The sequence below is a fragment of the Arthrobacter sp. 9AX genome (genome assembly GCF_902506095.1).
Taxonomy (GTDB): domain Bacteria; phylum Actinomycetota; class Actinomycetes; order Actinomycetales; family Micrococcaceae; genus Arthrobacter.
Genome location: NZ_LR733293.1, coordinates 1,133,103 through 1,190,773, shown reverse-complemented (window position 1 = coordinate 1,190,773; position 57,671 = coordinate 1,133,103). Strand labels below are relative to the sequence as shown.

The 57,671-nt window shown below is 65.2% G+C and carries 48 protein-coding genes and 1 pseudogene (1 of these 49 only partly in view); 24 read left to right on the top strand and 25 right to left on the bottom strand.

Annotated elements, in window-relative coordinates:
- The 3 genes from BACI348_RS05495 to BACI348_RS05485 form a co-directional block, all read right to left on the bottom strand.
- A protein-coding gene (locus tag BACI348_RS05495) for a UBP-type zinc finger domain-containing protein (RefSeq protein ID WP_159824306.1) crosses the window boundary here: on the bottom strand, window positions 1-189 show its 5' portion. 75 nt of this gene lie to the left of the window's left edge; the window shows 189 of its 264 coding nt (coding positions 1-189); the start codon lies at window positions 187-189; its stop codon lies off the left edge, out of view.
- 166 nt (window positions 190-355) lie between these two features.
- The gene (locus tag BACI348_RS05490; RefSeq protein WP_159824305.1) at window positions 356-928 is read right to left on the bottom strand and encodes an HdeD family acid-resistance protein; all 573 of its coding nucleotides are present in this window, start codon (window positions 926-928) and stop codon (window positions 356-358) included.
- 516 nt (window positions 929-1,444) lie between these two features.
- Complete coding sequence (locus tag BACI348_RS05485) at window positions 1,445-2,965, bottom strand: PucR family transcriptional regulator (RefSeq protein WP_236557445.1); 1,521 nt, start codon at window positions 2,963-2,965, stop codon at window positions 1,445-1,447.
- A 410-nt stretch (window positions 2,966-3,375) separates the two neighbouring features.
- Here BACI348_RS05485 and dnaK point away from each other — a divergent pair, with 410 nt between their 5' ends.
- The 8 genes from dnaK (at window position 3,376) to BACI348_RS05445 (ending at window position 12,514) form a co-directional block, all read left to right on the top strand.
- Window positions 3,376-5,286: a molecular chaperone DnaK gene (gene dnaK / locus BACI348_RS05480; protein WP_159824303.1), complete on the top strand. Its 1,911-nt coding sequence runs from the start codon at window positions 3,376-3,378 to the stop codon at window positions 5,284-5,286.
- Window positions 5,287-5,294: 8 nt separating this feature from the next.
- Window positions 5,295-5,840: a nucleotide exchange factor GrpE gene (locus BACI348_RS05475; protein WP_159824302.1), complete on the top strand. Its 546-nt coding sequence runs from the start codon at window positions 5,295-5,297 to the stop codon at window positions 5,838-5,840.
- A complete protein-coding gene (locus BACI348_RS05470; RefSeq protein ID WP_159824301.1) occupies window positions 5,833-6,783 on the top strand; it encodes a DnaJ C-terminal domain-containing protein in 951 nt (316 codons plus the stop codon). The genes BACI348_RS05475 and BACI348_RS05470 overlap by 8 nt, the downstream gene beginning before the upstream one ends.
- Entirely contained in the window at window positions 6,780-7,094 is a 315-nt protein-coding gene (locus BACI348_RS05465; RefSeq protein ID WP_159824300.1) for a chaperone modulator CbpM, read from the top strand. Before BACI348_RS05470 ends, BACI348_RS05465 begins: the two co-directional genes overlap by 4 nt.
- A complete protein-coding gene (gene clpB, locus BACI348_RS05460) occupies window positions 7,091-9,727 on the top strand; it encodes an ATP-dependent chaperone ClpB (RefSeq protein ID WP_159824299.1) in 2,637 nt (878 codons plus the stop codon). Before BACI348_RS05465 ends, clpB begins: the two co-directional genes overlap by 4 nt.
- Window positions 9,724-10,152 (top strand): thioredoxin, encoded by a 429-nt coding sequence (trxA, locus tag BACI348_RS05455; protein WP_159824298.1) that lies wholly within the window; start codon window positions 9,724-9,726, stop codon window positions 10,150-10,152. Before clpB ends, trxA begins: the two co-directional genes overlap by 4 nt.
- Window positions 10,153-10,533: 381 nt before the next feature.
- Window positions 10,534-10,938 carry a hypothetical protein gene (locus BACI348_RS05450; RefSeq protein WP_159824297.1) on the top strand — a complete coding sequence of 135 codons (405 nt, stop codon included), beginning with the start codon at window positions 10,534-10,536 and terminating at the stop codon, window positions 10,936-10,938.
- A gap of 67 nt (window positions 10,939-11,005) precedes the next feature.
- Entirely contained in the window at window positions 11,006-12,514 is a 1,509-nt protein-coding gene (locus BACI348_RS05445) for a DUF5305 family protein (RefSeq protein ID WP_159824296.1), read from the top strand.
- 55 nt (window positions 12,515-12,569) lie between these two features.
- Here the strand turns inward: BACI348_RS05445 and BACI348_RS05440 are convergent, their stop codons facing one another.
- Window positions 12,570-13,382, bottom strand: coding sequence for a response regulator transcription factor (locus BACI348_RS05440; protein WP_159824295.1), 813 nt, complete (start codon window positions 13,380-13,382; stop codon window positions 12,570-12,572).
- A 626-nt stretch (window positions 13,383-14,008) separates the two neighbouring features.
- On the opposite strand from BACI348_RS05440, the gene BACI348_RS05435 reads away from it, so the two are divergent.
- Window positions 14,009-15,064, top strand: a complete 1,056-nt coding sequence (locus tag BACI348_RS05435) for an AraC family transcriptional regulator (RefSeq protein ID WP_236557443.1) — start codon at window positions 14,009-14,011, stop codon at window positions 15,062-15,064.
- A gap of 120 nt (window positions 15,065-15,184) precedes the next feature.
- Here the strand turns inward: BACI348_RS05435 and BACI348_RS05430 are convergent, their stop codons facing one another.
- The 3 genes and pseudogenes from BACI348_RS05430 to BACI348_RS05420 all read right to left on the bottom strand — a co-directional run bounded on the left by BACI348_RS05430 (window position 15,185) and on the right by BACI348_RS05420 (window position 19,169).
- A complete protein-coding gene (locus tag BACI348_RS05430) occupies window positions 15,185-16,669 on the bottom strand; it encodes an aromatic amino acid ammonia-lyase (protein ID WP_159824294.1) in 1,485 nt (494 codons plus the stop codon).
- A 138-nt stretch (window positions 16,670-16,807) separates the two neighbouring features.
- Window positions 16,808-16,945, bottom strand: a pseudogene (locus BACI348_RS21190) (urocanase-related protein); the annotation flags it as partial.
- Window positions 16,946-18,287: 1,342 nt separating this feature from the next.
- A complete protein-coding gene (locus BACI348_RS05420) occupies window positions 18,288-19,169 on the bottom strand; it encodes an alpha/beta hydrolase (protein WP_236557441.1) in 882 nt (293 codons plus the stop codon).
- Between the two features lie 188 nt (window positions 19,170-19,357).
- Here BACI348_RS05420 and BACI348_RS05415 point away from each other — a divergent pair, with 188 nt between their 5' ends.
- The gene (locus BACI348_RS05415) at window positions 19,358-20,683 is read left to right on the top strand and encodes an amidohydrolase family protein (RefSeq protein ID WP_159824293.1); all 1,326 of its coding nucleotides are present in this window, start codon (window positions 19,358-19,360) and stop codon (window positions 20,681-20,683) included.
- Between the two features lies 1 nt (window position 20,684).
- On the opposite strand, the gene BACI348_RS05410 is transcribed toward BACI348_RS05415, so the two are convergent.
- Entirely contained in the window at window positions 20,685-21,182 is a 498-nt protein-coding gene (locus BACI348_RS05410; RefSeq protein WP_159824292.1) for a GNAT family N-acetyltransferase, read from the bottom strand.
- A gap of 172 nt (window positions 21,183-21,354) precedes the next feature.
- Between BACI348_RS05410 and BACI348_RS05405 the strand changes: the two genes are divergently transcribed.
- Complete coding sequence (locus tag BACI348_RS05405) at window positions 21,355-21,810, top strand: MarR family winged helix-turn-helix transcriptional regulator (protein ID WP_159824291.1); 456 nt, start codon at window positions 21,355-21,357, stop codon at window positions 21,808-21,810.
- A complete protein-coding gene (locus tag BACI348_RS05400) occupies window positions 21,807-23,066 on the top strand; it encodes an MFS transporter (RefSeq protein ID WP_159824290.1) in 1,260 nt (419 codons plus the stop codon). The genes BACI348_RS05405 and BACI348_RS05400 overlap by 4 nt, the downstream gene beginning before the upstream one ends.
- A 64-nt stretch (window positions 23,067-23,130) precedes the next feature.
- On the opposite strand, the gene BACI348_RS05395 is transcribed toward BACI348_RS05400, so the two are convergent.
- Together BACI348_RS05395 and BACI348_RS05390 are read right to left on the bottom strand one after the other, a co-directional pair.
- Window positions 23,131-23,598: an SRPBCC family protein gene (locus BACI348_RS05395; RefSeq protein ID WP_159824289.1), complete on the bottom strand. Its 468-nt coding sequence runs from the start codon at window positions 23,596-23,598 to the stop codon at window positions 23,131-23,133.
- 91 nt (window positions 23,599-23,689) lie between these two features.
- Window positions 23,690-24,640: a 2-hydroxyacid dehydrogenase gene (locus tag BACI348_RS05390; protein WP_159824288.1), complete on the bottom strand. Its 951-nt coding sequence runs from the start codon at window positions 24,638-24,640 to the stop codon at window positions 23,690-23,692.
- A 112-nt stretch (window positions 24,641-24,752) separates the two neighbouring features.
- Here BACI348_RS05390 and BACI348_RS05385 point away from each other — a divergent pair, with 112 nt between their 5' ends.
- Window positions 24,753-25,979: a mechanosensitive ion channel family protein gene (locus BACI348_RS05385; protein ID WP_159824287.1), complete on the top strand. Its 1,227-nt coding sequence runs from the start codon at window positions 24,753-24,755 to the stop codon at window positions 25,977-25,979.
- A 25-nt stretch (window positions 25,980-26,004) separates the two neighbouring features.
- Window positions 26,005-26,757, top strand: coding sequence for an ArsR/SmtB family transcription factor (locus BACI348_RS05380; RefSeq protein ID WP_159824286.1), 753 nt, complete (start codon window positions 26,005-26,007; stop codon window positions 26,755-26,757).
- Between the two features lie 170 nt (window positions 26,758-26,927).
- Here the strand turns inward: BACI348_RS05380 and BACI348_RS05375 are convergent, their stop codons facing one another.
- The 5 genes from BACI348_RS05375 to fdhA all read right to left on the bottom strand — a co-directional run bounded on the left by BACI348_RS05375 (window position 26,928) and on the right by fdhA (window position 31,366).
- Window positions 26,928-27,134 (bottom strand): hypothetical protein, encoded by a 207-nt coding sequence (locus BACI348_RS05375; RefSeq protein WP_159824285.1) that lies wholly within the window; start codon window positions 27,132-27,134, stop codon window positions 26,928-26,930.
- 35 nt (window positions 27,135-27,169) lie between these two features.
- On the bottom strand, window positions 27,170-28,531 hold the full coding sequence (locus BACI348_RS05370) for an MFS transporter (protein WP_159824284.1): 1,362 nt from the start codon (window positions 28,529-28,531) through the stop codon (window positions 27,170-27,172).
- 47 nt (window positions 28,532-28,578) lie between these two features.
- Window positions 28,579-29,460 carry a serine hydrolase gene (locus BACI348_RS05365; protein WP_236557440.1) on the bottom strand — a complete coding sequence of 294 codons (882 nt, stop codon included), beginning with the start codon at window positions 29,458-29,460 and terminating at the stop codon, window positions 28,579-28,581.
- Window positions 29,461-29,680: 220 nt separating this feature from the next.
- Window positions 29,681-30,031: a GNAT family N-acetyltransferase gene (locus BACI348_RS05360; RefSeq protein ID WP_159824282.1), complete on the bottom strand. Its 351-nt coding sequence runs from the start codon at window positions 30,029-30,031 to the stop codon at window positions 29,681-29,683.
- 117 nt (window positions 30,032-30,148) lie between these two features.
- The gene (gene fdhA, locus BACI348_RS05355; protein ID WP_159824281.1) at window positions 30,149-31,366 is read right to left on the bottom strand and encodes a formaldehyde dehydrogenase, glutathione-independent; all 1,218 of its coding nucleotides are present in this window, start codon (window positions 31,364-31,366) and stop codon (window positions 30,149-30,151) included.
- Window positions 31,367-31,679: 313 nt separating this feature from the next.
- Between fdhA and BACI348_RS05350 the strand changes: the two genes are divergently transcribed.
- Window positions 31,680-32,009 carry a DUF6457 domain-containing protein gene (locus BACI348_RS05350; RefSeq protein ID WP_159824280.1) on the top strand — a complete coding sequence of 110 codons (330 nt, stop codon included), beginning with the start codon at window positions 31,680-31,682 and terminating at the stop codon, window positions 32,007-32,009.
- Window positions 32,010-32,126: 117 nt separating this feature from the next.
- Here the strand turns inward: BACI348_RS05350 and BACI348_RS05345 are convergent, their stop codons facing one another.
- Complete coding sequence (locus tag BACI348_RS05345) at window positions 32,127-34,454, bottom strand: FdhF/YdeP family oxidoreductase (RefSeq protein WP_159824279.1); 2,328 nt, start codon at window positions 34,452-34,454, stop codon at window positions 32,127-32,129.
- 242 nt (window positions 34,455-34,696) lie between these two features.
- On the opposite strand from BACI348_RS05345, the gene BACI348_RS05340 reads away from it, so the two are divergent.
- The 3 genes from BACI348_RS05340 to BACI348_RS05330 all read left to right on the top strand — a co-directional run bounded on the left by BACI348_RS05340 (window position 34,697) and on the right by BACI348_RS05330 (window position 41,409).
- On the top strand, window positions 34,697-36,430 hold the full coding sequence (locus BACI348_RS05340) for a RecQ family ATP-dependent DNA helicase (protein ID WP_159824278.1): 1,734 nt from the start codon (window positions 34,697-34,699) through the stop codon (window positions 36,428-36,430).
- A 53-nt stretch (window positions 36,431-36,483) separates the two neighbouring features.
- On the top strand, window positions 36,484-37,686 hold the full coding sequence (locus tag BACI348_RS05335) for a TerC family protein (RefSeq protein ID WP_159824277.1): 1,203 nt from the start codon (window positions 36,484-36,486) through the stop codon (window positions 37,684-37,686).
- Window positions 37,687-37,779: 93 nt separating this feature from the next.
- Window positions 37,780-41,409, top strand: coding sequence for a TM0106 family RecB-like putative nuclease (locus tag BACI348_RS05330; protein WP_159824276.1), 3,630 nt, complete (start codon window positions 37,780-37,782; stop codon window positions 41,407-41,409).
- Between the two features lie 61 nt (window positions 41,410-41,470).
- Here the strand turns inward: BACI348_RS05330 and BACI348_RS05325 are convergent, their stop codons facing one another.
- The 3 genes from BACI348_RS05325 to BACI348_RS05315 all read right to left on the bottom strand — a co-directional run bounded on the left by BACI348_RS05325 (window position 41,471) and on the right by BACI348_RS05315 (window position 44,162).
- Complete coding sequence (locus BACI348_RS05325) at window positions 41,471-41,809, bottom strand: acylphosphatase (protein ID WP_159824275.1); 339 nt, start codon at window positions 41,807-41,809, stop codon at window positions 41,471-41,473.
- 112 nt (window positions 41,810-41,921) lie between these two features.
- Window positions 41,922-42,836, bottom strand: coding sequence for a pullulanase X25 domain-containing protein (locus BACI348_RS05320; RefSeq protein ID WP_159824274.1), 915 nt, complete (start codon window positions 42,834-42,836; stop codon window positions 41,922-41,924).
- A 264-nt stretch (window positions 42,837-43,100) separates the two neighbouring features.
- Window positions 43,101-44,162: an adenosine deaminase gene (locus BACI348_RS05315; protein WP_159824273.1), complete on the bottom strand. Its 1,062-nt coding sequence runs from the start codon at window positions 44,160-44,162 to the stop codon at window positions 43,101-43,103.
- Window positions 44,163-44,210: 48 nt separating this feature from the next.
- On the opposite strand from BACI348_RS05315, the gene uvrA reads away from it, so the two are divergent.
- Entirely contained in the window at window positions 44,211-46,793 is a 2,583-nt protein-coding gene (gene uvrA, locus BACI348_RS05310; protein ID WP_159824272.1) for an excinuclease ABC subunit UvrA, read from the top strand.
- Between the two features lie 193 nt (window positions 46,794-46,986).
- Complete coding sequence (locus tag BACI348_RS05305) at window positions 46,987-47,643, top strand: LysM peptidoglycan-binding domain-containing protein (RefSeq protein ID WP_159824271.1); 657 nt, start codon at window positions 46,987-46,989, stop codon at window positions 47,641-47,643.
- Between the two features lie 160 nt (window positions 47,644-47,803).
- Here BACI348_RS05305 and BACI348_RS05300 read toward each other — a convergent pair whose 3' ends face one another.
- On the bottom strand, window positions 47,804-48,394 hold the full coding sequence (locus BACI348_RS05300) for a hypothetical protein (protein WP_159824270.1): 591 nt from the start codon (window positions 48,392-48,394) through the stop codon (window positions 47,804-47,806).
- A gap of 155 nt (window positions 48,395-48,549) precedes the next feature.
- Here BACI348_RS05300 and BACI348_RS05295 point away from each other — a divergent pair, with 155 nt between their 5' ends.
- The 3 genes from BACI348_RS05295 to BACI348_RS05285 are packed head-to-tail and all read left to right on the top strand — an operon-like array spanning window position 48,550 to window position 50,783.
- Window positions 48,550-49,473, top strand: a complete 924-nt coding sequence (locus BACI348_RS05295; RefSeq protein ID WP_159824269.1) for an MSMEG_6728 family protein — start codon at window positions 48,550-48,552, stop codon at window positions 49,471-49,473.
- Window positions 49,474-49,476: 3 nt separating this feature from the next.
- The gene (locus BACI348_RS05290; protein WP_159824268.1) at window positions 49,477-50,337 is read left to right on the top strand and encodes an SDR family oxidoreductase; all 861 of its coding nucleotides are present in this window, start codon (window positions 49,477-49,479) and stop codon (window positions 50,335-50,337) included.
- A gap of 53 nt (window positions 50,338-50,390) precedes the next feature.
- Window positions 50,391-50,783: a DUF1622 domain-containing protein gene (locus BACI348_RS05285; protein WP_159824267.1), complete on the top strand. Its 393-nt coding sequence runs from the start codon at window positions 50,391-50,393 to the stop codon at window positions 50,781-50,783.
- Window positions 50,784-50,855: 72 nt separating this feature from the next.
- Here the strand turns inward: BACI348_RS05285 and BACI348_RS05280 are convergent, their stop codons facing one another.
- Both BACI348_RS05280 and BACI348_RS05275 read right to left on the bottom strand, forming a co-directional pair.
- Window positions 50,856-51,176: a hypothetical protein gene (locus BACI348_RS05280; protein ID WP_159824266.1), complete on the bottom strand. Its 321-nt coding sequence runs from the start codon at window positions 51,174-51,176 to the stop codon at window positions 50,856-50,858.
- A gap of 169 nt (window positions 51,177-51,345) precedes the next feature.
- Window positions 51,346-53,886, bottom strand: a complete 2,541-nt coding sequence (locus tag BACI348_RS05275) for a Tex family protein (RefSeq protein ID WP_159824265.1) — start codon at window positions 53,884-53,886, stop codon at window positions 51,346-51,348.
- 142 nt (window positions 53,887-54,028) lie between these two features.
- On the opposite strand from BACI348_RS05275, the gene BACI348_RS05270 reads away from it, so the two are divergent.
- Window positions 54,029-54,325, top strand: a complete 297-nt coding sequence (locus BACI348_RS05270; protein ID WP_159829809.1) for a hypothetical protein — start codon at window positions 54,029-54,031, stop codon at window positions 54,323-54,325.
- A 230-nt stretch (window positions 54,326-54,555) separates the two neighbouring features.
- Here the strand turns inward: BACI348_RS05270 and BACI348_RS05265 are convergent, their stop codons facing one another.
- From BACI348_RS05265 to BACI348_RS05255, 3 genes are all read right to left on the bottom strand, one after another.
- Window positions 54,556-55,626 carry an alkene reductase gene (locus BACI348_RS05265; RefSeq protein WP_159824264.1) on the bottom strand — a complete coding sequence of 357 codons (1,071 nt, stop codon included), beginning with the start codon at window positions 55,624-55,626 and terminating at the stop codon, window positions 54,556-54,558.
- A 134-nt stretch (window positions 55,627-55,760) separates the two neighbouring features.
- Window positions 55,761-56,654: a hypothetical protein gene (locus BACI348_RS05260; protein ID WP_236557438.1), complete on the bottom strand. Its 894-nt coding sequence runs from the start codon at window positions 56,652-56,654 to the stop codon at window positions 55,761-55,763.
- A 32-nt stretch (window positions 56,655-56,686) separates the two neighbouring features.
- The gene (locus BACI348_RS05255; RefSeq protein WP_268892377.1) at window positions 56,687-57,328 is read right to left on the bottom strand and encodes a DUF6318 family protein; all 642 of its coding nucleotides are present in this window, start codon (window positions 57,326-57,328) and stop codon (window positions 56,687-56,689) included.
- Window positions 57,329-57,671 lie beyond the last annotated feature (343 nt).

Genomic DNA, 57,671 nt, shown 5'->3' with positions numbered 1-57,671 from the left:
CTCGGTGGCGTGGGCCCGGGCGTGCCGCATGGGTGAGGCATCACAACACCCCACATGGCCGCACGTGAGACACAAGCGCAGATGAACCCAGGCCGTACCCAAAATCAGGCACTCCTCGCAGCCCTGCGGTGTGCGCACCCGAACGGGATGAGTCCGCGCGAGATGCGGATCAGTAATTCCAGGAAACATGTTGGCTCCTACGTCGGACCGGCCGTGAGACCGGCACCGGGACAGCTCGCATTAAGCGGGGCGTTGGCAGTGAGCGGCGGTCTTCGCACCACCGGACAAGCGGGGGAAGTGCAGGCCGCTCGCGCAAGCGCGCGGCCCGGCAGTGAAACTGGACGCGGGAAGTCTTTTAGCCCACAGCGAGCCTTCCATTAGGGTTTTCACCCCTCCTGCGCAGGTCAATTCCGGTGGCAATCAGCAGTATTCCGAACAGAATCGCGAAGGACGCAAGCAGCCCCAGGAGACCAAGTATGCCCGGGCCGGGAAGAATGACCAGGAAAAGCCCGAAGAGAGTGGTGACGATACCTGTGATCAACCAAAGCCACCATTGTTCGTCGGTCTTTTTGACGTCGAAGGCCAGCGCTGTCTGGGAGACACCGAGAATGACCGCCCACACGCCGATGACGAGCGCCAGCGAAAGGGCGGTGATGCCCGGCCAGAGGAACGCGGCGAGACCCGCGAGCACGGAGATCACCCCACCCACTATTTGCCAGGCGGACCGGCGCCCCTTGCGCCTGACATAGTGCACGATGTTCGTGACGCCGTCAAAAATGGCGTAAATTCCGAAGAGGATCACCAGTGCGAGTAGCGAGACACCGGGCCAGACGACAACCAAAATGCCAAATAGGACGGCCGCGACGCCCCGGATAATCAACGTGCTTCCTGATCCCTTAACCAATTGCTGAGCTAATGCGTCAGACATAGTCAGACCTCGTTTCTGGAAATGCGTTATTCGTGATCTTGATGGTCGGGCTGCACATGAACAGGGCTATTCCTTCCCTGTGCTCCCCAAAGTGGTTTTCACTGAATTTGTGTCCTGCCCGCGCTGAAATTCGACGGCGGACTGATCTCCGAACTGCTGTTGACTACGGCTCCCGCCCCTGTGGAACTCCAAGCCCCCAGGCTGGCGGGTTGTGATGGGGGCGTTGGAGGCGAACCTGTGCACGATGACCCGAGCATGGGCAACGCCGCGCCGAGAACGGCGGTGCACGCCCGCCCTGGCGCCGTTCCCGCGCCGGCCGCTGGCTTATTTGTACTCATTGGATTCCCGCTGCCTGTTCGGGCGATCAGATGCAACATGTATCACTTTGAGTCTCCTCCGCCGCCATCGTGCCCGCTTGGCCCCGGGGCGCCCAAAAACTGCCTGGATTTGAATCCCCCAGGTCAAATCACGGACAGCCGATGCACGCTCCGCGCTTTACCGGCACCGTCTAAGCTCTCAGCGCGACCTTGCGGACCGCAGGCGCCAGGCACGCGTGGCAACGTGCAGGTTGAGCCGGGTCTCGGGGTCACCAAGTTCAAAACCGGTGATCTGGCGGATGGACTTCAGCCGGTAGCGCAGCGTGCTGCGGTGAATGGCAAGGCTGTCTGCCGCATCGTCGTAGTTGCCGCCATGATCCAGGTACTGCGCCAAGGTGTGCACCAGATCAGATCCCCGGCGGGCATCGTTGCTTTGCAGTGCACCCAGCCACTCCTCGACATAGCCGGAGAGGTCGGCTTCGTTGCCAGGCATGTCAAGGATGCGGTAGATCCCCAGCTGGTCGTAGCGGGTGAGCCCGTAGGAGTCGGTGGAATGTGCCCGGATGTGCAGTGCACGCAGCGCTTCTGCGTAAGAACGCGGGATCTGGGTGACATCGCGGCTCGGACCTCCTATGCCCACAGCTCCAGTGGCGCTGCGCAGGGTCCTTGCTGCAATGGTAAAGAGTTCTGTATCCAGTGGCTCTCCCGTAACCACGGCGAGTGTTATGTTCGAGCGACGCGAAACCAGCGCAGGGATTTGGAGTTCACGCAGCGTCCTGCGCAGGGCGACCACCACGGTATCGTCCGTTCTTGGCGGTTGCCACTGCGCGACGATGACGTGCTGCAGGCCCCTGATGTCGTATCCCAACGCCTGGGCCCGCACGGACGCGGTCTCTTCATCCATTCCGGACACCAGCTCATACACCAGGTCGCGCCCCAGTTTCAGTTCCAGCTGGGCGATGCTGCGGCGGTGCGACAGCTCGACCTGCAAGAGCCGCGTCCCATACTCCAAGGCGAAGACGTCGTCGGCCGTGTAGGGCCTGCCGTTCTCGAGCAAGCACATTGCCCCGAGCACGTCCCCGGCCGGCAGAACCAGCGCCACGAGCCCACGTGGTTCTTCCACCGGCATTCCAAAGGCGAGCCAGAGCTGTGCCGTCCGCGATCTGTCGGCCGCGCTGGGCCGGGGGTACGGACTCCCGGATTTGGTACCGGCCGCGGCACGGATATTGCCGAATCCGTCCTCAGTGCAGACCGGTCGTCCCGTCAGCACTGACAGCACTTCCGCCAGAAGTGACTCCCGGGAACTCATTTGTCCGAGTGGGGCTGTGAGCGTGCCATTCAGTGCGTTCTGGATTGACGTGCGGGTCTCGAGCTGCAGTACCGTTGCCGAAAGGATACGCAGGCGGTCGGCAACGTCTAGGGCATTCGAGTGCGGGGCGAAGTGCTCCTGCTGCTGTGCTCCTGCCGCTTCCTCGCCTGCGCCGGGAGCAGATGCTCCTGCTATTGCATGTAGCTCGATCATCTGCGCCGGACTCGGAGCCGTGCGGGCATGCAGGACGAGGCACCCGTTGAGTTCCCCGTTGTCACGGAAAGTCGAGAGCGAGTACCGCCAGCCCGGGCCCGTGGAGGTAAGTCCGGAGTCCCTGCCTTCGAGCTGGCCGTCATCGTGGTCCTGGGCGGCGGGCGTCCGGTTCGGGAGCGGAAGCAGGTGACCGTCCACCACAAGATAGCAAGCTGCCACACGGCAGAATTCCAGTGCAGAAACAGTTTGTGTGGCCTTACCGAGAATCTCCTCGGCCCTTAGTCGATCGAACATTCAGTTGACCTGCAGTCTCTGTGCGCACCCAACGATCCGTTCGTGGCGGGATGTGTGGCGGCAAATCCCAGAATTATCCCGGCGTCTTCGACAATACGCCTGTGGAACCTATTCTGGTAGGTCAGTTTCCTGGAGCAGATTTGGACCCGGGAGGTCATGCCGTCCTTGCCCCCTGCGGGGCAGACTCAATCCTGTAAGGCCTCATGACACATACCTTTGAGCCCCGCGGCCCATCAGGACAGGGTGTGAAATCATGCGGTGCAATTCGGGCGGACGCAGGAAAGGAACGCGCGCCCCTGGGACCGGAGCGAGTCATGGCCAAAGCAGTAGGAATTGATCTTGGAACAACCAACTCAGTGATCGCCGTCTGGGAGGGCGGGGAAGCCCGCGTTGTACCCAACGCAGAAGGAGCCCGGACCACACCGTCGGTTGTGGCGTACACGGACAGCGGGGAACGATTGGTGGGGCAACTGGCACGCCGGCAGGCGATTCTCAACCCCAAAGGAACTATCACGTCGGCCAAGCGGTTTATCGGCCGGCACTATGACGAGATCGCGGATGAAGCCAAGGCCGTGAGTTTCGACGTCGTAGCGGATGAAAACGGCGTGGCGCGTTTCCAGGTTCAGGGCAAGAAAGTAGCACCCGAAGAGGTCAGCGCGCTTGTCCTGCGCAAGCTGGTGGACGACGCCGCAAAGCAGCTGGGCGAAAAAGTGACGGAGGCCGTCATCACGGTCCCTGCGTACTTCAACGACGCACAGCGGACCGCCACCAAGGACGCGGGCAGGATTGCCGGGCTGGAGGTACTTCGCATCATCAACGAACCGACCGCAGCGGCCCTCGCCTACGGCATCGATAAACGTCAGCATGAGACGGTTTTAGTTTTCGACCTCGGCGGTGGAACCTTTGATGTGAGCCTGCTGGACGTGGGGGACGGAGTTGTGGAGGTCCGCTCCACTGCGGGTGACACGCACCTTGGCGGAGACGATTTTGACCGCCGCCTTGTGGATTACCTGGCCGACGAATTCCAGAAGCAGGAGGGCATCGACCTGCGGTCGGACCCACAGGCGCTGCAACGCCTGTTTGAGGCGGCCGAAAAAGCGAAGGTCGAGCTGAGTTCCGTGAGCCAGGCCCAGGTCAACCTTCCCTTCGTCACCGCCGACGCTTCGGGCCCAAAGCATCTGACGACCACCATTCGGCGCTCCGTTTTTGAGGATATTACCCATGATCTGGTGGAACGCACCATGGATCCGGTCAAGCAGGCGATGACGGACGCCAAGGTTACAGCCAACGACATCGATGAAGTAATTTTGGTGGGCGGCTCCACCCGCATTCCCGCGGTACAGAACCTCGTCCGGCGTCTGACTGGCGGCAAAGATCCGAACATGAGTGTCAATCCGGACGAGGTCGTGGCCATCGGTGCTGCGATCCAGGCCGGTGTGCTTAAGGGAGAGGTCTCGGACGTCCTGCTATTGGACGTTGTGCCACTTTCCTTGGGCGTCGAGACACGCGGCGGCGTCATGACCAAGATCATCGAGCGCAACACGACGATCCCCGCGCGTCGCAGTGAAGTGTTCTCCACCGCCGAGGACAACCAGCCTGCCGTTGACGTGGTGGTCTTGCAGGGGGAGCGGGAACTGGCGGCGGACAACCGGGTGCTGGGCCGGTTCCAGCTGAGCGATATCCGGCCAGCGCCTCGTGGCGAACCGCAGGTCGAGGTTACTTTCGACGTCGACGCCAACGGGATCCTGAACGTCACCGCCAAGGACAAGGACACGGGCAAGGAACAGGGCATCACTATCAGCGAGGGCTCCAACCTCGACGCCAAGGAAGTCGAGCGAATGGTTGCCGAGGCTGAGTCCCACCGAAACGAGGACGTACAGAACCGGGAGCGGATCGACACCCTCAACGAGCTCGACGCGGTGGCCTACCGCGTTGAGCGGGCCGTCAATGAACTGGGCGACGCCGTCCCCGCGCACGACAAGGCGCGGGCTGAACTGCTGATTGGCCAGGCACGCGACGCGGTCAGCAACCAGGCGGAGGTCGCCACCGCGAGGGAGCTCATTTCGGAACTTGAGCAACTGCAGGCGGCGCTCCGTGCCTCGGCTGCCTCCGCGGCCCCCGCCGGCGCCGGGGCCAGCCAGGAGGCCGGAGGGGACCAGCAGGCCGGAGCGTCCAGCGATGCCGATGACGAGGACATCGTCGACGCAGAATTTGACCGTGGCTAGGGAAAGCGATGAGCGACGAGACTGCACTCGGGGGCCAGGCTCACGAGGGAAACGGGCAAGCGGGGGCCACCGAAACCCCTGAAACGGAAGCACAGTCCGCAGTGCAGGCGGACGCCTTGGCCAAAATGGAGGACCAGTGGCGCCGTGCGCTGGCCGACGCCGACAACGTGCGGAAGCGTGCGGCCCGGGACGGCGCACAGCTGAGGGCACAGGAACGCGCCGCGGTTGCCTTGGCGTGGCTGCCCATCCTGGACAATCTGGAGCTTGCCCTGTCGCACGCGCCGGCGGGTGACGCAGACCCGCTGGTCGAGGGCATAGCCTCCATCCGGAAACAGGCCATCGACACCTTGGCCCGCCTGGGCTATCCCCGCATCGACGCCGAGAACGTTCCCTTCGATCCGCGGCTTCATGAGGTTGTCAGCGTGGCGGAAACTGACGAGGTTCCCTCGGGGACCGTGCTCACCGTGCTGCGGCCCGGCTACGGCGGCCCGGAAAACACGCTCCGGCCAGCCGCCGTCGTGGTAAGCCGGGCGGTGACCCCGGACCGTGGCTAAGGACCACTATTCAGTCCTCGGCGTCCCCCGGACAGCGGAGCCGGACGAGATCCAGCGCGCATACCGGAAACTGGCACGAAAATACCATCCGGACGTCAACCGCGAGCCGGACGCCGCCGACAAGTTCAAGGAAATCGGCGAGGCCTACGACACTTTGTCCGATCCCGAGACCCGGGCGCGCTATGACCGATTCGGCGCCGACTACCGGCAGTACGCCGGTAGCGGCGCCGGGGCGTCGGGCGGAGGACGGCGAGGGGGTTCGGGTGGACCCCGGCCGGGACCGCGGCCTGGCCCCCGGCCGGGACCGGGGGCGTACGGACATGGCGACGGCGGTATGGGTGGCGACGTTGACTGGGAGGACCTCCTCGGCGGCTGGTTCCGGCAGCAGGCAGGAGGCCCGGCACAAGGTGCCGACCAGGAAGCCGAGTTGTGGCTGACGCTCGAGGAAGCCTTCCGCGGCGGGAAGCGCAGCATCCGGCTGGCCCAGGCCGGCGGCGAAACCCGGAGCTACGACGTCGACGTGCCGCCCGGCGTGCTGGACGGCCAGCGGATCCGGTTGGCCGGTGAGGGCGCCCCGGGAAGGGAAGGAGGCCCATCCGGCGACCTCTTCCTGACCGTACGAATCCAACCACACTCCAGATACCGGCTCAAAGGCCGGGACATCTACCTTGATCTTCCGGTGTCGCCCCCGGAGGCCGCACTCGGGGCCAAGGTGACCACCGACGCGCCGGCCGGACCGGTCACAGTCACCGTTCCTGAAGGGTCCTCCAGCGGCCGCAGGCTGCGGCTCCGCGGGCAGGGGATGCCCAATCCGAGAGGGGTGCCGGGGAATCTGTATGCGGAAATCAAGATCATGGTTCCCCCCAGCCTTAGCAAGGAGGAGCGGAAGCTGTACGAAAAGCTCGCCACGGTATCCAAGTTCAATCCGAGGGAGGAGCGATGAGCGGCGTCTATCCGCTCGCCTATCCGTGGCGCATGAATCTCGAGGCGGTGGCCCGGAGCGCCGGCGTTCACCCCGACGTCGTCATGCGGTTCGTGGACCTGGATCTCATCCGGCCGCTTGGCGATTCGCCTGGTGGCCCCTGGTTCAGTCCGCGGTCCCCGGAACTTATAGGGCGCGTCATGAGACTCCATTCGGAGCTGTCGCTGAACTACGCGGCAATCCCGTTGGTACTCGATCTGTTGGTTCGGGTCGACGCGCTTGAACGACGATTGGTTGAAATCACGCAGGTCGAAGGGACTGCTTCACGATGAACATGGAGAGCTTGACACAAAAATCCCAGGAGGCGTTGGCGGAGGCTCAACGGATAGCACAACGCAATGGGCACACTGAGACCGACGGCGAACACCTGCTGGCAGCCCTGCTCGAGCAGGAAGGGGGACTGGTGCCGCGGTTGATCGTGGCCATGCAGGTTGACGTGAATGAGCTGAAGACGGCGGTCGAGGCAGAGCTGAGACGCAAGCCGAAGGTCACGGGACCGGGGGCAGCTCCGGGCCAGGTGTATGTAAGCCGCAGGCTGGGCGCACTCCTCGATGCGGCTGAACGGGAAGCCAAGCGGCTTAAGGACGAGTACGTCTCAGTGGAACACCTGCTGGTGGCCCTGGCGGAGGAAGGGCGGTCCACGGCGGCCGGCCGGGTGCTGGCCGAGCACGGCATCACCCGCGAGGCGTTCCTCTCGGTCCTGACGCAGATCAGGGGAAACCAGCGCGTCACGTCTGCGACACCGGAACAGACGTACGAGGCGCTGGAGAAGTACGGCCGCGATCTGGTGGCGGACGCCCGTACCGGAAAACTGGATCCGGTCATCGGCCGCGACGCCGAGATCCGGCGGGTCGTGCAGATCCTTTCCCGCAAGACCAAGAACAACCCGGTACTGATTGGGGAGCCGGGGGTCGGCAAGACAGCCATTGTTGAGGGACTGGCCCAACGGATCGTCCGCCAGGACGTGCCGGAAGGGCTGAAGGACAAGACCATCTTCTCGCTCGACCTGAGCGCCCTCGTGGCAGGTGCCAAGTACCGCGGCGAGTTCGAGGAGCGGTTGAAGGCGGTGCTCGCCGAAGTCCTGGCGGCGGAGGGGAGGATCCTGCTCTTCGTCGACGAGCTGCACACCGTCGTCGGGGCAGGAGCAAGCGAGGGGTCGATGGACGCCGGGAACATGCTCAAGCCGATGCTCGCCCGCGGAGAACTCCACATGATCGGGGCGACCACGCTCGACGAATACCGCAAACACATTGAATCGGACGCGGCACTGGAACGCCGCTTCCAGCCCGTCATGGTTGAGGAACCCGACGTCGAGGACGCCATTTCCATTCTTCGCGGGCTCCGCGAGCGGCTTGAGGTGTTCCACGGCGTACGGATCCAGGACAGTGCCCTGGTGGCTGCGGCCACCCTGTCCCACCGGTACATCACTGACCGGTTCCTCCCGGACAAAGCGATTGACCTGGTGGATGAGGCGTGCGCCCGGCTGCGGACCGAGATCGACTCGATGCCGGCAGAACTGGATGAGCTCACCCGAAAGGTTACGCGGCTCGAAATAGAAGAGGCGGCACTCTCCAAGGAGTCCGATCCGGCCAGCAAGACCCGGCTCGAGGAGCTGAGGCGTGAATTGGCGGACCTGCGCGGGGAGGCCGCTGCGAAGCGGGCCCAATGGGAAGCCGAGCGCCAGGCGATCCACAAGCTGCAGGACATCCGCAGTGAATTGGAGCGGGTGCGGCAGGAGGCTGAGGAAGCTGAACGGAACTACGACCTCAACCGGGCAGCGGAGCTGCGTTACGGCAAACTTGCCGACCTCGAACGGCGCCTGGCCGCCGAGGAGGAACGGCTGACCGCGAAGCAGGGGGAGAAACGCCTGCTCCGCGAGGTGGTGACGGAGGACGAGATCGCCGACATCGTCGCGGCCTGGACAGGCATACCCGTGGCGCGGCTGAAGCAGGGAGAACGTGAGAAAGTCCTGCATTTGGACGAGATCCTGCGCGCCCGTGTGATCGGCCAGGAAGAAGCAATCAGTGCGGTCACAGATGCCATCATCCGCGCCCGCTCCGGCATCCGCGACCCGCGTCGGCCCATCGGATCGTTCATCTTCCTGGGACCGACCGGCGTCGGCAAGACCGAACTCGCCAAGGCTCTTGCCGCGGCCCTTTTCGACAGTGAAAACGCGATGATCCGGCTGGACATGAGCGAGTACCAGGAGCGTCACACCGTGAGCCGGCTACTGGGTGCCCCTCCGGGCTATATCGGCTACGACGAGGGTGGCCAACTCACCGAGGCCGTACGCCGCAAGCCGTACTCCGTGGTGCTTTTCGATGAGGTGGAAAAGGCCCACCCGGATATTTTCAACACCCTTTTGCAGGTACTGGACGACGGCAGGGTTACAGACTCCCAAGGCCGGACCGTTGATTTCCGCAATACCGTGATCATCATGACCTCCAATATCGGTTCCCAATATCTCCTGGAGGGTTCCACCGAAGGCGGGACGATCACCGAGGAGGCGCGCAGCATGGTGATGGGCGAGCTCCGGGGCCACTTCCGCCCCGAGTTCCTGAACCGTGTGGACGATACCGTGCTGTTTACGCCTCTCGGCCTGCCGCAGATCGAACGCATTGTGGACCTGCAGTTCCAACAGCTGCGGCAACGTCTGGCCGAGCAGCAGGTCGAACTGCACCTGACCGAGGAGGCGCGCGTGTTGATTGCCGAACGTGGCTTCGATCCGGTCTACGGAGCCCGGCCCCTGCGCCGCTTTATCTCCCGTGTCGTGGAAACGGAGGTGGGCCGGGCCCTCCTGCGCGGCAGTATCGCCGAGGGGGGAGTCGTGACGGTGACGGCAGCCGACGGCGAACTCTTGGTGGACTACACCACCAGGGAAATGGAAGAGGCCGGAACCGCATGAATAAGGCAATCATCAAGTGTCCCCACTGCGGCAAGTCCAACCGCGTTCCGGCGGCCGCGGAGGGCCGGCCGCGTTGCGGGAATTGCCACCAGGAGCTTCCCTGGGTGGTTGCAGCGGGCGACGACGACTTCGGCGAAATCGCCGAACGGTCCGGCGTTCCGGTGATGGTGGACTTCTGGGCAGTGTGGTGCGGGCCCTGCCGGATGGTGAGCCCGGTGCTGGACCAGTTGGCGCACGAACGCGCGGGGCACATCAAACTTGTGAAGGTTGATGTGGACCACTCGCCGCAACTCTCCGCCAGATTCGCCATCCAGGCGGTGCCAACGTTGATGGTCATGGTCGACGGCAAGGTCGTCGCGAGGCAGGCCGGCGCAGCTCCCGCCCCCGTGCTGAGGTCCTGGCTGGAAGGTGCACTCACAAAATAGGACAAGAACAGCGGACGACGGCGGGCGGTTGCCCGCCGTCGTCCGTCTCTGCGCGCTCTGTCCGAATTTCCCTCGAAGGTTCCCGCAGCCAGACCCTGCTTTCCCCGGCTTTGCGCAGGATCAGAAAAGTTCCCGGAACCCGGCAGAAACTGGCTGTTAGTTTCGAAGAGTCGATGCAGGCCCGGTCTCAGGGAACGTGTCAGCAAGGGCTGGTGGAAGTCGCGGTGGTGTCCTGCAGCGGGGACCAACGCTGCTTCTCGAGCCTTGTCCTGCCGCGTTCATTTATCGACTATGTCCTTCCCGTCAGCCAATGCCCGGGGGATGAACCGCTACGGAAACCTGCCAACGGGTTCCGGCCTTCCTAAACGAAAGAGAGTCATCATGCACAAATCCCTGAAGCTCATCACTGCACTGTCCGTCGCCGGCCTCGCTGTTGCCGCCGGTTCCGCGTTCACCGGTGCCGGTGTCACAAAAACGGGCACAGCAGCTTTAGACCAGTTTGTCGGCGGTACCGTGAGCCAGACCGTTAAAGGTGCGACGCTGAACAAGATCGAGTACGGGTTTGTTGACGATGGGACCAATACCGCCGTGAACAAAGTGACGCTGACGTTCGCCGACGCCACCGGCAACAGGATTCCGACCCTGCTCCTCACCGGTGGAGCGCCCGCGACGTTCACCTGCACAGCAATCGCCACCGCCGATTTCACATCAGAGTGTAACGCTGCCGCGTCGACCAGCCAGACGGGTGTTACCAGCGCCGCCATCACCATCCCCGAGGATAGCTAAGTCCCGCATCCAGGACGGTCCGGCCCGCTGGGCCGGGCCGTCCCTTCCCGCCACTGAGAGAGTCTTCATGTCGCGCCGGTTCCTGCAGCGCCTCACGGCCTATGCCTTCGCTGCGCTGGGCGGACTTGCCGCAGCCGCCTGGATTGCCCTGGTGACGGGCCAGATAGCGATCGTTACCACCCACGGCGTCAGCATGAACCCGGTCTATTACCAGGGCGACCTGGTGGTCGTGGCGCGTTCGCAGTCCTATTCAGTGGGCCAGATTGCCGCCTACAACCTTCCCGTCAAAGACGAGTTGGTACTTCACCGGATTGTCGGCGGCAGCCCGGAAGCATTCGTTTTCAAGGGAGACAACAACGAATCCCTGGACGTTCTGACCCCCGGTTCTGACCAACTCGTCGGCCGCGCCGTTCTGCATCTCGCGCAGGGCGGAGTGTGGCTGGAACGGCTCGCCAGCCCACCCATGCTGGGACTGGCCGCTTTCGCGCTCATGGCCGGCGGAAGCGCCGCCACGACCCGACTCAGGCGCAAACAAAGGAGAGCATCCATGTCCCGCCACATCCTTGACCGCACCGCTCGCCTCCAGGCCGTCGGAAGCCTGCCGCAGCGTCTGTGGACTGTGGCTGCAATCTCCGGCGTGCTGGGAATCCTCGGACTCGGGCTCGGAGTCCCTGCCTGGGCGGGCCCCCTCGAAGGCCCCTCGACAGCCGAGGTCAAGAGCGGAACCCGGATGGACTTCTCGTACAGCGCGAACGTCGGACAGACACCTGCTTACGACGGCACCACCGCCCATTCGCCGGACCCGGTATTCCGCAAGCTCACCGACACGGTGGACGTGCACTTCATCTACCACGGTGAACCAGGAAGCATCACCGTCGCGGCCGAGCTGGCCACACCGCAGGGCTGGCACTCGACGATTCCACTCGCCGACGCCACTGCCTTTTCCGGCGACCAGTACGAGGGCACGGTCAGCCTCGATCTGAAGTCATACGACGCGAAGGCCAAGGCCGCGTCCGCCGTTACCGGTGAAGCCGCAAGCCAGATCGCCGTCAAGGTCGTAGCCCAAGTGAAGACCAGCTCAGGGGCGGACTTCCGTCCTGAACTCACACTCAGCCTGACTCCGCTTCGGCTCGCCCTGGCCAACGGCGAGAAGGACCTCACCGTAACCCGCAGCAATACCGTGCAGCATGCCGTTGTCGTGCCGCGGACCGTGGGAATCAGTAACTGGACCATCACCGCGGCTACAGCCCGCGCTGTCTCGGGGATACTGCTGGTGGCAGCCCTGGCTGGCGGGGCCGTCGTCGTGGTGTTTTCACAGCGGAGTGCACCCAGGGATGAAGGTGCCGCCATTCGCCGTCGCTATGCTGCGCGGCTGGTAAGCGTCCAACCGATGCAGCTAACGCAGGGCAGGCCCATCATCGACGTCGCAACGTTTCCGGCCCTCGCTAAAATTGCGGAACGCTACGGCCTATGGATTCTTCACTGGGGGCAAAGCGGTCCAGAAACCTTCGTTGTGCACGACGAAAACACGACGTACCGCTACCAGACAACAGAGAACCACCGGCGCCTACAGTGACAAAGCCTGGAAGCTGCCTGGTTTTCGCTGCTGGAGGTCCCGGACGGGACCGCGGTCATCTCGCCTTGTCCCTCGGGTGTGGTCTAGCGGGTGCGAGCCGGTAGCCCATGCCACGCACCGTCTCTACCCAGTGCGGCCACTGGGCGCTGTCGCCTAGTTTACGGCGAAGATTACCGACGTGCGCCTGAACTGCCCGCTCATCAAATTGATAAACGGACGTGTCGTCCCGGCTGTATTCCTTGCGAAGTACCCTGACCAGGTGCTTTGTGGAACAGATCTTTCCTGCCGCACCCAACAGCTCGTGAAGGAGATCGAACTCACTACGGGTCAGCTCTACGGCCCGCCCATGAACCATCACCGTTCGCGTCTTGTGGTTGAGCTCCAGCCCGTTATGCGAGATGACAACGTCGTCGCTTACTGCCGGGGTTGAAGAAGGCATTGGACCACGCGATGCGGTTATGCCTGCAGTGGAGCCTGTGGAGCCTGTGGAGCCTGTGGAGCGCGGACGACGGGTCACGGCTGTAAGCCGTGCCCGCAGCTCACGGTGACGGAACGGTTTGGTGATGTAATCATCTGCCCCACCCTGAAATGCCATGAGGACATCACCCTCTTCATCCCTGCCCGTCAGCATAAGGACGTAGGCGTCGCTGAAGCTGCGAATTCGCCTCAAGACCTCGAAGCCGTCAATGTCCGGGAGGCTGACATCCAAGGTGACCACGTTCGCATTTTGACGGCGGACCAGTTCAACGCCGGCCCTTCCGTCAGCCGCTGAGCAGACGTCGAATCCTGACTGCCGGAGTACCGCCTCCAAGAGATCGCGCATGTCGGCATCGTCCTCGATTATCACCGCCGTACCCGGGCCGTTCACAGAAGTCTCCAGGCAGGATGCTTCCCCGCGTGCCGCTCCATGCATGTGATGTCCAGATTCTTTCTCCCTGGGCGGACGGCTTGATGAATCACTCCGAGTTCGCCCTTGTCCGCGACGTCTCCTCGAAGGACAGCAAACCTTCCACGGCCGCTTCATCCTCCCGGATCCAGCGCGCCTGGTGTGTCTAAGATCCCGCCCCACCCCGCCGGTTTTGGGGGAGACCGCCTCAGTGGAGCGGGATCGTTGAAAAGTCTAGGGATCTTCGCTATGAAAATAAGCGGTAATGATTTCGATGCGTGCAGATCTTCATATCCAGGCCATCATTGCGTGCAGGCGGGGCACGTTGAAGCGCTCAACCTGGTGGGGATGCAATGGCAGGACCCGCACTTCCTCGATGGGTGATCCAAGCCCGTAGGGCTGGCGCTGGGGGTGCTTGATTGGTCAGGCTTTTCTCTTTTGTTTCGTGTGCCGTCGGCTCCGGGTGGGTTGGTGATGCCCGCTACTGCTGCCGGGGCGTTCCGCGCCGAGGGCCTAAACTTGGATGTCGTAAGCGCACCGTGCCTCCTTCGGCCGCATTGATGCTCCATTTGAATCTCGGTTGTTGAACAGCCAAAGGGGCCCGCCTCATGACGTATATGCCCGCGACCAGCGCAGACGCTTCCGGCCCGGACACATCGGGCTCGGGGCTGGATGGAATCAGACACTACAGTGTTCCGGCGGGGCTGAACCTGGAGGAAAAATTTGAGCACTGGCGGTGCTGGTACGGCAGCGCGATTGACACTCCGGCACGGCTGGAAAAGACCGAGCAATTGGTGCGTCCCAGGTTCGATCCAACCGCTTTAAGCCTGGAAGGTCCTGGCTTCAGCCTCGTTGAGGTCAACAATGAACCGGCCAGCTGCCAATGGAGTGCGCCTGCCCGTTCCCAGAACTGGTTGCTGTACTTCCGGAGTTCGTGCCCCGGGTTCAGCTTCTCGGGCCGATCCGAAGAAATTTCCGCCGGAACGGTCAGGTTCCTTGACCACTCGTCCCCGGGCAGTTTCTATGCTCCGGACGGTTTAAGCGCGGTGAGGATGCAATTCGACGGGCAGCTGTTGGGCTTGGACGGCAAGTCGATGAAACGGCTGCAGGGGCTGGGTGACATTCGGGAAAATTCTTTGGTGCGCGGATTGATTCTTCCCGCGTTGTCCAGCTGGCAGCGGGCGGACTTAGGCCAGGAGATACCGCGCCTCCGGCCGGTTTTCCGGTCCATGATGACAGCCCTGGTTGGTTCACTGCTGGAAGCGCCGGTTGATGGTGCGGATGTGAAGCTGGCGCGTATCGCAGCGATCAAGAAATTCGTCTGCAGGAACTACAGGAACCCGGCCCTTGATGTCAATGAAGTTGTCGCGTACTCGTTCCTTTCACGCCGGGCGCTCTACTACCTCTTTGAACACGAGGGCCTCCAGGTAAACGGATACATCCGCGCGCTCAGAACCTTGGAGGCCCTGGAACTCCTCTCCGGCCAGGATTCGTGGAAGCGATCCCTTGCGGGCATAGCCCAGGCCAGTGGATTCACGAATCTCCAGGCCATGCGCCGCGCGGTCAAAGAATCAACCGGACTCTCCCTCAGCGACGTGCAAGAGAACCCGGAACTCTCACAGCGCCACGCCGCCGAGCTCAGAAAGCTGCTCACCGGACCATAAGGTCCACAGGACAACGGGAGGTCAGGCTTTCGCAAAACGATGAGGGTCGGTGACATCGCACGCTCGCAGCGGGGGACCGTGGTACTGCTTTTCAGGCAGGCGCACCGGCCTCAGGCGGATTCACGGGGCGACATTTTCCGTCTTCGCCTGACCCAGCCTGAGTTGCTGGACCAGCAACTCAGCGCGGTCGATGTCCGGCCGGAGGTCCCTGTCCCGGGTCTCGGCCGGCAACGTATAGGCGGACTCAAGCGCACCGGACAGCTGGTGTCCGATCTCGCGCTTCCTCCGTCCCTGCATTCTTAGGGCCCTTGCTGCGCAAACCAGTTCCACTGCTGTCATGGTGGCGATTGCCTGTACCGTCGGTTCCAGCCGTGAGGCGGCCAGGCTGGCAAAGCTTGCGTCCTCCTCGGCGCCGAGGGAAAGGACAACTGTCTGCAGGCTCACGGGCTGTGCATTGGCCCGGACAACGCCGGCCGCTGCGGCAGCTACATACTCCAGCATCATGACGCCCGATTGGCCGGAATCGTCATGGGCCAGGAACCGGTGCAAACCAGTGAAGGCGGGGTCGCAGAGCAGGTCGATCCGTCGCAGGTGTGTGGCGCATGCAGCCCCCAAGGCCACGTGGAGCGCGTCCAGGCGACGCGCCAGCGTGGTCATCTGGAACAGTCCGTGGTGTGCCACCCCGTTGCTCCCGTCCGATGCGGTTCCGAAGATCAGGGGATTTTCGTGGCCAGCAACTACGAGTGTCTCCAGCAACGATCCGAGGGCGGCAAGCTCCTCGGCCACAGACCCCAGGATCTGGGGGAGTGTGCGAAGGCAGTACGGGTCCTGGATGCGTGCGGCGGGGCCGGCTCCTTCCACGAGCGTGCGCAGTGTATCGGCCATGTGCCGTACAGCGGGTGAATCTGCCGAACGCGCTACCTCGGGGCTGAATGCCTCGGCGTTGCCGTGCATTGCCGTGAATGACAGGGCACTGACTACGGTGAGGTTTTCCAGCAGGATGGAAAGCTTTTGGTGGGCCAGGACAGCCTGCGCGATGGTAAGCGCGTTGGAGCTGATGAACGGCAGGGCGTCCTCAGTTGCCCAGCTGTCCACTAATCGGAGAGACTCCCGGGCGCCCAAGGGCTTGCGCTCGCCCAGCAGTGTGAGCGCTGTTCCCGCCAGGGCCGGCAGGTCGGCGGTGCCGATTCCGCCGAACTCCCTTACCTCCGGCAGGAAGTCATTGTTGATCATGGACTGCAGGGCCTCGGCCACGGCGGGGTTGATGCCGGAGCCCCCCGCGGCGAGTTGGGAAAGCCTAATGACCAGCATGGCGCGCACCACTTGGGGTTCCAGGGCTTTGCCGGCATCCACGGCATGGCTCCTCAGCAGATTCATGCCGTGGACATCAGCTGTTTCGGCGCCCTGTTGCAGGGAGACGGATTTGTTGGCACCCACCCCGGTGGAGCGCCCGTAAACGGGACGAACGAGTGCCGTGGCCCGGGCGGAGCGCCGTGAATCCGCCATCCGGTCAACCGCCGACGGCGACAATGCCACGCGGGTGCCCCCGGCAGCTGCCGCAGCTATGTCAGCAAGGCCAAGGCTGCGGCCGTTGATTTCAATCAACACTTGTTCCTTCCATCCGCTGTGGCCAGGCGCGCGGGTATTCCCGCGAGCCTGGCCACAGCAACCAAGCAGCTTCGTCAGTCAGTCTGTGGAATCACCGGGGACGTTGCCCGCACCCCTGGATTTCGGCAGGCTCGATCACCGGTTTTCCTGCATGGGGATGCGGACGCCGCGTTCTTTGGCGACGTCGAGGGCGCGGTCGTAGCCGGCGTCGGCGTGGCGGATGACGCCCATGCCGGGGTCGTTGGTGAGGAGGCGTTCGAGTTTCTGGGCGCCCGTTGGCGACCAGCTGGCGGGCCATCGACGGCGGAATCGGCCCGTACCCGTCCAGGACCGCCGGCTCCTCGGTCAGGCCCAACAGGGAGAACACCGGCACGGTGACCAGCACCTGCGCCCGGACCGGCGAGAGACGGTCATCGGTTCCGGGACCGGTGGCCCCGGCGAGTCCGGAATTGCCGACATCAGCTCCAGGACCGGTAACGTCACCGGCTCCGTGACTGGCTCCCGGACTGGTGGTTCCGGGAGCGGCGGTGGCTGGTCTGGTGGTGCCGCCCAGGAGCCACCCGGCATACAGGTCCGCCCGCAACTGCGTCAGGGTCCGGCCCTCCCCCGGCCCCTGCAGCCCCCGGCCGGCGGCGGTAAGCCGGTCCCAGACCGCCGTGGCCTGCCCCGCAGGCAAGTACGCCGAAAGCGAGGCCATCCCGTCCGGCTCCGGCCGGAACTCCACCCGCCGATCCGCCACACCCCTGGCATGGCGCTTCTCAATAGACGCCGCGTGGTGGCGTTCCCGCCACGTCCGGGCCTTGGCCCTGAACCGGTACGCCGGCATCTCCCCCACCAACGCTGCCGTGGCCGGCCTCGGTACGTCCGGGTCCAGGAACTGCGCCTCCAACGCCGCCGCACCGGCCCGGTCCAGGCCGACCGCCTCATCCACCATCACCAGCGCGTGCTGCCAGGTGATCGCCCCGTCCTGCAACGCCAACAACGTCAACGGCAACTCCCCCACCAGCGCATGCGACGCGGACAGAAACGCACCCGCGGCCCGGGAACCCAACGACAGCAGGGCCCCGATCTCCGCCGCGACAGCCATCTCCAAAGCCTGCACCGGAGCGTCCGGCGGCGCCGCATCGTAGACGGTCTCCGCGTACGCCGCGGCAGCCCGGGCCTTCAACCCCGCGAACCCGGCCTCCGCCTCACGCGCCACCGCAAGAATATCCAGGCACCCATCCCCCAGCCCCGCCAACGGATCAACCTCCGAAAACGGCACCGCACCACGCTCAACCACCTCGGCATGAAGCACGGCAAGAGCAGCCCTGATATCACTCCTCGCCTTCACCACCGCCGCTTTCCCCATAAAACAATCATCGCGAGGGGGTCTGACAAAACAGGGCCCGTAACCCGGTCCCCTCAGAAACTCGTTTGAACTTTTTTTCAGGATCGACTCCTCAACTCAGCAGTCCGCCAGCAATGGTGCTGTTCAGGGTCGCATCCGCTCCGTCTCACGGGGTGGACCCCGGCGAAAAGCCGAAAAGGGAGCGTTCAAAGGTCTGCACCAAGAGCGTCCACCAGGAGCCTCCTTAGACGTCGGCCCGCGCTCCTAAGCCCGCACCCACCCAACCTAACCCCGCACCCACCCAACCTTCCGGAGCCACGTAGCCAGAATGGGCAGAACCACGGAACTGTGCATCGCACCGAGGTGGTCCAGCCCGGGAAGGACCTGCACGTCCCAGCCGGCGGCGGTCAGCGCATCGCGGTGCCTGGCCAGCAGCCCGCCGATGCTCACCCTGACGCCGCCCCACTGTTCGCTGTAGTCGATCTCGTCGTTGGCCCCGGCAAACGCAAGACGCAACAGGCCGGGCGGCACGGAAGCACCGACGTCGTCGAAATCCTGCAACGCCTCATACAGCGTGACGAACTGGCGGGTCTGCGCCTCGGTGGTTTGCACGGCCACCGAGTCCCAGTCGCCGGGCTCGGCCTCTGAGAGAGGAATGGCTGACGGGTCAGCCGGCTGGGTGGACGCAGCGTGCGCAGCACGGGTGACCGCCAACATACTGGAGTACGGCCCGTCCCACGGCGAGAACCCACCCATCGCGAGCGCCCGGAGGCGGCCGGTCCGAACCGCCAGCTGGAGGCCCGCCAGCCCCAGCCAGGAGTAGCCGTAATAGCCAAAAGGATCCGCCCCGCAGGCATCGGCGATGGCAAGAAGGTCAGCGGCAAGGTTGTCCGGGGTCAGGGTGTCCGCGGCAGGATGGGCCATTCGGTGCCCCTCGTAGTCCGCCACGATCAACCGGTTTGTACCGGAAAGCCCAGCCACCAGCGCCGGTCCGAGCGCGGGGTCCCCGCCCCATTTCCGCATTGTCTCTGTCTGGTCCGGCGGATACGGTTCAAGCCGGACGGGCAGCAGCAGCGCAGGCCCGTCGCCACGGATTGCGACGGGAATGATCGAGCCGTCGTGGAGGACAGCCTCACCCATCGCGATTCCCTTCGGTGGACGTTGCATCAGTTTCAGGATGACACCGCAGCTCCTGCGCTGTCCCGTCTTTCCTTTGGCTGGGTCCCGGAAGGGCCATTCAATACTTGCCGGTAGCCGCGTAGCATCGTCGGAGCCCGCGCCCTGTTCGGGCGATCCCACCGCGAGGCGAACCCGCGACCAGCGCTTCCACCACAAGGAGACAACGATGTGCCTTCATGACCACACCTCTGCCCCCACACCCCCCGGCCAAACTTCCCCGCCGCGGGATCCTCGCCGGCGCCGCGGCCATCGCCGGAATCTCAGTCGCCACCATCGCCGCCCAACTGGGCAGTGCCCCCGCGGCCCACGCCGTCGGCAAGCCCTCCGGCCCCAACGCCCAGGGCCGCCCCCTCACCACCCCGCCGTTGATCATCGAAGGCGGCACCATCGTTGATCCCGAAACCGGCGACGCCGTCGAGGACGGTGTGCTGGTGCTCGACGGCGGAAGAGTCAGCGCCGCCGGAACGCGCGACCAAACGCGGAAGGCGGTGGCCGCCGTCGCCGGCCGTTCACAGGTCCTGAACGCCTCCGGCCGCTGGGTGGTCCCTGGCTTGGTGGACGTGCACGTCCACGCGAACGCACTGGCCGACGCCCGCGCCATCCTGCAGGGCGGCGCCACCAGCGTGCGGAGCGGCTCGAGCAGCTTCTACCAGGATGTGGCGCTTGCGGCCCTGCCCGAATGGGCCCCTGGTGTCTCCCCGCGCATGACTCCCGCCGGGCTGTTCATCTCCCCGGACCTCGGCGACTCACTCCTGGCCGATCCCGATCTTGCGCCGCTCGCCACCCTGTCCGGCGGCGTCAAGGAAACCTCGGACCTGGCCTACCTCACACGCGTGAACCTGCAGCACGGCGCCAAGGTCATCAAAACCCGCGCCAACCCCCGCGCCGGGCTGCCCGGGCAGGACCCGCGCGAACTGGTCTACAACCAGGAGCAGCTGTCCGCCGTGGTCAAAGCTGCCAACGGGGCGGGTGTCCTGTGTCACGCGTACAGCGCAGAAGGCATCGACGGCGCCGTCCGCGCCGGCGTGCGCAGCATCGAACACGGCGTCTTCGTGACCGAAAGCACCATCGCCGAGATGGCCCGCCGCGGCACGTACTTCACGCCCACCATGGACGCCATTACCAGCATGGCCACGTCCTCCGACCCCGTCCTCGCCGCCCGCGGCAAGGAGTACACGCCCATCCTGCAGGCCGCTGTGCGTGCAGCAAAGGACGCCGGCGTGACCATCGTTGCCGGCACCGACTCCTTCGGGACCGACGTCACGCCCATCGGCACCGAGGCGCGCCTGCTCGCCGAGGCCGGGCTCACCCCGCTTGAGGCACTGCAGTCCGCCACCGTACATGCGGCACGCCTGCTCGGACAGGACGACGTCGGGCGGCTGGTCCGCGGATCACTGTCCGATGTGGTGGTGGTCGACGCCGATCCGCTGGCTGACGTTTCTGCCCTGGAGCGGGTGCGTGTTGTAGTGGCGCAGGGCGCGGTGATCCGGAACGGGCTGTAAACTACGGCGCAGGCCGCACCATCCGCAGTTCCGGCAGGGACTCCCACTCCGGCGGAAGCAGGCCCCGTTGGCCGTCCGGGCGGAACCCATGCCTGCGGTAGAAAGCCTGCGCCCTCAGGTTGTTCTCCAGCACCCACAGGTACGCCGGCGACTCCCCGATCGCGGCACCCATCAAGGCCGCCCCCAGGCCGATGCCCTGCGCACGGCTCAATAGGTAGATCGAATACAACTCCAGCGGAAAGGGACCATCAGCGTCCCGGCCTGGACCGGCGTCGGCAAATCCCACCACCTCATTGTTGGCATCCACGGCAAGGATGCGGGGATCTTCCACGTCCAGGTGATTACGACGGCGCGCCACCCGTTCCGGCACCGCGTCGCGGCGGGCGGCGAAAAAGGCCGTGGACAGCAGGTGGCGATAGCACTCCTCGTGCGCCAGCGTGTGCATCAGCACCACGGCTTCGGCATCCTCAGGAGTGGCCTGGCGGAGTACGTAGTCCATGCCCCAGCGTAACCAACAGGCACGTTCCCAGCCCGTGATTGGACCTCGGAAGAATGGTCGTGACCAACGTCAAGTGCGGAGACCTTGCCCTCGTGCCACGGCGGCAGCATACTTATTAGCAGGACTAATTAGCATTGCTAAGCATTTTCAGGAGGCGCATCACCCAGTGACCATGACCGACACAGAAAACGGCAACACCACAGAATCCATCACCCCCGACACCCTTGCCATTGAGCTCCGCACCGCCGTGATGCGCACATCCCGCAGGCTGCGCGTCGAAGCCACCGGCGAGGTCATCACGCCCGGGCAATACACGGTCCTGGCCCAACTGAACGGCAGCGGTCCCACCACCCTCCGCGAACTGGCCGAGCGGGAGCACGTACAGGCCCCCTCAATGACCCGCATCGTCAACGCCCTGGCTGACCAGGGCTTTGTGTCCCGGGCCGCGAATCCCGACGACGGCCGGCAAGTCCGCGTCGACATCACCGACGCCGGCAAGGCAGTCCTGGAGGAAGCCCGCAACCAGCGAACCGCCTGGCTCGCCCAGCGGGTGGCCGGACTCAGCGAAGCGGACCGCCTGATCCTGAGCCAGGCCGCGCACATCATGCAGGAGATGAGCGGAAAATGAGCGCCATGTTCCGGGCCCTGGAAAACCGCAACTACCGCATCTGGGCCGGCGGCGCCATCGTGTCCAACATCGGCACCTGGATGCAGCGGGTGGCGCAGGACTGGCTGGTGCTGACGGTCCTCACCAACCACTCCGGAGCTGCCTTGGGCATCACCACCGGCCTGCAGTTCCTGCCCATGCTGCTGCTGGGCCCCTACGGCGGAGTCCTCGCGGACCGGTACCGCAAGCGGGTCATCCTGCTGTGGACGCAGGTTGCCATGGGCCTGACCGGACTGGTGCTTGGGCTCCTGGTGGTGACGGGAACCGCCCAACTCTGGCACGCCTACCTGGCAGCGCTGTGCCTTGGCATCGCCGGTGCCGTTGACGCTCCATCGCGCCAGGCGTTCGTTTCGGAACTGGTGGGGCAGGACAAGATTTCCAACGCGGTGGCACTGAACTCTGCATCCTTCAACACCGCACGGCTCACCGGGCCAGCCATCGCCGGCGTGCTGATCGCCTGGGTGGGCACCGGGCCCGTCTTCCTGCTCAACGCCGCCAGCTTTGCCGCCGTCATCATTTCGCTGTTCCGGATCCGCACCACGGAACTCGCCCCAGCCCTCCAGGCATCCCGCGGAAAACACCAGGTGGCGGAGGGCGTGCGCTACGTCCGCCAGCGGCCGGATCTGGTGCTGATCATGTTTATGGTGGGCATTCTGGGCGCCTTCGGCATGAACTTCCCCATCACGAATGCGCTGATGACCACCACCGAATTCGGGGTGGGACCGGGCGAATTCGGGCTCCTGGGCTCCATCATGGCAGTGGGCACACTGGCCGGAGCGCTGCTTGCGGCGCGCAGGGCAGGGCCGCGGCTGCGGTACCTCCTCGCCGGGGCCCTGGGCCTCGGTGCGTTCACGCTCCTGGCCAGCGTGGCGCCGTCGTTCTGGCTCTATGCAGCGGTGCTCATACCGGTGGGGCTGGCGTCCATCACGTTCCTGAACAGCTGCAACACCAGCATTCAGCTCTCCGTGGAGCCCCAGTTCCGCGGCCGGGTGCTGGCCCTGTACCTGGCGATCCTCCAAGGCGGAACGGCGGTGGGTGCGCCGCTCATGGGGTGGATCGGCTCGGAGTTCGGCGCGCGCTGGTCAGTTGCGGCCGGCGGTGCCGTGGTACTGGTGACGGCCCTGTTCGCCATCATCGTGGTGAGCCGCCGCAGCAGCCTGAGCTTCCGCGACAACCTCCGGATCGTCTTCCGCCGGAGGCGCGAACCGGCGGTCTAAAACGGGCGGTCTATCAGGCCCCGCAGGCCAGCCGGCAGGGTGCTAGCCCGGCCGCCCGCGTGACTTAGTTCTTCTTGGCGGCCACTGCGTCGGACAGTGACTTCAGTCCGCGCTCGAAGTCGGACCCCACCAGCTTGTCCATGTTCATAAAGGGCGCGAAGAGCTTGGCAGCGCCTTTGTTTTCCCCGGTCATTACCCAGTGGACTTCAGTACCGCCCGGTGCGGGGATGAACGTGAAAGTGGTGGGATTCAGGGCCTTGAAGGGCTTGGTGAACTGCAGGCGGACGTGGATCCGGCTGGACGGCACCGACTCGACGATCTCCATGGTTCCGCTGCCGGCTTTGCGGTTGCCACTCCACTCGTAGCCTGCGCCAACCCCGGATTCACTGCCGAAGTAGCGCCGGCTCATGCCCGGGTCAACCGTCTCCCACGGGGACCACTTGGTCCACTCGTGAAAGCTGTTGACCAGCGGAAAGATGTCTTCGGCGGGGGCAGGGATGACCGCGCTGCGGCGGACTTCATAGGTTGACATGGCCCTAAGCATATGAGCGGGGGCCATGTCTGGGTAGCTTCACGCCAGGTGAGCCCCAACGCGGGGTCACCCTTGGCCCCAAAAGGGGCGTCTATGGGGCGGAAGTGACCCCGCGCTGCGGGCCAAGCACCACATTCACCGGCTCCCCGCCAGCCTGCAGCAGCCCGATCTGCTGCTTAATGAGCCGGACCATGCGCGGGAACATCGCCGAGCTCGCCCCGCCCACGTGCGGGGTGATCAGCACGCCGGGCGTGGTCCAGAGCGGATGATCGGCCGGCAGCGGTTCGGGGTCCGTCACGTCCAGGGCGGCGCGGAGCCTTCCCGACGACGCCTCCGCCAGCAGCGCGTCGGTGTCCACCACGGGCCCGCGGGCAACATTTACCAGCAGCGCGCCGTCCGGCATCGCAGCCAGGAACTTCGCATCCACCAGGTGCCGGGTCTGCTCGCTGAGCGGCACACTCACCACCACAATTTCGTGCAGCGGCAGCTGTTCAAACAGCGAGTCGATCCCGTAGATTTTCCCGCCGGCATCCTCGCGCTCACGGCTGGCCATCCGGGTCACCTCGGCTTCGAACGGCAGCAGCCGGGCCTCGATGGCCTTGCCCACTCCCCCGTAACCCACCAGCAGCACACGCCGGTCCGCCAGGCTGGGCCGCTGGCTGTTGTCCCACGTCCCGGCGGCCTGGTTCCGTGCGAAGTCGGCCAGGCCTCGCTGGCCGGAGATCATCATGCCCAGGGCGAGTTCCGCCGTCGAGGTTTCATGGACTCCCGCCGCGTTGGCGAAAACGCAACCGTCGGGCAGGACGTCCGCCACGCCGTCGTACCCGATGGACTGGCTCTGCACCAGCCCCACGTCCACACCTTCCAGCCCGGCGAGCGCGCCCGGCTTGCCCATATACGGCGGCACCAGCAGGTCAATGCGGCCTTCCGGGGCGGGTCCGCTGAGGTCCCAGAGGTGGAGTTCGACGCCGGCTGTCGCTTTCAGAGCGTCCAGCAGTTTCGCGTCGGGCAGGGCTATCCGCAGTTGCCGGGAGGAAGTCATAGAGGCGATTTTAGTCTCCGCCAGGCACCACGCCCGGGACCGCGCCGATTTCGATCCTCCGGTCCCGGTTGGTAGTGGTTAATGAATGCAAGACCTATTACTGAATCCCGCCATGCCTTTTGTCGCCGTCACGCTGGCAGTGGCCGCAGGACTTTTCCTGTCCTGGCTGCTGCGCAAGATCGTGCTGAGGCTCAACCGCGGGCGCCCGGAGCTGCAGGCCACATCCCGGGTGGCGCGCCGGCCCCTGCAGCTGGCCATATGCCTCATCGGCGTCCGCACCGCACTGGGACTGACGGCCGCGGGCGACAGCTGGCTGCCCGGCGTCGACCACTTGCTGCTGATAGCCCTCATCGGTTCCCTGGCCTGGCTGGGAGTGGCCGTCCTGCTGATCATCGAAGCGGTGGTGCTGGGCCGATACAGCGTTGACGTCGCGGACAACCGGCGTGCCCGGCGGCTCCGGACCCAGATGATCCTGGCCCGGCGGATCGGCGTTGCCCTGGTGGTGGTGCTTGCCGTCGGCTCGGTGATGCTGACCTTCCCGGCCATCCAGGCCCTCGGCGCCGGGCTGCTGGCCTCTGCCGGCGTCATCTCGATTGTGGCGGGCCTCGCCGCCCAGACGTCGCTGGTCAATGTCTTCGCCGGCATGCAGTTGGCCTTCACGGACGCAATCCGGGTGGACGACGTGGTGGTGGTCCAGAAGGAATGGGGCCGCATCGAGGAGATCACCCTGACCTACGTGGTGGTCCACATTTGGGATGACCGCCGACTCATCCTCCCCTCCACATACTTCACCACCACGCCCTTCGAGAACTGGACCCGCCGGCAGTCTGAGGTGATGGGCACCGTGGAGTTCGACCTCGATTGGCGTGCCCCAGTGGAGGACATGCGGGCCGAACTCCGCAGCGTCCTTGCCGGTACGGACCTGTGGGACGAGCGCGTGGGCGTCCTGCAGATCACCGACGCCACCGGAGGGTTCGTCCGCGTCCGAATCCTGGTCAGCGCCGCGGACAGCGCCGCCCTCTTCGACCTGCGCTGCCTGATCCGCGAGGCCATGGTCACCTTCCTCCAGCAGGGCCATCCGGAGGCACTCCCCCAGCAACGCTGGACTGAGGCCGCCGCCGACGCCGGCACCTCCTCCCGCCGCCAGCAACCCTTGCGCAGCCTGGGCAGCCCGGGCCCGGACAGCGTGCGCGGTACGCCGGACCCGCAGGAGTCGCAGCTGTTTACCGGTTCCATCGAGGCGGTGCAACGATCCCGGGCCTTTACCGGACCGGGCGATGAAGTGTTCCAGGAACGCGACGAGAGCCTGGCCTCCAGGAACCGACCTCTTGATAGGTGACCAAATGGTCACCTATCATTGGTTCATGGATGCCGTGTTTAAGGCACTCGCAGACGCCACCCGCCGGGACCTGCTCGACGAACTCTTCCGCAAGGACGGCCAGACCCTCAGGGCCCTTGAGGGCCGCTTCGACATGACCCGCTTCGGGGTCGCCAAGCACCTCAGGATCCTGGAGGAGGCCGGACTCGTGGTGGCCCGCCGTCGGGGGCGTGAAAAGCTGCACTTCCTGAACCCGGTGCCCATCCGGCTCGTCCACGACCGCTGGGTGAGCAAATACGCAGAACCATGGGCCGCTGGCCTCAGCGACCTCAAATCCAGATTGGAAAGTCCCATGGAAAAAATCTTCGAGATCTACATCAAGACCACGCCGGAACGGCTCTGGGAAGCCATCACGGACAGCGGGATCCGCAGCAAGTACCAGTTCGGGAACACCATCGAGTCCGACTGGCGGCCTGGCGGACGGTTCGAAATGGGCAACCCCAAGGCGGGGGAACTTCTGGGCGAAGGGGAAAACCTGGAGGTGGACCCGCCCCGGCGGCTCGTCCAGACCATGCGCGCTCTCTGGGGCGAGGACGTGAAAGCGGAGGGAACCTCGAAGATCACGTGGGACATCGAACCCGTGGGCGATTCCTGCCGCCTCACCGTGACCCACAGCGACCTCCGTGAAGGCGCCAACGAGCAGCTCTACGGCGGCTGGCCAATGATCCTCTCCGGCCTGAAGACCTGGCTGGAGACCGGAGAGAAACTCACCACGCCCGGGTCGTTGATGTACACCTGAGCCCGGTACTGCGTCACTGTGAACGGGCGACGGCGGGAGGCGGCTGAGTGCCCGCCGGCCTCGTAGTCTTCAGTGCCTTTCCGCTGGAAGAGGACGGCTGGCTGCAGCCGGACAACGCAGCCTGGATCCGGCGGGACTGACAGCAGCCCGGGACGGTACGCGCACAAGCCTCAGGTCCGGCGCGTGCCGTCCCATCTGCGTCCGCGGAGCTTGCTCGTGGCCACCAGCGAGCCGCCGATGAACAGCACACCCAGCACCACGGTGGCCACGCCAACGTAGAACCATGCTCCGCGGCCGAAGATCATCATCGCCGCGCCCAGGATGCACAGGCCCTTGGCGGTGATATCCAAATACAGCTGCGCCTTTGGAGATGCCATGTCTCCAGCCTAAACCCGGCCTTCGGGGAGCGCGGCTAGTCCGTCCGCTGCTTCCAAAGCAGGAACACCCCGAAGGTCACCACGCAGAGCACCAGCATGGCCACCACCATCCGGGCCCAGTTGTCCTGGTGCACGCCGTCGGCCGCGAACACACCGATCATCACAGTCGCGGTGATGGCGCCCACGTACCGGCAGGTCTGGTAGATGCCAGCCGCGACGCCCCGCTCCTGCGGCCGGGTGGAGACAAACATGCCCTGGTTGGTGGCGATGCTGACCGTTCCGTACGGGACGCCCATCAATGCTGTCAGGACCACCACCAGCGGGATCAGCAGTGTGCCGGTGAGCAGCCACATGAGCGCGGCCACCGCCGTCAGGAGGATGACGCCGGCCAGCAGCACCCGCCGCACGCCGAACCTTCCGATCGCCTTCACCGCCCAGGGCGTGGCTACCACGGACATCGCTGCGAGCGGCAGCATCAGCAGGCCGACGACCCCGGGATCGTACCCGCCGGCCTCCTGCAGCAGCTGGGGCAGACCGAAGAAGACGAAGTAGTAGACGCTGCTGAACACCGCGAAGCCCAGGTACACCAGCATCAGCGGACGGTTCCGGCCCAGCAGCCGCAGGTCCAGGAACGGCCGGTTGAAGCGGAACTCGCGCCAGGCGAACAGCGCAGCGATGAAGGTACCGGCGGCCAGCATCCACCAGCGGTACCCTGGAGCCACGTTCAGTGCTGCCATCATCACCAGCAGCAGGGCCGAGACGAAGGCGAGGATGCCCGGAATATCCGAATCCCTGACGAGTTCGGCCACGCTGCCGTTTTCACGTGCCTCGTCCTTCGGGGCGGCCTGCCGCACGATCAGCAGCGCGGCCACAGCGAGCGGCACGTTGATCAGGAACAGCGCTTCCCAGCCCACCAGGCCCACCAGCAGTCCGCCGACCACTGGCCCCACGGCGGCGGCGGAGGTGTTCGCCATTTGCAGCCTGCCCAGCGGCCGCGCCGAATCCACGTTGGCCCGGTGGGCTATGGCGCCCACCATCACCACAGCGCTGGGGTAGGCGGTGGCGGTGCCAAGCGCCATAAATGCCCGCGCCACACAAAGCAGCGCGAAGTTGGGTGCCAGCGGCGCCAGGGCGCAGGTAACGGCCACCAGGGCCATGCCGAGCATAAACATCCGGCGCGGCCCGAACCTGTCGGCCAGCCGACCCATCACCGGCTGGCCCGCTGCCGAGGCGAGGTAAAAGGAGGTGACCACCCAGGTGACGGCGGCAACGTCGAGCCCGAAGTCGGCGCGGAGCACCACCAGGGCCACTGCGATCATCGAAGAGTTGAGGGGGTTCAGTGCCGTGCCCAGGCTGAGGCCGGCGACGGCCAGGGCAGTCCGGGGATTGTTGCTCACGGAAACAGTCTTACCCACCGGCCGGGGGGTTAGCGACTTTGCTGACCCTAGGGGGTGCTGTTCCCGGCCTGCACGGACGGGAACAGGGCCTTTTCGACGACGGCGGTGAGCTCCCGGATGGCATCGGCCTGCCCGGCGCCTTCGGTGCCGTCGGCGTTCTCCGTGTAGATGACCAAGACAAAGGTGGAACCGCGGTAGGCCAGGACGGCTGCATCGTGGAGTTCGCCGTCGAGCTCTCCGTATTTGTGGAACACCTCGAACCCGGACTGGGAGCCTGCGGGAATGAGTTCCTCGTTGTTGGTGTCCTGCATGTAGCTGAGCAGCTGGGCCGTGTTGTCCTGGTTCAGCAGGTCTCCGGCATAGAGCTGCTTCAGGACCAGTGCCATCTCAGCCGGGGTGAGCAGGTTCTCCTCGGGATCGTAGTCGACGCCGATCGAGGCCGCGTACTCGGTCAGCTGCGGGTAGCCCACGGCGTCCATCAGCAGCAGCCAGGAATCATTGTTGCTCTCGTTCACCATGGCTTCGAGCTGGAACGCGGCGTCGTAGTCCCCCAGCGGATCGTCCAGGGTCGCCTCCCCGGTTTCGACAAGGTGGTAGTAGGCCGCGGCCGTGATGATCTTCGCAGTACTGGCGGCGGTGAAGGCTTCCTGGTCCCCGAAGGCGAGCGCGGCGTCCCCCGAGACGTCTGCCATGGCCAGCCCGATCCTGTAGTCCGGGTTGTCGTCGAGGACGGACTGGATGCTGCCTTGGAGGGAATCCGGGGCCACAGCGACGGGGGCCTCGGGGGCAGCTGCCGGTTCCGCGCCGTTGCGCGGCCCTGACCGCACCACTGCCAGCACAACGATGGCAATGACGACCAGCACCACGGCGGTGAACAGCAGCGCAAGCCTCTTCCGGGCATGCCGGGTCGCGGGAACATCCTGCCGCATCCCAGGCATCCTTTGGTCCACCGGCATAGGGGCTCCTGTCCCAACTCAACTATCTGATCAGCATCCTGCGGGCCCCAGTGCACGCGATGCGATGTTGATTAGATCATCAAAGTTTGGGAGCTGCCTGTGTGGCGCCGGCGCGCCCCGGGAAGGACCATTGACTGCGGATCCGTACCCGCTAAAGGTCATGGCACCGTAATACCCGGAGGTGCCATGACCGTTAGCGGGTGCGGGCTGTCAGCGCGGAGTCCAGGAACTCCAGGTGGGCCGGGGTAACGCGAACGGTGCTGCCGGCGTACTCGGGATGTTTGGTGAGGAACTTCTTGATGAAGGGGCACACCGGAACAATGCCCATGCCGGCGCTGACGGTTTCGTCCAAGGCCGCGGTGGCGAGCTGGCCTGCCAGGCCCTGGCCACCATATTCCTCATTGACCACCGTGTGGTAGAAAACCCACTGCGGTGCGCCGCCGCCGTCGTAGTCCTTGTACGCTGCCTTGCCGATCACATTGCCGGCGTCGAGGATTTCAAAGCGCTCGCGGCCGGCGTTGTGGCGGACGGTGATGTCACTCAAGGGGTACTCCTTTGATGCGGCGGTGCTGTTGACCCTGCAAAGCCTAACCCGGCCCGGGCGGCCCTTATTTCCGCACCTTGTTCCTCGGAGAATTACCGTCCGCCGTTCACCCCCTTCTTAGTTCAGGTACCCGTTCGGATTGAGGACATACTTGGTGGCCGCACCGGCATCAAATTCCGCGTAACCCTTGGGTGCTTCCTCGAGCGGGATGGGTTTGGCGTTGACGTTCTTGGCGATGCTCACCCGATCGTTCAGGATGGCCATCATGAGTTGCCGGTTGTATTTCATCACCGGGCACTGGCCCGTGGTGAAGCTCAGGGACTTGGCCCATCCGGTGCCCAGGCTGAGGCTCAGCGCGCCCTTCTTGGCCGCCTCGTCAATCCCGCCTGGGTCACCGGTGACGTAGAGGCCTGGGATGCCCAGGGCGCCGCCGGCCGCCGTGATGTCCATCAGTGTGTTCAGCACAGTGGCGGGAGCCTCCTCTGCGTTCTTTCCATGGCCTTGTCCGCGGGCCTCGAAGCCCACAGCGTCTATGCCGCACTCCACTTCCGGGACGCCCAGGATCTGTTCAATCTGCTCGGCCGGGCCGCCTTTGGTGAGGTCCACGGTTTCGCAGCCGAAGCTGCGTGCCTGCGCCAGCCTGTCCTCGTTCAGGTCCCCAACAATCACGACGGCGGCACCCAGCAAATGCGCGCTGGTCGCCGCTGCGAGGCCCACGGGGCCGGCACCGGCCACGTATACGGTGGACCCGACGCCCACTCCGGCAGTGACCGCCCCGTGGAACCCGGTGGGGAAAATGTCCGAGAGCATGGCCAGGTCCAGGATCTTCTCCATGGCCTGGTCCTTGTCCGGGAACTTCAGGAGGTTCCAGTCGGCGTACGGCACCAGCACATAGTTTGCCTGGCCTCCCACCCAGCCGCCCATGTCCACGTACCCGTAGGCGCTGCCGGGCCGGTCCGGGTTCACGTTCAGGCAGATGCCGGTCTTGCGTTCCTTGCAGTTGCAGCACCGGCCGCAGGCGATGTTGAACGGCACCGAACAGAGATCGCCGACTTTAATGAACTCGACGTCGCGGCCCACCTCCACCACTTCGCCCGTGATCTCGTGGCCCAGCACCAGGTTGGGCGGTGCGGTGGTGCGGCCGCGGACCATGTGCTGGTCCGAGCCGCAGATGTTGGTGGCCACGGTTTTGAGGATCACGCCGTGGTGGACCGGACGTCCCACGTTGGCCGGATTGACGCCCGGTCCGTCCTTGAGTTCGAAGGTGGGGTAGTCGATGTCGATTACTTCAACCTTGCCTGGTTCTTTGTAGGCAACGGCTTTGTTCCCTGTCATCTATCTCTCCTGTAGTCAGGCCTGCCCGGTAGGGCGGCCGTGATTTTGGGTAGGTGATGTACCCTCGCGGGCAGGGTCCCGCGTCGGTCTCACGGCATCTTTCTGGTGCCGGATGATCGGTGCCGGTGGTCCTGGGCTGGGGGTCCGCCCAGTCTAGGCAGGGGGTGGAGGACAGTTCCAGAGCCGGAAGCGACGGGGCGCTACCCCATTTTGGATTTAGGGGTTTTAGGGACCCCATGACTTCCGCTGCTAAGCCTTGTAGTGTCGGCACCGGAACGAATAAGCGGGCCAATGTTGAGCAAAGGAGCGGACCATGGCAGTCAGTGACGAAGAGGCGCAGGTGCTGGACCAGTGGAGCAACAGGCTTGCCCAAGCCCTGCAGATCCTGGACCTCACGGTGGATAACGAATTGCTCCTTGACCTTGCCCGCAAATCCGCCGACTCCGTGATCCACCCAGCGGCTCCCGTCACCACGTTCCTGGTGGGCTACGCCGCAGGCCTGCAGGCCGGGACCGGCAGCGCGGGGTCACGCCAGGCCTCCAGCGCGGCCGTGGCACGGGCAGCGGGCATTGCCTTCGACCTCTGCGACGACGGGCTCGATGGCGGCCCCGCCAGCAAGGGTTGGGCGGACACTGCGCAGTAGCAGGGCCGGTGCGGTGCAGTAGCAGGGCCGGCGACTGAGCCTGCCGCGCCGGTGATGAGCCTGTCGAAATCCAAGGCAGTTTCGACAGGCTCAACCGACTGCCGGCTCAACTTCCCGCTACCCCGCGGCTGTTGGCTCTTCTTCGAGTACCAGGCGCGGCTCAAGCTTCACGATCACGGCCTTCGACGCCGGTGTCTGGCTGCCCTCGGCAACACTGTCCAGCGGCACCAGAACGTTGGCCTCCGGGTAGTACGCGGCGGCACACCCGCGGGCCGTGGGATAGGCCACTACCCGGTAATTCCGCAGGACCCGCTCCGCGTTGTCCGGGTAAACGCCCCAAATATCCACGTGCTGCCCGTCCTCCAGCCCCAGTTCCGTCAGGTCCGCGGGGTTGACGAACACTACCTCGCGGCCCTTCTTGATGCCGCGGTAGCGGTCGTTGTGGCCGTAGATAGTGGTGTTGAACTGGTCGTGCGAGCGCATGCTCTGCAGGATCAGGGTGCCCGGCGGACGTTCCACCTGTTCGAGTTCATTCACGGTGAGCATGGCCTTGCCCGTGGGTGTGTTGAACGTGCGCGAGTCCCGTGGCCCGTTAGGCAGGACGAAGCCGCCGTCCTGGCGGATCTTCCGGTTGTAGTCCTCGCAGCCCACCACTACGTGCGAAATGTGCTCCCGGACCAGGTCATAATTCTTTTCGAAGCCCGCCCAGTCCGCGGCGATCCGGTCGCCCAGCACGCGCCGCGCCAAACGGCTCACGATCGCCACTTCGGACAGCAGGCCGGGGGCTACCGGCTCTACCGTTCCATGCGAGGCATGGACTGCGGAGACGGTGTCCTCCACGGACACGAACTGGGGGCCGGATTCCTGGCGGTCGATCTCGGTGCGTCCCAGCGTGGGCAGGATCAGCGCCTCCGCACCGGTGACGGCGTGGGAGTGGTTGAGCTTGGTGGAGATCTGGACTGACAGTTCGGTACTTTCCATCGCCGCCTCTGCCGCGTAGGTGTCCGACATGGCGCCCACGAAGTTTCCGCCCAGCGCCACAAAAACCTTGATGCCGCCGTCGCGCATCTGCCGGACGGTGTCCACCGCGTCCACGCCGTGTTTCCGCGGCGGGTCGAAGCTGAATTCCTTGCCCAGGGCGTCCAGGAATGCCGGCGGCATCTGTTCCCAGATGCCCATGGTGCGGTCGCCCTGGACGTTGCTGTGTCCGCGGATGGGCGAGGCACCGGCGCCCGGTTTGCCGATGTTGCCGCGGAGCAGCAGCAGGTTGATGATCTCCTTGATGGTGGGCACGGCCTTTTTGTGCTGGGTGATGCCCATGGCCCAGGTGATGATGACCCTGTCCGCCCGCAGGTACCGGTCCGCCAGTTCGTCGATCTCCTCCGGGCGCAGCCCCGTGGCCTCAAGGACGGTGGCCTCATCCAGCGCGGCAAGGTGCGCTTTCAGTTCATCCAGGCCCTGGCAGTGTTCCTCGAGGAACTGATGGTCAAGCACGGTTCCCGGCGCCGCGGCCTCCGCTTCGAGGACGCGCTTGGACACCGCTTGCAGGAGCGCCATGTCCCCGCCAAGCCGGATCTGCAGGAACTGGTCGGCGAGTTCCGTGCCGTGCCCGATGATGCCCTTCACCCGCTGCGGGTTCTTGTAGCGCATCAGGCCCGCTTCCGGCAGCGGGTTGACGGCCACGATCTGCGCACCTGCGTCCTTGGCTTCCTCAAGGGCGGTGAGCATGCGCGGATGGTTGGTGCCCGGGTTCTGTCCCAGGATGATGATCAGGTCCGCTTTTTCGAAGTCATTGTAGGAGACGGTCGCCTTGCCCACGCCGATGGTCTGGCCCATGGCCCAGCCGGAGGACTCGTGGCACATGTTGGAGCAGTCCGGCAGGTTGTTGGTGCCATACCCGCGGATGAACAGCTGGTACAGGAACGCGGCCTCGTTGGAAGTGCGGCCGCTGGTGTAAAACGCCGCCTGGTCCGGGCTGGGCAAGGAATTGAGCTTGTCCGCGATGATGCCGAATGCCTCGTCCCAGCCCACCGGCCGGTAGTGGTCCTCGCGGGCTGGCTTGTACACGGGTTCGGTGAGGCGGCCCTGCATCCCCAGCCAGTACTCCGACCGTTCCCGGAGTTCACTGACGGGATGCCCGGCCCAGAACTCGGAGCCGATCACCACCGGCGTTGCCTCCCAGGTGACAGCCTTCGCGCCGTTTTCGCAGAATTCGAACGTCTTGCGGTGGCCCGGGTCCGGCCATGCACAGCTCATGCAGTCAAACCCGTCCTTCTGGTTCAGCGCCAGCAAGGTTTTCCGTGACCGCTCCAGGCCCATGTGCTCAAGAGCAGGCTTCATGGAATGGTAGACACCAGGGACTCCGGCAGCCCAGGTTTTGGGGTGTCCGGTCACCTCAAGCTCGGACTCGTCGGCCTCTTCAACCCTCGGATTTTCGCGCGCCACGCTGCACCTTCCTTGCTTGGCCCGGCCCCAAAAACCAGTACATGTGCGGTGGGACCAGTTCCTTCCACACTTATTCAGGGCGGCCGGGAAGTCAAGGACAACGGCGGCCTTGTGGAGAACAGGTGCGGACGACTTCTCCGCAGAGGAAGAGACACGGACGACGCAGCGTCCCGGCCGCGCTAGGCTGGTCACCTCGGCTGAAGCAAGCGGCCCCCCGGACCCACACTGCGGAGCCGTTCCTTATGTCCGACCATAGCGCCCTCGCCTCCCTGGCAGCCTCTTCCTTCTCCCTCCCCCACCTCCGCGACGGCCAGCTGGCTGGTATGGCTGCCCTCGCCGACGGCCGCGACGTGCTGGCGGTGATGCCCACCGGCTACGGCAAATCCGCCGTCTACCAGGTGGCGGCCCTGCACCTGAAAAACACCACAGAACGCCCCGCCGTCGTGGTGTCACCCCTGATTGCCCTCCAGGAGGACCAGCTGGAGGGGCTGACAACGGACCTGGGCGCGGAGGCCGCCGTCGCCATCAACTCCTCCCGCACCGACGCGGAGCTGGAGGCCGCATGGCTGGCGGTGGAGAACGGCAAGGCCACCTTCCTGTTCCTCGCCCCGGAACAGCTCGCCAAGCAGCAGACAGTGGACCGGATTGCCAATCTGGACATTTCCCTGCTCGTGGTGGACGAGGCCCACTGCGTTTCTTCCTGGGGACACGATTTCCGCCCCGACTACCTCAACCTCGGCAACGTCCGTGAGCGCCTCGGCAACCCGCCGGTGGCAGCAATGACCGCCACGGCGTCACCTCCCGTGCGGGACGAGATCGTGGAACGGCTGGGAATGAAGGACCCGTTGGTCCTGGTCCACGGCTTCGACCGGCCCAATATCAGCCTTGATGTGGTCCGGCACCAGGAGGACAAAGGCAAACGAAAGGCCGTGCTGAAGCAGGTGGCTGCGCTGGCGAGGGACCAGGGGCAGGGCCTGGTGTACGCCGCCACCCGCAAGGACACCGAAAAGTACGCCGACAAACTGGCCAAGGAAGGACTCCGCGCGGAGGCCTATCACGCCGGGCGGCCAGCCGACCACCGGGAGCGCATTCACGAGCTGTTCCTCGACGACCAACTGGACGTGGTGGTCGCCACCACCGCGTTCGGCATGGGCATCGACAAGCCCAATGTCCGGTTTGTGGTGCACGCGGACATCCCGGAGTCGCTGGATGCCTACTACCAGGAGATCGGCCGGGCGGGGCGTGACGGAGAGCCTGCCTCAGCCGTGCTGCACTACCGCGCCGAGGACCTTGGCCTGCGTAAGTTCTTCGGCACCCATTCCCCCGATCCTGATCGCCTGCTGGCCGTGCTGAAGGTCCTCAAAGCCGCAGGAGCGCCCGCGTCCGCAGCGTCGGTGGCGGAACTGACGGGGTTCCCGGCACGCCGCGTCACAGGGCTCGTCAACCAGTTGAAGGAGGCGGGCGCGGTCGCCACAGGCAAGCGCGGCATCCGGCTTACTTCCAAGGCGAAGCTGCCCGCGTTGGTGCAGCGCGCCGTCGAACTGGCCGAGGCCCGGCAGCGCGTGGACCAGTCCCGGCTCACCATGATGCGCGCCTACGCGGAGACGGACAGCTGCCGCCGGCAGTTCCTGCTGGGCTACTTCGGCGAGGACCTTCCGGAGCCCTGCGGCCACTGCGATGCCTGTGCCGAGGCCGCCCGCCAAGCGGACGCGCGTGGCGGAACAAAGGACACGCACGACGACGGCGCGCCGGGGCCGGCGGGAAACGGCACCCCGGAGAAGGATTCGTCCGGGCGGGACCCGTCGGGTGCCGACGAGCTGTTCCCGCTGCAGTCCACCGTCATCCATAAGGAGTGGGGTCCGGGGCTGGTGATGCGGCATGAGGACGACGTGATGACTGTCCTGTTTGAGCGGGAGGGGTACAAAACGCTGTCCCGTACCGCCGTCGTCGAGCATGAACTCCTGCGGCCTGCTTAGGTACGCGTGCTTTCGGTAGGCTGGAAGGACACTGTCGACGAAAGGCCCTCCGCGTGGAAGTACCTTCCTATGTCTGGACGCTGACCATCGTAGGAATTGTTGGCCTGCTGGCCTTCGATTTCTTTTTCCATGTGCGAAAAGCCCACACGCCGTCGCTGAAGGAATCGGCCACCTGGTCCGCCATCTACGTCGGTATCGCGCTGGTCTTCGGGCTGGGCGTCCTGTGGTTCGGCGGACCGACGATGGGCACGGAGTATTTTGCGGGCTATGTCACGGAGAAGGCGCTGTCCGTGGACAACCTCTTTGTGTTCCTGATTATCATGGCCAGCTTCCGGGTGCCCCGAGCGGACCAGCAGAAGGTGCTGCTCTTCGGCATCGTTTTCTCGCTCATCGCGCGCACCGCGTTCATCTTCCTGGGCGCCGCACTGATCAACAGCTTTGCCTGGGTGTTCTACATCTTCGGTCTGATCCTGCTCATCACCGCCGGCAACCTGCTGCGCCCCGACAGCCACGACAATGAGTCCGAGGGCCTGGTGGTCCGGCTCGCAAAGAAGTTCCTGCCGGCGTCCGAACACTACGACGGCGACAAACTCTTCACCATGGAGAACGGCAAGCGCGTCCTCACCCCGATGCTCCTGGTGATGGTGGCCATCGGCGGCACGGACATCCTGTTTGCCCTCGACTCGATTCCGGCGATCTTCGGCCTGACGCAGAACGTCTTTATCGTCTTCACCGCCACCGCATTTTCCCTGATGGGCCTGCGGCAACTGTTCTTCCTGATCGACGGGCTGCTGGACCGGCTGATCTTCCTCTCCTACGGCCTGGCCGTCATCCTGGGCTTTATCGGTGTGAAGCTCATCCTGCACGCCCTGCACGAGAACACACTGCCCTTCGTCAATGACGGCGAACACGTGAACGTGGTGGAGGTCAGCACCGGGGTTTCGCTGAGCGTGATCCTCGGCGTCCTGGTGATCACCGTGCTGGCATCGATCTTCAGTCCCAAGGGCAAGGCCAAGAACGCCGTCTCCGGCGCCCGGCGGCACGCCGTGGAATACCTGGACCTCAACTACGAGACGGACATGGTGGAACGGGACAAGATCTTCGCGAAGATGTGCCGCGAGGAGAACCAGATCCGCAGGCTGCCCGAGAAGTACAAGAAGCTCATCCGCAACGAGACCGAGTTCCTGGACCTGCTGCGTTCCGCCCACACCGAGCACGACAAAGCCCAGGTCCGGGCGGCGGCCGCCGAGGGCTGACCTCCGTCCGGGGCGCAATGTCGGGGCCCCTTGCTAAGTTGTTTCAAGGCCAGGGGAACCGTCCTCCGGCCCGGCTGTCGATGGGGAGGCCCAGTGTTTTTGCTCGAAGCTGCAACTGCCGGTGCGCCGCCGGACCTGGTGTTTTCCGCCAGCGACCTGGTGGCTGCCAGCGAGTGCGAATACCGCACGCTCCGGATCCTGGACGAAAAACTGGGCCGCACCCCCAAGGCCGAATTTGAAGCCGACGAGATGCAGGTCCGGGCCGGCGAACTGGGTGATCAGCACGAGCACACAGTCCTGGCCAGCCTGGTCGCCAGGTACGGAGCATGGGATGCCAGCCGGGGCGCCGGTGTGTACTCGCTTGAGCGCGGGCAGAACCAGCGCGGTGAGCTGCAGGCCAAGCACGCCGAGACAGAGCTGGCTCTTCGTTCCGGGGCCGACGTCGTCTTCCAGGCCACCTTCTTCGACGGCGAATTCCTCGGCTACGCGGACTTCCTGGTCAATGAGGCCGCGGGCACGGGAAATCCCGGGCGTTACGAAGTCTGGGACACCAAGCTGGCGCGCCATGCGAAGGTGGGGGCCCTCCTGCAACTCGCGGCCTACGGCGACCAACTCCTTGGGATGGGGCTCGAGCCCTCCCCCACCGCCACACTGGTGCTCGGAACCCGCGTTGGCGAGGACTGGCTCCGCAGCAGCCATTCCCTCCCGGACCTGCTGCCTGTCTTCCGCGAACGGCGCCGGCGCTTCCGCCAGCTGACAGCGGACCACCGCGCCGCTGATTCTGCCGTGCGGTGGCAACAGCCGGGGATTGTCCACTGCGGCCGCTGCGACTACTGCGCCGAGCAGGTCCAGGAGCACCGGGACCTGCTGATGGTGGCCGGGATGTCCGTTGTACAGCGCAGGAAGCTGCAGGCAGCGGGCATCACCACCATTGACCAGCTCGCCGCCATGCCTGCCGGGGATGCCCGCAACTCAGTAGTGCGGCTCCGCGCGCAGGCCCGGATGCAGCTGGGCCTCGACGCTGCCGCCAGATCGCGGACGTTCACCAAGGACGGCGAGCCGCACACCGTGTCGTACACGGTCCTCGCCGGGAACACCATCGGGCTGCTGCCCCCGCCCAGCCCGGGCGATATTTTCTTCGATTTTGAGGGCGATCCGCTCTGGCAGGACCCTGCCACCGGAGCCTGGGGTATCGAGTACTTGTTCGGAGTGATTGAGGCGCCGGTTGCAGGCGATCCAGGCGATCCCGTCTTCCGGCCGTTCTGGGCACACTCTCGGTCTGAAGAACGCAGGGCCTTCCTGGCTTTCCTGGACTATGTGGAGGAACGCCGGGCGCGCTACCCGGACATGCACGTCTACCATTACGCCGCCTACGAAAAGACTGCCCTGCGGAACCTTTCCCTGGCCCACCAGGCCGGCGAGGACATCGTGGACATGTGGCTCCGCGAAGGCCTGCTCGTGGACCTGTACGCCACAGTCCGGCAGTCGCTGCGCATATCCGAAGCGTCGTACTCCATCAAGAAACTCGAACCGCTGTACATGGGTGACAACCTGCGCTCAGGGGACGTCAAGGACGCCGGCGCCTCGGTGGTCGCCTATGCGGCGTACTGCGCGGCCCGGGACGCCGGCCACGCCACGGATGCTGCCACCATACTGGCGTCCATCTCGGACTACAACCAGTACGACTGCCTCTCCACCCTCCGGCTGCGCGACTGGTTGCTGGAGGTGGCCGGGGCTGGACTGGGCGCCCACGCAGTCGTCGAAGAAGCGGAACCAAGCGCACCACTGCAACCCGGACTGCCTGCCCTGCCGGAGCGCCCCGACACGCCTGCCGAGACACCCGAGGAAGCCCGGCTCCGCGAATACCTGGCCAGCCTGCCGGACAACCGTCCGTGGACGGACGACGAGCGCGCCATCGCCATGGTTGCAGCGGCCACCGGGTACCACCGGCGGGAGCGCAAGCAGTTCTGGTGGCAGCACTTCGACCGGGTGGAGGCACCGATCGAGAACTGGTCAGACCAGCGGAACGTCTTTGTGGTGTCGTCGGCCGAGGTGACCTCGGATTGGGCGCTGGCCAAGCCGCGGGAACGCATGCGCACGCGCATCCTGCGTTTGGAGGGCACCATGACCGAGGGATCCGATTTCCGGGCCGACTCCACCTGGTGCCGGCTCTACGACGCTCCGCCTCCGGACGGGATGGCCGATCCCGATGCCGCTCCAGGTGCCAGAGCGTTCACCTTCGGGACCCGGATCAGCGGGATCAGGCCCGCTGCCGACAATCCGGAACACACCGTCATCACCATCGTCGAGCGTGAAACCGGCAAGGTTGCCGCCTACCCGCACTTGCCGGTTGCCCTCACCGAGGACCAGCCCCTGGCCACCGCCAGCATCGAAGCGGCCATCGCCGAGGTCGCTGCCGCCGTCGGAGCCTCCGTGCCCTCACTGCCCGCCCAGCCCGGGCTGGATATCCTGCGCAAGCAGCCACCGCGCTTCCGCACTTTCCCGCGGCCGGTGGACGTCCCGCACGGGCCCGACGGCGCCGCTGATTACGCAGCCGCCATCACGGCCTCCGTCCGCGATCTGGACCGTTCCTACCTCGCCGTCCAGGGCCCGCCGGGTACGGGAAAAACCTACGTGGGCGCACATGTCATCGGCCGCCTGGTTGAGGAGGGCTGGAAGATCGGAGTGGTGGGCCAGTCGCACAACGTGGTGGAAAACCTGCTCTGCTGTGCCATCGCAACCGGCGGTGTGGATCCTGCCCTCGTGGCGAAGAAGCTCGCGTCACCGCACGACGTCCCGTGGAAGTCGTCTGGAGAGGGAGATGTTGCCAGGCTCCTGTCCTCCGCGGGCGGCTGCCTCGTGGGTGGCACGGCCTGGACCATGACCGGCAAGGAGGTGCCGGCCGGATCGCTGGACCTGCTGGTGATCGATGAGGCAGGGCAGTTCTCGCTGGCCAACACGCTGGCAGTTTCCCGGGCAGCGAAACGGCTCCTGTTGCTCGGGGACCCCCAGCAACTGCCGCAGGTAACGCAAGGCGCGCATCCGGAACCGGTGGACGAATCCGCACTGGGCTGGCTCGCCGCGGGGCATGCCACCCTGCCGGCCAGCCTTGGCTACTTCCTCGCTGACAGTTGGCGGATGCACCCCGAATTGTGCCGCGCCGTCTCGCAGCTCAGCTATGAGGGAAAGCTCCAAGCCGCACCGGCAGCGTCGCTGCGCCAACTGGAACAGCTGCCTCCCGGGGTGGAAACTGTTTTGGTCCACCACGGCGGCAACGCCACCGCGTCCAAGGAAGAAGCCGCCGAGGTGGTCCGCCAGGTACGCCGGCACCTCGGGCTGAAGTGGACGCCGGGAGCAGACAGCGAGTCCCGCCCGCTGGGCCAGGAGGACATACTAATCGTTGCTGCCTACAACGCCCAGGTGCATCTCATCCGGAAAGCCCTTGAGGAGGACGGCCTTCGGGACGTCCGGGTAGGAACCGTGGATAAATTCCAAGGCCAGGAAGCCCCGGTGGTGCTGGTCTCGATGGCATGCTCCGCGGTCAGTGAGGCACCCCGTGGCGCCGAGTTCCTGCTGAACAGGAACCGCATCAATGTGGCTGTTTCTCGGGGGCAATGGCGGGCGGTTATCATCCGTTCCCCGGAGCTGACGAGCTACATGCCCCGCCGGCCGGCAGCCCTGGAGGAGCTCGGCGCCTTCATAGGGCTCAGTCCCCGGGAGTAGGGCCCGCCCGGAAGCATCGCAAAGTAGGCCTGCCCGGGAGTATTCCCGGAAGCCGGATGAGTCAGCGCGCCCGAAAGTCGCGGAATGTGCCGTCAGCTTCGGACAGGGAGTCCTCCACCCGCTCCACGCGTCCTGGCGTCCGGCTGGAGTTCAGCCATTCCCGGAGCTCGTGGATCTTCCACTGCGGCCCCTCAGCAACCACGGCAACCGAACCGTCGTCGAGATTCTTCACCTCGCCGGTGAGGCCCAGCTCCTCCGCCTTGCCCATGGTCCAGAAGCGGAAGCCAACACCCTGCACCACACCAAAAACCCGGGCGCTCAGCCGCACCGCACCGGCTTCAGCCTCGGACGGCCCGGATGGTTCAGGCGCCCCTGATGATGGACCTGCGTGCCGCGCCATGGGTGCCTCCCTTCCGGTAAGCGCCGCCCCCTCCCAACTACGTAGCAGACAGTGTCGAAGCCAAGGCTCCACGACGGAACTTGGCACTACCTGGTTGGGAGGGCGGGGGCACTTAGTTGATGGTGATGTCGCGGGTGCTGTGGTTGTAGCGGATCGTGACAGTGCCGCCGTCGTGGTGCAGTTCGTGGTTGGGGCCGTCGAAGGTACCGAACGCACCGTAGTTTTCGTCCCAGGACCGGTTCAGGGCGATCTTGAAGGTGTAGTGTCCTGCGGGCAGTTCGGCGCTCTTCTTCCAGAGCTGGGACAGGAAGTCGAACTCCATCTGGGCTTCGTCGTACTGCGGGGCCCAGTTCTCCGGCGCCCCGAGGATGGTGTTGAAGTCGCCTGCAACAGCAACCGCGGCGGGCTGCGGGTGCGTCTCGACGTCCGCGTCCTCAAACTGGCCGGCGGCGGCAGGTTCCTCGGTCTTCGCCGACGACTTGCCGCGCACGGCCTTCACCACGGGTTCGACGGCGTCTTCGATCACCTTGGCGGCCTTGCCCACAGCCGCAGCGGCCTTCTTGGCCGGGGTCTTCCGGGTGGTCTTCTTGGCTTCGGTCTTCGCCGCCGCGGGCGCCGGCAGCTCGGCAACGGCGGTGGTCTTGCGGACAAACCCGGCGGGAGCCGTCGGAACCGCAGTGTCGGCGGGGACGGGGGTGCCGGCGTCGAGCGCGGTGGCAAAGGAGACTGCATCCGGGTAGGCGACAGTGGCGCGCATGCCGTCCTCGGTGATGGTCCAGCCGGAGCGGCCCTTGACGAGCCAGCCGGCCTTGACCAGCTTCGCCGTAGCGGACGTCAGCGTCTTGTGCCCGCGGGGAATGCCACCGCTGAGCAGTTCGGCCTCGTGCTCGTTGAACGGCACGCGTGCCGTAGCCTCCGCGAGGACCTCGCCCGCGTTCAGTGCATCGCCGGACCACACGCCTTCGGTCAGGACATCCAGCACGGTCTTGAGTCGAAGGAAGGTGTTTTCTGCGGTGGACTTGGCCATGATTCCCCTTTTATGAAAGCGATCGGTCTTAGGCATCTTGCCAACTGCCCGTTAAATCGCGCGACTTGAAATGGTTAACTCTGCGTGTCGTGACCGACTATTAAGCGGACATGGCAAGAAGTGAGTCTGGAGTCTCGGGTTTAGGGCTGGCTGCACAACCCTGAAGTGCTTTCGCAGATCGCCGCCATGCACTGCTCCGGACACACCTGCGGCACCTAGTTTACCGGCATGTTGGCGCGGCTGTTGCCTGGGACACAGCGGGCGTCACCGCGGCGCGTCCAGTCCGTTTAATTCGGCCAACAGCTCTGCCTTCCGTTCTTCCGATGCGAAGGACGAATGGATGGAGTTCGCGGCCAGCCTGGCCTTGTCGAAATCGGACAGTTCGAACACCGCGTCCAGCTGGCTGAAGTTGTCGTCCACGTAGCCGCCGAAGTAGGCCGGATCGTCCGAGTTGACGGACACGTTCAGGCCCGCCGCGAGCATGGCGGGCAGCGGGTGGTCTGCCAAAGTGTCCACGGCGCGCAGCCGGACGTTGGACAACGGGCAGACCGTGAGCGGAATCCGCGCGTCCACCAGCCGCTCCACCAATTCAGGATCCTCCATGCAGCGGATGCCGTGGTCGATCCGCTCCACGCCCAGGAGGTCCAGGGCTTCGATAATGTACGACGGCGGCCCCTCCTCGCCTGCGTGGGCCGTGAGCCGCAGGCCCGCTTCGCGGGCTTTGGCGTAGAGCCGTTCGAATTTCGAGGGCGGGTTGCCCACCTCTGCCGAGTCCAGCCCCACAGCGCCGATGGGTGCGTTCATCGCCAGCAGGCCGTCCAGGACCTCCAGCGCGGATTCCTCCGACAGGTCACGCAGGAAGGCCGCGATCAGGATCGTGGAGATGCCGAAGTCTTCCTCAGACGTTGCCAGGACCGACGCGACGCCGTTGACACAGGTTTTCAACGGGACGCCGCGGGAGAGGTGTGCCTGCGGGTCCATCATGATTTCGGCGTGCCGCACCCCGGCGGCCGCCGCGCGCTCAAGGTAGGCGTAGGTCATGTCCGCGAAATCCTCCTCCGTCTGCAGCACGGCCATGTTGGCGTAGTACAGGTCCAGGAAGGACTGCAGGTCGGTAAATTCGTACCGCGCCCGGAGCTCGTCCAGCCCGGAATACGGCAGGGTGATGCCGTTCCGCTCGGCCAGCGCAAATATCAGTTCCGGCTCCAGGGTCCCCTCTATATGAAGATGTAGCTCGGCCACCGGAAGGGGCCGCACAGGCACCTCCAGCTCAGCTGGATCAAGTTCGGTTTCAGGCACGGCAGGACCGCCCGCAAAGTTATCCATCCGGTCAGGATAATGCCCCGCGCCGGATTCCCAACTAGAGTCGGGCCAATGCAGAACGCCAAGCAAGCTGATGACTTGCAGTATCCCGCCCCTTCACACGCCGCCGACGGTTTTGTCCGGGTCCGCGGTGCGCGCGAGAACAACCTTCACAACGTTGACGTGGACATTCCACGGGACGCGATCGTGGCATTCACCGGCGTCTCGGGCTCAGGCAAGTCCTCGCTCGCTTTCGGCACTATCTACGCAGAGGCACAGCGCCGCTACTTCGAGTCCGTGGCCCCGTACGCCAGGCGGCTCATCCAGCAGGGGCACAATCCCAAGGTGGAGCTGATCAGCGGACTCCCGCCCGCCGTCGCACTTCAACAGCGCCGCGGCGCGCCCAGCAGCCGGTCCACGGTGGGAACGGTGACAACACTCTCCAATTCTCTGCGCATGCTCTTTTCCCGCGCGGGTACCTACCCCGCGGGCAGCGCCCCGCTGGACTCCGATGCGTTCTCCCCCAACACTGCCGCCGGCGCGTGCCGGGAGTGCCATGGCCTGGGTATCGCACACACGGTGACTGAATCCTCGCTGGTGCCGGACCCGGCCCTGAGCATCCGTGACGGCGCCATCGCGGCGTGGCCGGGCGCATGGCAGGGGAAAAACCTGCGGGACATCCTCACCCACCTCGGCTACGACGTCGACGTCCCCTGGCGCAAGCTGCCGAAGAAGCACCGCGACTGGATCCTTTTCACCGAGGAACAGCCGGTGGTAGAGGTCACCCCGCAGCGCGACCGGGTGGCGAAACCCTACAAGGGCCGGTTCTGGAGCGCCAGGAGCTACGTGCTGCACACGCTGGCCGACTCGCAGAGCGCGGCGATGCGTGAACGTGTGCTGGCGTTCATGGAGTCGGGGCCGTGCCGGCTCTGTTCCGGCACCGGGCTGACAGCGGAGGCCCTGGCCGTCACATTCGCAGGGAGGACCATCGCCGAACTCAACCACCTCCCCATGGCGGACCTTGCCGAGGTTGTCCGCCCCACCACAGAACTGCACGACGCCGGAACGGCCTCGCGCAGGCAGCTCTCGGGTGAGTCGAATGAGGTTGCCGTAACCATCACCCGGGACCTGCTGCAGCGTATCAATGTCCTGCTGGACCTCGGGCTCGGGTATCTCGCCCTGGGCCGCGCCACTCCTACCCTGTCGCCAGGGGAAATGCAGCGGCTCCGGATCGCAACGCAACTGCGCTCCGGGCTGTTCGGTGTGATCTACGTGCTGGACGAGCCTTCCGCCGGGCTTCATCCGGCCGACGCCGAGCCACTGCTGGAGGTGCTGGAACAGCTGAAGTCCTCCGGCAACTCCGTGTTCGTGGTGGAGCACAACATGGATGTGGTCCGCCGGGCCGACTGGCTGGTGGACGTCGGCCCCCGGGCCGGCGAGGGCGGCGGCGAGGTGCTCTACAGCGGACCTGTTGACGGGCTCGCCGCCGTCGAGGCGTCCGTCACCAGGCCCTTCCTGTTCGGCGAGGTCCTGCCGCAGGTCCCCGGTGCCCAACCAGACCAGGCGCGGGAGCCCGCCGGATGGCTGGAGCTGAAGGACGTCAGCCAGCACAACCTGCGTGGACTGGATGCGCGTTTCCCCCTTGGCGTCCTGACCGCTGTCACCGGCGTTTCAGGCTCCGGCAAATCCACCCTCGTGAGCCGTGTGCTCGGTGAAGCTGTGGGTTCCGCGCTCAGGACCGGCGTGGACAAGGCCGGCGCAGACAAGGCCGGAGTGGAGCAGGCCGAAACGGCCGGACCCCTTCGTTTGGGAGCGATAATCGGCAGTGACCACATCGATCGCCTGGTGACGGTTGACCAGAAGCCCATCGGGCGGACGCCGCGTTCCAACCTCGCCACCTACACCGGACTCTTTGACGCGGTCCGTAAGGAATTTGCCGCCACGGAAGCAGCAAGGTCCCGTGGCTTTGGTGCCGGCAGGTTCTCCTTCAACGTAGCCGGCGGCCGCTGTGAAACATGCCAGGGCGAGGGCTTTGTGGCAGTGGAACTCCTCTTCCTCCCCGGCAGTTATGGCCCGTGCCCCGAGTGCGGCGGGTCCCGCTACAACCCCGCGACGCTGGAGGTGGAGTACCGCGGCAAGAACGTGGCGGAAGTGCTGGCCATGACGGTGGACGTAGCCGCGGAGTTCCTGGCGGACGTCCCTGCCGCAGCCCGCAGCCTCAGGTGCCTGCAGGACGTTGGGCTTGGCTACCTTCGGCTCGGTCAACCGGCCACGGAACTTTCGGGCGGTGAGGCACAACGCATCAAATTGGCTACCGAGCTTCAGCGCGCCCAGCGCGGGCACAGCCTGTACCTCCTGGACGAGCCCACCACCGGCCTGCATCCCGCCGACGTGCAAATGCTGATGGCGCAGCTGCACGGGCTGGTGGACGCTGGGAACACCGTGGTGGTGGTCGAGCACGAGATGGCGGTGGTAGCCGGTGCCGACTGGGTGATCGACCTGGGCCCGTCAGGCGGGGACAAGGGCGGGCAAATTACGGCGACCGGCACGCCGGCCACCGTCGCGCAGTCCCCGGAGAGCCGTACTGCCACGTACCTGGCGGCCGCTCTCCATCAGGGAACCACCAGCCAACACCCAGAGAAAATCCCGGTTTGATAACGCCACTGCTTTGTCCTAGCGTGAAAGGCATGCCCGGACAGCCGGGCGACATGAATGCCAGGTGCCGCCTCCACCGTCACTGCCCAGCAGGCGGACACCGAAATTGACCTCTATTTGTCAGGGGTGGGCGGTGGCGCGATGATCTCCGGGGACGGAACCAGCGCTGGTGGCCTTCAGGAGCATAATCATCATGAAAAACAACAGATTCCGTACTGCCGCGCGCCGTGGAGCCACTGTTGCGGCCATTTCGGCCGCAGGCCTGGCCTTGTCTGCGACCGCGGCCAGCGCCACCACCGGCACCTCCACCTGGGATGCCCTGGCCCAGTGCGAGAGCGGCGGCAACTGGGCCACCAATACCGGCAACGGTTTCAGCGGCGGCCTCCAGTTCAGCCCGGGCACCTGGGCGGCCTACGGCGGAACGGGTTCGGCCTCAGACGCCAGCCGTGAGCAGCAGATTGCTGTCGCCGAGCAGGTCCAGGCAGCCCAGGGTTGGGGCGCATGGCCGTCTTGCGCAGCGCAGCTCGGCTTGAGCGGCGGCGCCACCGGCGTGGCTCCGCAGGCCGCGCCAGTACAGAGCGCTCCGGTGCAGAGTGCTACGGTGCAGAATTTGCCCGTCCAGGCTGCCCAGACCCAGTCAGCTCCTGTCACGGCTCCGGCTGCCAAGCACGTGCGGGCGGTTGCCCTCAGCGGCGAGACGTACACGCTGCAGGCCGGCGACACCTTGAGCATCGTGGCCGGGAAGCTGGGCATCGACGGCGGCTGGCAGCAGCTCGCCGACGCCAATCTCGACACCATTTCCGACCCGAACCTGGTCTTCGAGGGACAGGTCATCCAGCTCCCCGCGTGAATAAACTTCCCGCGTAACTGATGGCGCGACAGCGCCCGTGCCCCGCAAAGGCTCCCCAAACCGGTCGGCGATAGACAAATTCCGTTGACCAAAAACGACGCCGGCGTGCCCCCAGAAGGGGCACGCCGGCGTCGTACTTTAATGCTGCTGAAGCGGAAGCCTAACTGCGGGCAGGCAGTTCGCGGACGATCCGCACCTTCCACGCTGATTCGTCGCTGGTGTCCAGGAGGGCAACGGTGCCGTGGGCAAGGTTGAGCGCTACGCGCTTGACCGCGAGGAGCTCCAGGTACAGATGTTCGTTCATGCGGCTGGGGGTGTCGATCATGTACTTCACGGCGTCGCGCACCTTGCGGTAATTGACGCTCTTCTCGCGATGCATGTGGAGTTCAAGGGCCGACTGCTGCTTGAGCCGCGGCTCGTGCCGGTTCAGCAGGGTGACGGCGGCGTGCACGCCGACCACGAGGGCCAGCGAAACTCCGTAGATCCACCACCCGCTGGAGAGCAGGAACAGCGGAAGGTTCCCGATGGCTACGATCGCGATGATCACGCGAAGGGCGGCGATCCGGCGAACCGTCCGGGCGACGGCTGCGATGCCGTCGCGGAAACGGTGCTGGTCCTTCCGCGCAATCTCGGGGTCCAGGGTGAATTCGTCAAGGACCAGGATGCCCTTCGCTTCCGGACTCAGCATCTGCCCGTAGCGTGGCGCGAAGGAGTGGGGTATTCCGGCGGTTTTTTCAGGTGTTGATGTCATGAGTGGGCTTCCAAAACGGTGGGGTGTTGCGGAGATCTTAGTGGTTTTAACTACTGGCTGTATGCATGGGTCCACTATGTGAACACTTCCGCGCTGTCTGTGTGGCGCCGGGCACTGCAATTGGCACATCCGGGCGCTGCCGTCAGACTGAAGGGATGCAAACCTTCCTCCCGTACCCTGATTTCCGGCAAAGCGCCGCTGCCCTGGATACCGCCCGTCTCGGCAAGCAGCGTGTAGAAGCGCTCCAGACACTGCGCGCCCTGGTGATTCCCGGATACGGCTGGCAGACCCACCCCGCGATCCGGATGTGGATGGGCTACGTGCCGGCCCTGACGATGTACGGGCTGGCGATGGTGGACGAATGGACCAAACGCGGACACCCCGATAACACGCGTGAGAACATCACCGAGTTCGCGCCGCAGGCAGCCCACCCGGACTACGCCGCTAAGATTCCCATGCCGCACTGGCTGGGCGACCCCGATTTCCACCTCAGCCACCGCTCCAAACTGGTGCGCAAGGAACCAAAGTTCTACTCGTCCGTTTTTGCGGACGCGGTGCCGGACATGGACTACCTCTGGCCGGAGCCGAAACACGAGTTCCTGCCGCAGGAGCCCGAGGGGGACATTTTGTGGATCCTCCGCTCCCCGCATCGCGACGTCGATCCCCAGACCCTGGATACGGTGGCGCTTCCGCCAGTGCACGGCTTCCCCGCTGCCGCGGCTGCCGCCTCGGACGAGCCCGATGACGGGTACTCCCCGGTCTACATCGATGACGGATCCCGCCGGCCCTCCAAGCAGCCGCGGAAGGCGCCGGCGAAGCCGCAGGTGAAAAAGCCCACACGCAAGCGGCAGGCGCAGGAGGAGGCCTTCGCGACTCTTCCCGGGAAGACTCCGGTGGCCGTCCCGTTCGAACACGGCCACAAGTTCGCCGTGGGCCAGGTGGTGGGCCGGCCCATCACGCTGGAGGACGGAAGGTTCGGCAGGAACTTTACGGTGACGGAGGTCATCGACCGGTCTGCCTTCACGTACCCGGCGCTCCTGCAGGACCCGCGCGTGTTCTTCCCGGTGGAGGCCCCGTAGGACATGACAATCCTCCTTGCCGGCTGCGGTGACCTTGGCACTGAAGCGGGCTTGCGGTTCGCTGCCCAGGGCCATCGCGTAGTGGGTTGGCGCCGCTCCCCTGCGAAACTGCCGGCCGCCATCGAAGGTGTTGCGGCGGACTTGGGCGCACCCAACCTGCCGTCGATTCCGGCGGACACCACCGCCGTCGTCATTGCCGTTGCTGCCGACTCACCCACAGAGGATGCCTACCGGGCTGCGTATGTGCGGGGCGTCACCAATGTCCTGGACGCACTGGAACGCGACGGCGTGACGCCTGGCCGGGTGCTTTTTGTTTCCTCCACCGCCGTCTATGGAGACGCCGGGGGCGGCTGGGTTGATGAGCGCACGCCGCCTGCTCCCGGCGGGTTCTCGGGCCGGATCCTGGTGGAGGCTGAGGAGCTGTTGCGTGCCAGGCTTGCCGGGACACGTGCGGCGGGCGTGGCATTGCGGCTGGGTGGAATCTACGGCCCGGGGCGGACACGGTTGATCGACCAGGTTCGCACCGGGTCGGCGATCGTTCCGGAGGTTCCCCGCTACACGAACCGGATCCACCGGGACGATGCTGCTGCTGCGATCGTCCATCTGGCGACCATGCGTGCTGAACCGGCTCCGGTGTATGTCGGCGTGGACGATGATCCGGCCGACCTCGGCGCCGTCCTGCGTTTCCTCGCCGCCGAGCAAGGCTTGGGCGAACCGCCGGTGGGTGACGCCGGCCCGGCACGCGGCGGAAACAAGCGCTGCAGCAACAGGCTCCTCCGGGGCACTGGCTTCGGCTTCGCTTTTCCGTCGTTCCGTGAGGGCTACCGGCACATTCTGGCCGGGAACGGCGTCCGCCACCCGTAGGCTGTCACCTGGACAGCAGTTACGGCGAAGCGGCGTGCGGAAGGCAAAGGACCATGGATTTTCGGCACATTATTGAGACGGTCGGCCAGTTGGTCGACTTTGCCGGAGTGGCTGTGATGGTCATCGGAGCCCTGGTTTCCATCCCGTTGGCGATCCGCGGTCACCAGCCTCGGCGGCTGCCTGCCGGATCCGAAAAGCTGACTGTCTACCGTTCGTACCGGCAGTTGCTGGGCAGGTCCATCTTGCTGGGCCTCGAGCTCCTGGTCGCGGCCGATATCATCCGCACTGTGGCTGTCACCCCCACCTTCGAAAGTGTGGGCGTCCTGGCAGTAATCGTGTTGATCCGGACCTTCCTTAGCTTCTCGCTGGAGCTCGAAATCACTGGCCGTTGGCCGTGGCAGAAGGAACCGCGGGCCGCCGAATCCGCGGAGGCTGCTGCAAGCTGACTTCACCAAGTTCCCACCGGGACGGAGCTGCCACCCGCCGTCGGACGCTATAGGCAGACGAATCGGGGCATATTAGGCGTCCTGCCAGCCGCTGCCCTCCCTGAAAGTGGCCACCAGGTTCCCCACACCGGCCTTCAACGAGTTTGACGGGTCGAAGTACAGTGACGCCTCGGTGGCTCGGCTGTGGGTAATCAACTGTTCTGCCTCCACCTTCGCCTCCGGGACCGTGGCACCAATGATCCCCGTCCTCGCCGGCAATTCAGGAGTGTGCACCACATCAGCATCCGTCTGGCTCAGCGGAATGGTCGTGCCGGAGTTGATGTCATCGTGAGGGAACTCATACTCGGCGTCGTCGGCAGCAGCAGGAATCGTGTACTCCAGGAAATAAGTCATAATCCCACCATTGCAGAAATGCATCCCAGTAGAAAGCTTGCTTACCAGTTGGCATTCACGGAGCATTCCGGATCCAGCCCGGCACCCTTGGCCTCACCACCCCCAACCCAGCTGTAAACGGTTATCGAATCCGCAGAACCCATGCAGCGGCGCGCCCATGGCAAACGGCCTACTTACCGAGTCCGGCTTTCCGCAGCGCCTCAGCCATGGCGGTATTGATCGGGGCAGGCTGGGGTGAAGGAGTGCGCCTGGACGGCCCCGCGCTGCGGTTCGCCTTAGTTCCCGACCGCCCCCGGTCCTGTTGTCCGCCGGACTCGGCTCCCTGGGTTCCGCCGCGAGGAACACCGCCGCGCCCCGCGCCTGCACCGCCACTACGCGCACCGTTCGGATTCGGGCTGCGTTCATCGTTCCGGCCGCGGTCATTCCGGGGCTGGACCCGCGGCTGGTTTTGCGGCCTGCCACCGGGCCTCCCGGAGGACGCCGCGCCGGAGGAAGGCTCGTCGTCGAGCCGCAGAGTCAGGGAAATCCGCTTCCGCGCGGGGTCTGCCTCCAGAACCTTCACCCGGACCACCTGCCCGGACTTCACCACCTCGCGGGGATCAGAGACAAAGCGATTCGCGAGGGCAGACACATGGACCAGCCCGTCCTGGTGCACACCAACGTCAACGAACGCGCCAAAGGCAGCAACGTTCGTCACGGTCCCTTCCAGGACCATCCCCGGTTTGAGGTCAGAGATCTTCTCGATCCCCTCAGAGAAAGTCGCAGCCGCAAATGCCGGACGCGGGTCCCTGCCAGGCTTGTCCAGTTCCGCCAGGATGTCCTTGACGGTGGGCAGGCCGAAGGTGTCATCCACAAAGTCGCGAGGATCCAACGACGAAGCCGGCGCCGTGCCCGCCGCAGCCCGGATCTTGCGCGCGACGGAGTAGGACTCGGGGTGCACGCTCGAAGCATCCAGGGGTTCCGCTCCCCCGGTGATCCGGAGGAATCCGGCACATTGTTCGAATGCCTTCGCACCGAGCCGCGGCACCTTCTTCAGGTCGGCCCTTTTCGCGAAGGGCCCGTGCTCGTTGCGGTAGGCGACGATGTTTTCGCTCAGCAGGGGCCCCACGCCGGCCACCCGGCTCAGAAGTGCGGGCGAAGCCGTGTTCACGTCGACTCCGACGGCGTTGACGCAGTCCTCCACCACGCCATCAAGGCTGCGGTCCAGCTTCGATGCTGTCACGTCGTGCTGGTATTGGCCCACCCCGATGGATTTCGGGTCGATTTTCACCAGCTCGGCCAGCGGATCCTGCAGCCTGCGGGCGATGGACACAGCTCCGCGCAGCGACACATCCATCCCCGGGAGCTCCGCGGCAGCAAGGGCCGACGCGGAGTACACGGACGCCCCCGCCTCGGACACCACCAGCTTCTGCGGTTTCCTGTCCACGTCCGGCAACCGTTTGATCAGCTCAGCCGCGAGCTTGTCGGTCTCACGGGAAGCAGTTCCGTTGCCAATGGCCACCAGTTCGACGGCGTGCTGCCGCGCCAGCCGCTCCAGCTTCGCCAGCGCTTCGTCCCATTTCCGGGCGGGAGCGTGGGGGTAGACGGTATCGGTGGCCACCACCTTGCCGGTGCCATCCACCACAGCCACTTTGACGCCGGTCCGAAGCCCGGGATCCAGGCCGAGCGTCGCCCGGTTCCCGGCCGGCGCGGCGAGCAGGACGTCCCGAAGGTTAGCGGCGAAAACGCGCACTGCCTCGTCCTCGGCCGCAGCAAACATCTTGCCTCGCAGGTCGGCCGTGAGACGGGCCATGACCCGCGAGCGCCACGCAAGCTGCGCCGTCTCCATTAACCACGTGTCGGCGGGCCGACCGCGGTCGGCCACCCCGAGGCACTTGGCCACCGCGGACTCGTACCGGGAGCGTGCGGCGGCGAGGCCGGCGTCGTCCGTGGGATCTGCTTCGGCGAGGTCCAGCTCCAGGACGCCGTCCTTTTCCCCGCGCAGCAGGGCGAGCACCCGGTGGGACGGCATACCGGCCGGAGCCTGCGCGAACTCAAAGTAATCGGCAAACTTCTGCCCGTCCACTTCCTTCCCCTTCTTGACCCGCGACACCATGCGGCCCTGCGTCCACAGCCGTTCGCGAAGGGTGGCGGCAAGGTCAGGGTCCTGGGCGGCGCGCTCAACAAGGATGGCCCGGGCGCCGGCGAGTGCAGCCGCGGCGTCACCAACAGCGTGTTCAGCGTTCAGGTACTTGGCGGCCTCGCGCTCCGGACTGAGCTCCGGCCGTTTCAGCAACGCGTCCGCCAGGGGTTCCAATCCGGCTTCACGCGCGATCTGCGCCTTGGTCCGCCGCTTCGACTTGAACGGCAGGTAGATGTCCTCAAGCCGCGACTTCGTGTCGGCGGCGAGGATGGCTTTTTGCAATTCGGCGGTCAACTGGCCTTGGGCTGCAACAGCTTCGAGCACTGTCCGACGGCGGTCCTCCAGTTCGCGGAGGTACCGCAGCCGCTCGTCGAGCTCACGGAGCTGGGTGTCGTCCAGCGTCCCGGTGGCCTCCTTGCGGTACCGGGCTATAAAAGGCACGGTGGATCCGGCGTCGAGCAGTTCCACTGCCGCCTTCACCTGCCAGGCTTTGACCCCCAGCTCCGTAGCGATCTGGGTGTAGATGCCGTCCTCCCGTTGCTGGGGCGTGGACGGAACGGTGGAAGCGGCCTGCGGCAGTTGAGTCACCAGAACATCTTGCCCTAACCGCCAGCGCGGCTCCACTGCCAGCAACCGGGCGGCTGCGTGCAGGGGTATTCCGCTGCCGCCGGCAAAGTGCTGTAGTTGAAATGCCGTCACAGGCAACCCAACTCTCGAGGAAGAGGGCATGATGCGGGAACTGCTTATTGTGTTTCAGGAGGGGTTTGAGGAGGCAAACATCACCGTGACGGTGAACGGCAAGCAGGCGCGGCGGGACCTGGACGTGTCCACCAACCCGATCCTCGGCATCGCGAGCGAGGTATCCGTGGAGCTGCCTGCAAAGGGTGCGCAGGTGGGGGTTGAGGTGACCAACCGTGGTTTAAAGGCGATCACGAAGGTCAGTGGAAAGCCCAAAAGCGTCCTCGTTAACATCCAGGACGGGAAGCTCGTTATGACAGAAGGAACAGGCCGGGAGGCAGTCCTTTAGCCTGTCCTGCAGCGGCCCAACCGCCTCTGGTAAAAGTCCATTTGCTGGAGTAGCATCTGATCACCGCCGGCGTCCTGGAGGAACCCGGCGGGCCAACTTCACTAGCCAAAGGCCGTCGGATGTCCTTTGGTGCCCGCTGCCGGGACAGCACACCGAGCAGCAAACGACGGCGGCACCCAAGCCGGGTGCCGCCGTCGTCCGTTTATCTTATTTGCGTCAGAAGTGGGTCTTTAGCCCGCGTACGCCGGGTAATCCGTGTAGCCGGTGGCACCGTCAGCGTAGAACGTGGACGGGTCCGGCTCGTTCAGCGGCAGGCTCTCGCTCCAGCGGCGGGCCAGGTCAGGGTTGGCGATCACGGGACGGCCCACCACAACGGCATCCGCGTGGCCCTCGGCCACCAAGGCTACGGCTTCCTCGCGGGTGGTGATGACATCGAAGCCTGTGTTGACCAGGAAGGTGCCGCCGAAGCGGGCGCGTAGATCCTGGACCAGCTCGCCGGAGGGTTCATGGTGCAGGATGCTGAGGTAGGCGAGGTTCAGCGGGGCGATGCTGTCCACCAGCACCTCGTACGTGGCTTTGACATCTGCCGCGTCATTCTCGGCGATGCCCTGGACGTTGTGCTCGGGCGAAATGCGGATACCAACGCGGCTGGCTCCGATTGCCGCAACAACTGCGTTTACCGTCTCGATGACGAAGCGCGCCCGGTTTTCCGGTGAGCCGCCGTAGCTGTCTGTACGGACGTTTGAGTTCGGGGCGAGGAATTCGTGGAGGAGGTAGCCGTTGGCCGAGTGCAGCTCGACGCCGTCGAAGCCCGCTTCGATGGCGTTCAGCGATGCGTCGACAATTTCCCGCATGACCAACGGCAGTTCGTCGGTGTTGAGCGCGTGCGGCACCGGGTAGGCCTGCTTGCCTGACGGGGTGCGGACGTCGCCCTCAATCGCGACGGCGCTGGGGGCGACGATGGCGTGACCGCCGGTGATCTCGGGGTGGGACACCCGGCCGCCGTGCATGATCTGCGCGAACATGCGGCCCCCTTCGGCGTGGACCGCGTCAGTGACCTTCTTCCAGCCGGCGACCTGGTCCTTGGTGACGAGGCCAGGCTGGCCGGGGTAGGAACGGCCAGCGGCGCTGGGGTAGGTTCCTTCGCTGACGATCAGGCCGAGGGAGGCCCGCTGGCGGTAATGCTCGGCCAACAGGGGACCGGGGATACCTTCTTCGCCGGCGCGGAGCCGGGTCAGGGGTGCCATCACCAGGCGGTTAGGGAGTTCCAGTTCGCCGAGGGCCAGAGGGGAAAACAGCATGTACGGTTCCTTTCGGTGTTTACCAACGTTCTGTTAGGCCCAACTGGGACGCGTGTGCAACTATTCCGGATGCGACGCGAATCACAGCTCCCGACGGCGGACGGTTCGGTGGGTGCCCCGGTTCGCCCGGGTCCTTAGCGTGCGGCCCCAACTCCTGGGCAGCCCTGGCCTTGCGGGTTGGCGTTGCAGTCGTCGGCGTAGTTCCGCGTCAGGGACCGCCAGACGCTGAGGGTCTGTGGCGGCGCGTTGAATTGGCCTTGACCCGGGATGGGTAGCGGTGGGCCTGCGTTGACGGAGTACGTTCCTTGGAAGGTTGTGGTCAGGACAACCTGGAAGTCACCCGTGGCCCCGTACGCGTGGCTTGTCCTGGTCTTTTCTCCCCAGCGGTCCTGCGGCAACGGGGCGCCCATGGAGGGCTGGGGACCGAAGACGGTGCCGTCGCCGTAGTTCCAGGTGTACTGGACCGGAGTGGCGACGATGTGTACCTGCTGGCCGAACATGGTGACATCGAACTGCTGCTCCGCGGCGTCCGCGTAGAAGTTGGTTTCAGCACCCCTCAGCGTGTGCGGGCTGGGCTGCGCCACCACCGTTCCGGCGTTTACCGGCAGACTTTGGAACTGGCGCTGGATGTCCGCGGCGATGCGGGGCAGCAGATCCTCGGGCCTCGGGTCGTAAAGACACGTGGGACCCGAATGGATCGCCCACACGGCACCGGGAACACCGCGCGGCCTCGAATACCATATGACCGGAATGCCTTCTTCGCCGTCCGGTCCGTCGTTGCACTCGATTTGCCTGCCAAGGCACTCAGTGTCGAAGTCGCCGCCACCGAGGTGGCACTGAAGTTCGTACTTGTAATCGTTGGGGTCGCTAGTGGGGACATTGGCATCAGCCCGGATAAAGTCCTTGGCTGCGGAGTCCCAGATATAGCCACTGAAGTTGAGACCTGGATTCCATTCACCACCGAATTCCGGATCATCCCCGTTGTCAGCGGCCTGCGAAGGGATGGTTGTGGCTAAAAGTGCCGCCAATAGAATGCTGAGCAGTCGGTGACCGGACACCTTTAGCCAACAATGCTTCCGAGCTCAACCACAGACCATCCGGCATTCTCATAAATGAGAACGAGCAGATTCCCCTGGTCCGGCTTTTGTGGATCGGTCCGAGCTATGGTTCCATCGGCCCGCATGTACGACAAGGCTTCCTGACGAACCTGAACGGCTATTTCATATTTTCCGTCTTGATCTTTTGCGAATGTCGTTTGGGCGACTGGTGTCGTCAGCATGCCGCCAACCAACCACCGTCCGTTGGAGTGCCAGTCGCGAATGACGTCTTTAACCTTCTCGCAGGCAACGCACGTCGATGGCGCTACGCTCTCAAATAGGGCAACATCGCCGGTTTCATAGGCGTAACTCAGCACACTAAACCAATACTTCGAAAACTCTTCCGCCCCTTCTTTCGTCTCCGTCTTTGCAACCTCGGGCAGCACTGGAACGGGAACGTTTTGGGCTGGCCCGGACGCGTCGGCGGGTTTGTAGGCGGCGGCAGGTGTCGGCGTCGGAGTTGGCGTGGCTGAGGGTGACGCCGAGCCCGCGGAAGAAGGCGGTGCTGTGCCGGGGTCCGCGGGCGCTCCGCCCGAGCAGCCAGCCAGCAAAAGCGAGACACCAGCAACGATGGCTATCAGGCCAGAGCGTGCGCCTAGGGACATACGAGTGTTGTGGGATGTCATGGGCCGCTATTCCCCCAGTAGTTTCAAGACGGCATGCTCCGGACAGTGACTTAAGGGTAGCCCACATCACATTTCAGCGATAAGAGTTATCCACAGGCTTCCGTCCTCGGTTCTATCACCGCACCCTCGTCTGGAAAGTCACAAAGCGAAGTGGGCCCCACTGAGCCGGCGACCTCCCACGTGTCGCAAAGCCTCGTTCGGACGTCCCCGCCCACGACGTCCCAGTTCAGGCTCTCTGCCCGGCGTCCTGCCCAGCACCGGTGACCGATGTCAGGCCGCATTTGCGGTGCGTACCCACCCATTCCCCCTATCCCCCTAGTCC

Bases quoted from the DNA above. Each gene is read 5' to 3' on its own strand.
- BACI348_RS05490 (WP_159824305.1), bottom strand. From the start codon at position 928: ATGTCTGACGCATTAGCTCAGCAATTGGTTAAGGGATCAGGAAGCACG.
- dnaK (WP_159824303.1), top strand. From the start codon at position 3,376: ATGGCCAAAGCAGTAGGAATTGATCTTGGAACAACCAACTCAGTGATC.
- BACI348_RS05475 (WP_159824302.1), top strand. From the start codon at position 5,295: ATGAGCGACGAGACTGCACTCGGGGGCCAGGCTCACGAGGGAAACGGG.
- BACI348_RS05465 (WP_159824300.1), top strand. From the start codon at position 6,780: ATGAGCGGCGTCTATCCGCTCGCCTATCCGTGGCGCATGAATCTCGAG.
- clpB (WP_159824299.1), top strand. From the start codon at position 7,091: ATGAACATGGAGAGCTTGACACAAAAATCCCAGGAGGCGTTGGCGGAG.
- trxA (WP_159824298.1), top strand. From the start codon at position 9,724: ATGAATAAGGCAATCATCAAGTGTCCCCACTGCGGCAAGTCCAACCGC.
- BACI348_RS05450 (WP_159824297.1), top strand. From the start codon at position 10,534: ATGCACAAATCCCTGAAGCTCATCACTGCACTGTCCGTCGCCGGCCTC.
- BACI348_RS05445 (WP_159824296.1), top strand. From the start codon at position 11,006: ATGTCGCGCCGGTTCCTGCAGCGCCTCACGGCCTATGCCTTCGCTGCG.
- BACI348_RS05435 (WP_236557443.1), top strand. From the start codon at position 14,009: ATGACGTATATGCCCGCGACCAGCGCAGACGCTTCCGGCCCGGACACA.
- BACI348_RS05420 (WP_236557441.1), bottom strand. From the start codon at position 19,169: ATGCAACGTCCACCGAAGGGAATCGCGATGGGTGAGGCTGTCCTCCAC.
- BACI348_RS05415 (WP_159824293.1), top strand. From the start codon at position 19,358: ATGACCACACCTCTGCCCCCACACCCCCCGGCCAAACTTCCCCGCCGC.
- BACI348_RS05410 (WP_159824292.1), bottom strand. From the start codon at position 21,182: ATGGACTACGTACTCCGCCAGGCCACTCCTGAGGATGCCGAAGCCGTG.
- BACI348_RS05405 (WP_159824291.1), top strand. From the start codon at position 21,355: ATGACCGACACAGAAAACGGCAACACCACAGAATCCATCACCCCCGAC.
- BACI348_RS05400 (WP_159824290.1), top strand. From the start codon at position 21,807: ATGAGCGCCATGTTCCGGGCCCTGGAAAACCGCAACTACCGCATCTGG.
- BACI348_RS05395 (WP_159824289.1), bottom strand. From the start codon at position 23,598: ATGTCAACCTATGAAGTCCGCCGCAGCGCGGTCATCCCTGCCCCCGCC.
- BACI348_RS05390 (WP_159824288.1), bottom strand. From the start codon at position 24,640: ATGACTTCCTCCCGGCAACTGCGGATAGCCCTGCCCGACGCGAAACTG.
- BACI348_RS05385 (WP_159824287.1), top strand. From the start codon at position 24,753: ATGCCTTTTGTCGCCGTCACGCTGGCAGTGGCCGCAGGACTTTTCCTG.
- BACI348_RS05380 (WP_159824286.1), top strand. From the start codon at position 26,005: ATGGATGCCGTGTTTAAGGCACTCGCAGACGCCACCCGCCGGGACCTG.
- BACI348_RS05375 (WP_159824285.1), bottom strand. From the start codon at position 27,134: ATGGCATCTCCAAAGGCGCAGCTGTATTTGGATATCACCGCCAAGGGC.
- BACI348_RS05365 (WP_236557440.1), bottom strand. From the start codon at position 29,460: ATGCGGCAGGATGTTCCCGCGACCCGGCATGCCCGGAAGAGGCTTGCG.
- fdhA (WP_159824281.1), bottom strand. From the start codon at position 31,366: ATGACAGGGAACAAAGCCGTTGCCTACAAAGAACCAGGCAAGGTTGAA.
- BACI348_RS05350 (WP_159824280.1), top strand. From the start codon at position 31,680: ATGGCAGTCAGTGACGAAGAGGCGCAGGTGCTGGACCAGTGGAGCAAC.
- BACI348_RS05340 (WP_159824278.1), top strand. From the start codon at position 34,697: ATGTCCGACCATAGCGCCCTCGCCTCCCTGGCAGCCTCTTCCTTCTCC.
- BACI348_RS05325 (WP_159824275.1), bottom strand. From the start codon at position 41,809: ATGGCGCGGCACGCAGGTCCATCATCAGGGGCGCCTGAACCATCCGGG.
- BACI348_RS05320 (WP_159824274.1), bottom strand. From the start codon at position 42,836: ATGGCCAAGTCCACCGCAGAAAACACCTTCCTTCGACTCAAGACCGTG.
- BACI348_RS05315 (WP_159824273.1), bottom strand. From the start codon at position 44,162: ATGGATAACTTTGCGGGCGGTCCTGCCGTGCCTGAAACCGAACTTGAT.
- uvrA (WP_159824272.1), top strand. From the start codon at position 44,211: ATGCAGAACGCCAAGCAAGCTGATGACTTGCAGTATCCCGCCCCTTCA.
- BACI348_RS05305 (WP_159824271.1), top strand. From the start codon at position 46,987: ATGAAAAACAACAGATTCCGTACTGCCGCGCGCCGTGGAGCCACTGTT.
- BACI348_RS05300 (WP_159824270.1), bottom strand. From the start codon at position 48,394: ATGACATCAACACCTGAAAAAACCGCCGGAATACCCCACTCCTTCGCG.
- BACI348_RS05295 (WP_159824269.1), top strand. From the start codon at position 48,550: ATGCAAACCTTCCTCCCGTACCCTGATTTCCGGCAAAGCGCCGCTGCC.
- BACI348_RS05290 (WP_159824268.1), top strand. From the start codon at position 49,477: ATGACAATCCTCCTTGCCGGCTGCGGTGACCTTGGCACTGAAGCGGGC.
- BACI348_RS05285 (WP_159824267.1), top strand. From the start codon at position 50,391: ATGGATTTTCGGCACATTATTGAGACGGTCGGCCAGTTGGTCGACTTT.
- BACI348_RS05280 (WP_159824266.1), bottom strand. From the start codon at position 51,176: ATGACTTATTTCCTGGAGTACACGATTCCTGCTGCTGCCGACGACGCC.
- BACI348_RS05270 (WP_159829809.1), top strand. From the start codon at position 54,029: ATGCGGGAACTGCTTATTGTGTTTCAGGAGGGGTTTGAGGAGGCAAAC.
- BACI348_RS05265 (WP_159824264.1), bottom strand. From the start codon at position 55,626: ATGCTGTTTTCCCCTCTGGCCCTCGGCGAACTGGAACTCCCTAACCGC.
- BACI348_RS05255 (WP_268892377.1), bottom strand. From the start codon at position 57,328: ATGTCCCTAGGCGCACGCTCTGGCCTGATAGCCATCGTTGCTGGTGTC.